Origin of the sequence: Roseobacter sp. EG26 (assembly GCF_049830555.1) — a bacterium.
In the GTDB taxonomy this organism is placed as follows: domain Bacteria; phylum Pseudomonadota; class Alphaproteobacteria; order Rhodobacterales; family Rhodobacteraceae; genus Roseobacter.
Genome location: NZ_JBNBLH010000012.1, coordinates 57,672 through 110,054, shown reverse-complemented (window position 1 = coordinate 110,054; position 52,383 = coordinate 57,672). Strand labels below are relative to the sequence as shown.

General features: G+C 59.3%; 51 protein-coding genes (1 of these 51 cut by a window edge). 34 read left to right on the top strand and 17 right to left on the bottom strand.

Features of this window, described 5'->3' with window-relative positions; genetic code table 11:
• Positions 1-939: 939 nt before the first annotated feature.
• The 6 genes from idi to ACOTTU_RS20990 are packed head-to-tail and all read right to left on the bottom strand — an operon-like array spanning position 940 to position 7,096.
• Complete coding sequence (gene idi, locus ACOTTU_RS21015) at positions 940-1,479, bottom strand: isopentenyl-diphosphate Delta-isomerase (RefSeq protein WP_425660858.1); 540 nt, start codon at positions 1,477-1,479, stop codon at positions 940-942.
• The gene (locus ACOTTU_RS21010; protein WP_425660856.1) at positions 1,476-2,654 is read right to left on the bottom strand and encodes a geranylgeranyl diphosphate reductase; all 1,179 of its coding nucleotides are present in this window, start codon (positions 2,652-2,654) and stop codon (positions 1,476-1,478) included. The genes idi and ACOTTU_RS21010 overlap by 4 nt, the downstream gene beginning before the upstream one ends.
• Positions 2,655-2,657: 3 nt before the next feature.
• Entirely contained in the window at positions 2,658-3,944 is a 1,287-nt protein-coding gene (locus ACOTTU_RS21005; protein ID WP_425660854.1) for a BCD family MFS transporter, read from the bottom strand.
• On the bottom strand, positions 3,941-4,849 hold the full coding sequence (chlG, locus tag ACOTTU_RS21000; RefSeq protein ID WP_425660852.1) for a chlorophyll synthase ChlG: 909 nt from the start codon (positions 4,847-4,849) through the stop codon (positions 3,941-3,943). The genes ACOTTU_RS21005 and chlG overlap by 4 nt, the downstream gene beginning before the upstream one ends.
• Before the next feature lie 49 nt (positions 4,850-4,898).
• Positions 4,899-6,317 carry a transcriptional regulator PpsR gene (gene ppsR, locus ACOTTU_RS20995; RefSeq protein ID WP_298921887.1) on the bottom strand — a complete coding sequence of 473 codons (1,419 nt, stop codon included), beginning with the start codon at positions 6,315-6,317 and terminating at the stop codon, positions 4,899-4,901.
• Positions 6,314-7,096 carry a cobalamin-dependent protein gene (locus ACOTTU_RS20990; RefSeq protein ID WP_425660850.1) on the bottom strand — a complete coding sequence of 261 codons (783 nt, stop codon included), beginning with the start codon at positions 7,094-7,096 and terminating at the stop codon, positions 6,314-6,316. The genes ppsR and ACOTTU_RS20990 overlap by 4 nt, the downstream gene beginning before the upstream one ends.
• A 277-nt stretch (positions 7,097-7,373) precedes the next feature.
• On the opposite strand from ACOTTU_RS20990, the gene bchF reads away from it, so the two are divergent.
• The 15 genes from bchF (at position 7,374) to ACOTTU_RS20915 (ending at position 23,315) form a co-directional block, all read left to right on the top strand.
• On the top strand, positions 7,374-7,907 hold the full coding sequence (bchF, locus tag ACOTTU_RS20985) for a 2-vinyl bacteriochlorophyllide hydratase (RefSeq protein WP_425660848.1): 534 nt from the start codon (positions 7,374-7,376) through the stop codon (positions 7,905-7,907).
• On the top strand, positions 7,904-9,190 hold the full coding sequence (locus ACOTTU_RS20980) for a ferredoxin:protochlorophyllide reductase (ATP-dependent) subunit N (RefSeq protein WP_425660846.1): 1,287 nt from the start codon (positions 7,904-7,906) through the stop codon (positions 9,188-9,190). The genes bchF and ACOTTU_RS20980 overlap by 4 nt, the downstream gene beginning before the upstream one ends.
• Positions 9,187-10,710 carry a ferredoxin:protochlorophyllide reductase (ATP-dependent) subunit B gene (gene bchB / locus ACOTTU_RS20975; RefSeq protein ID WP_425660844.1) on the top strand — a complete coding sequence of 508 codons (1,524 nt, stop codon included), beginning with the start codon at positions 9,187-9,189 and terminating at the stop codon, positions 10,708-10,710. Before ACOTTU_RS20980 ends, bchB begins: the two co-directional genes overlap by 4 nt.
• The gene (locus ACOTTU_RS20970) at positions 10,700-14,272 is read left to right on the top strand and encodes a magnesium chelatase subunit H (RefSeq protein WP_425660842.1); all 3,573 of its coding nucleotides are present in this window, start codon (positions 10,700-10,702) and stop codon (positions 14,270-14,272) included. Before bchB ends, ACOTTU_RS20970 begins: the two co-directional genes overlap by 11 nt.
• A 55-nt stretch (positions 14,273-14,327) precedes the next feature.
• Entirely contained in the window at positions 14,328-15,227 is a 900-nt protein-coding gene (bchL, locus tag ACOTTU_RS20965; protein ID WP_298921893.1) for a ferredoxin:protochlorophyllide reductase (ATP-dependent) iron-sulfur ATP-binding protein, read from the top strand.
• The gene (bchM, locus tag ACOTTU_RS20960; RefSeq protein ID WP_425660839.1) at positions 15,227-15,970 is read left to right on the top strand and encodes a magnesium protoporphyrin IX methyltransferase; all 744 of its coding nucleotides are present in this window, start codon (positions 15,227-15,229) and stop codon (positions 15,968-15,970) included. Before bchL ends, bchM begins: the two co-directional genes overlap by 1 nt.
• A 32-nt stretch (positions 15,971-16,002) precedes the next feature.
• On the top strand, positions 16,003-17,397 hold the full coding sequence (locus ACOTTU_RS20955) for a PucC family protein (protein ID WP_425660868.1): 1,395 nt from the start codon (positions 16,003-16,005) through the stop codon (positions 17,395-17,397).
• A 22-nt stretch (positions 17,398-17,419) separates the two neighbouring features.
• Positions 17,420-18,187 (top strand): photosynthetic reaction center subunit H, encoded by a 768-nt coding sequence (puhA, locus tag ACOTTU_RS20950; protein WP_425660837.1) that lies wholly within the window; start codon positions 17,420-17,422, stop codon positions 18,185-18,187.
• 71 nt (positions 18,188-18,258) lie between these two features.
• Positions 18,259-18,894: a photosynthetic complex putative assembly protein PuhB gene (puhB, locus tag ACOTTU_RS20945; protein ID WP_425660835.1), complete on the top strand. Its 636-nt coding sequence runs from the start codon at positions 18,259-18,261 to the stop codon at positions 18,892-18,894.
• Between the two features lie 4 nt (positions 18,895-18,898).
• Entirely contained in the window at positions 18,899-19,366 is a 468-nt protein-coding gene (puhC, locus tag ACOTTU_RS20940) for a photosynthetic complex assembly protein PuhC (protein WP_425660833.1), read from the top strand.
• Between the two features lie 19 nt (positions 19,367-19,385).
• Positions 19,386-19,682 carry a hypothetical protein gene (locus tag ACOTTU_RS20935; protein WP_425660831.1) on the top strand — a complete coding sequence of 99 codons (297 nt, stop codon included), beginning with the start codon at positions 19,386-19,388 and terminating at the stop codon, positions 19,680-19,682.
• Positions 19,679-20,794, top strand: coding sequence for a magnesium-protoporphyrin IX monomethyl ester (oxidative) cyclase (acsF, locus tag ACOTTU_RS20930; protein ID WP_425660829.1), 1,116 nt, complete (start codon positions 19,679-19,681; stop codon positions 20,792-20,794). Before ACOTTU_RS20935 ends, acsF begins: the two co-directional genes overlap by 4 nt.
• Positions 20,794-21,612: a putative photosynthetic complex assembly protein PuhE gene (puhE, locus tag ACOTTU_RS20925; protein WP_425660827.1), complete on the top strand. Its 819-nt coding sequence runs from the start codon at positions 20,794-20,796 to the stop codon at positions 21,610-21,612. Before acsF ends, puhE begins: the two co-directional genes overlap by 1 nt.
• Positions 21,602-22,816, top strand: coding sequence for a 5-aminolevulinate synthase (gene hemA / locus ACOTTU_RS20920; protein ID WP_425660825.1), 1,215 nt, complete (start codon positions 21,602-21,604; stop codon positions 22,814-22,816). The genes puhE and hemA overlap by 11 nt, the downstream gene beginning before the upstream one ends.
• Before the next feature lie 73 nt (positions 22,817-22,889).
• Positions 22,890-23,315, top strand: coding sequence for a c-type cytochrome (locus ACOTTU_RS20915; RefSeq protein ID WP_298921902.1), 426 nt, complete (start codon positions 22,890-22,892; stop codon positions 23,313-23,315).
• An 82-nt stretch (positions 23,316-23,397) separates the two neighbouring features.
• On the opposite strand, the gene ACOTTU_RS20910 is transcribed toward ACOTTU_RS20915, so the two are convergent.
• Together ACOTTU_RS20910 and ACOTTU_RS20905 are read right to left on the bottom strand one after the other, a co-directional pair.
• Positions 23,398-23,646: a hypothetical protein gene (locus ACOTTU_RS20910; protein ID WP_425660822.1), complete on the bottom strand. Its 249-nt coding sequence runs from the start codon at positions 23,644-23,646 to the stop codon at positions 23,398-23,400.
• Positions 23,647-23,804: 158 nt separating this feature from the next.
• Positions 23,805-24,485: a DnaA N-terminal domain-containing protein gene (locus tag ACOTTU_RS20905; protein ID WP_425660820.1), complete on the bottom strand. Its 681-nt coding sequence runs from the start codon at positions 24,483-24,485 to the stop codon at positions 23,805-23,807.
• A gap of 513 nt (positions 24,486-24,998) precedes the next feature.
• On the opposite strand from ACOTTU_RS20905, the gene ACOTTU_RS20900 reads away from it, so the two are divergent.
• Both ACOTTU_RS20900 and ACOTTU_RS20895 read left to right on the top strand, forming a co-directional pair.
• A complete protein-coding gene (locus tag ACOTTU_RS20900; protein ID WP_298921906.1) occupies positions 24,999-26,303 on the top strand; it encodes an AAA family ATPase in 1,305 nt (434 codons plus the stop codon).
• Positions 26,300-27,358, top strand: coding sequence for a ParB/RepB/Spo0J family partition protein (locus ACOTTU_RS20895; protein ID WP_425660818.1), 1,059 nt, complete (start codon positions 26,300-26,302; stop codon positions 27,356-27,358). The genes ACOTTU_RS20900 and ACOTTU_RS20895 overlap by 4 nt, the downstream gene beginning before the upstream one ends.
• Here the strand turns inward: ACOTTU_RS20895 and bchO are convergent.
• From bchO to crtA, 4 genes are read right to left on the bottom strand one after another with little or no spacing between them, the layout of a single operon-like run.
• Positions 27,355-28,218: an alpha/beta fold hydrolase BchO gene (gene bchO, locus ACOTTU_RS20890; protein WP_425660816.1), complete on the bottom strand. Its 864-nt coding sequence runs from the start codon at positions 28,216-28,218 to the stop codon at positions 27,355-27,357. The two genes, ACOTTU_RS20895 and bchO, sit on opposite strands and share 4 nt — an antisense overlap.
• Before the next feature lie 5 nt (positions 28,219-28,223).
• Positions 28,224-29,873 carry a magnesium chelatase subunit D gene (locus tag ACOTTU_RS20885; protein WP_425660814.1) on the bottom strand — a complete coding sequence of 550 codons (1,650 nt, stop codon included), beginning with the start codon at positions 29,871-29,873 and terminating at the stop codon, positions 28,224-28,226.
• Complete coding sequence (bchI, locus tag ACOTTU_RS20880; RefSeq protein ID WP_425660812.1) at positions 29,870-30,874, bottom strand: magnesium chelatase ATPase subunit I; 1,005 nt, start codon at positions 30,872-30,874, stop codon at positions 29,870-29,872. The genes ACOTTU_RS20885 and bchI overlap by 4 nt, the downstream gene beginning before the upstream one ends.
• Positions 30,871-31,587, bottom strand: coding sequence for a spheroidene monooxygenase (crtA, locus tag ACOTTU_RS20875; protein WP_425660810.1), 717 nt, complete (start codon positions 31,585-31,587; stop codon positions 30,871-30,873). The genes bchI and crtA overlap by 4 nt, the downstream gene beginning before the upstream one ends.
• Positions 31,588-31,694: 107 nt before the next feature.
• Here crtA and ACOTTU_RS20870 point away from each other — a divergent pair, with 107 nt between their 5' ends.
• The 3 genes from ACOTTU_RS20870 to tspO are packed head-to-tail and all read left to right on the top strand — an operon-like array spanning position 31,695 to position 34,760.
• The gene (locus tag ACOTTU_RS20870; protein ID WP_425660808.1) at positions 31,695-33,239 is read left to right on the top strand and encodes a phytoene desaturase; all 1,545 of its coding nucleotides are present in this window, start codon (positions 31,695-31,697) and stop codon (positions 33,237-33,239) included.
• Positions 33,236-34,273 (top strand): 15-cis-phytoene synthase, encoded by a 1,038-nt coding sequence (crtB, locus tag ACOTTU_RS20865; RefSeq protein WP_425660806.1) that lies wholly within the window; start codon positions 33,236-33,238, stop codon positions 34,271-34,273. The genes ACOTTU_RS20870 and crtB overlap by 4 nt, the downstream gene beginning before the upstream one ends.
• 4 nt (positions 34,274-34,277) lie before the next feature.
• Positions 34,278-34,760 carry a tryptophan-rich sensory protein TspO gene (gene tspO / locus ACOTTU_RS20860; protein WP_425660804.1) on the top strand — a complete coding sequence of 161 codons (483 nt, stop codon included), beginning with the start codon at positions 34,278-34,280 and terminating at the stop codon, positions 34,758-34,760.
• Between the two features lie 3 nt (positions 34,761-34,763).
• Here tspO and crtC read toward each other — a convergent pair whose 3' ends face one another.
• On the bottom strand, positions 34,764-35,636 hold the full coding sequence (gene crtC, locus ACOTTU_RS20855; RefSeq protein WP_425660866.1) for a carotenoid 1,2-hydratase: 873 nt from the start codon (positions 35,634-35,636) through the stop codon (positions 34,764-34,766).
• On the bottom strand, positions 35,633-37,183 hold the full coding sequence (crtD, locus tag ACOTTU_RS20850) for a 1-hydroxycarotenoid 3,4-desaturase CrtD (RefSeq protein ID WP_425660802.1): 1,551 nt from the start codon (positions 37,181-37,183) through the stop codon (positions 35,633-35,635). The genes crtC and crtD overlap by 4 nt, the downstream gene beginning before the upstream one ends.
• Before the next feature lie 93 nt (positions 37,184-37,276).
• On the opposite strand from crtD, the gene ACOTTU_RS20845 reads away from it, so the two are divergent.
• From ACOTTU_RS20845 to dxs, 14 genes are all read left to right on the top strand, one after another.
• Positions 37,277-38,161 (top strand): polyprenyl synthetase family protein, encoded by an 885-nt coding sequence (locus tag ACOTTU_RS20845; RefSeq protein ID WP_298921993.1) that lies wholly within the window; start codon positions 37,277-37,279, stop codon positions 38,159-38,161.
• Positions 38,154-39,278: a methyltransferase gene (locus tag ACOTTU_RS20840; RefSeq protein ID WP_425660800.1), complete on the top strand. Its 1,125-nt coding sequence runs from the start codon at positions 38,154-38,156 to the stop codon at positions 39,276-39,278. Before ACOTTU_RS20845 ends, ACOTTU_RS20840 begins: the two co-directional genes overlap by 8 nt.
• Before the next feature lie 129 nt (positions 39,279-39,407).
• Entirely contained in the window at positions 39,408-40,349 is a 942-nt protein-coding gene (bchC, locus tag ACOTTU_RS20835; RefSeq protein ID WP_298921917.1) for a chlorophyll synthesis pathway protein BchC, read from the top strand.
• Positions 40,350-40,357: 8 nt separating this feature from the next.
• A complete protein-coding gene (locus tag ACOTTU_RS20830; protein WP_425660864.1) occupies positions 40,358-41,380 on the top strand; it encodes a chlorophyllide a reductase iron protein subunit X in 1,023 nt (340 codons plus the stop codon).
• A 134-nt stretch (positions 41,381-41,514) separates the two neighbouring features.
• The gene (locus ACOTTU_RS20825; protein WP_425660798.1) at positions 41,515-41,691 is read left to right on the top strand and encodes a hypothetical protein; all 177 of its coding nucleotides are present in this window, start codon (positions 41,515-41,517) and stop codon (positions 41,689-41,691) included.
• Entirely contained in the window at positions 41,688-43,268 is a 1,581-nt protein-coding gene (gene bchY / locus ACOTTU_RS20820) for a chlorophyllide a reductase subunit Y (protein ID WP_425660796.1), read from the top strand. The genes ACOTTU_RS20825 and bchY overlap by 4 nt, the downstream gene beginning before the upstream one ends.
• A 46-nt stretch (positions 43,269-43,314) precedes the next feature.
• Positions 43,315-44,790: a chlorophyllide a reductase subunit Z gene (gene bchZ, locus ACOTTU_RS20815; protein ID WP_425660794.1), complete on the top strand. Its 1,476-nt coding sequence runs from the start codon at positions 43,315-43,317 to the stop codon at positions 44,788-44,790.
• Positions 44,787-45,032, top strand: coding sequence for a cytochrome PufQ (gene pufQ / locus ACOTTU_RS20810; RefSeq protein WP_425660792.1), 246 nt, complete (start codon positions 44,787-44,789; stop codon positions 45,030-45,032). Before bchZ ends, pufQ begins: the two co-directional genes overlap by 4 nt.
• Before the next feature lie 184 nt (positions 45,033-45,216).
• Positions 45,217-45,369, top strand: a complete 153-nt coding sequence (gene pufB / locus ACOTTU_RS20805) for a light-harvesting antenna LH1, beta subunit (RefSeq protein WP_195822146.1) — start codon at positions 45,217-45,219, stop codon at positions 45,367-45,369.
• 12 nt (positions 45,370-45,381) lie between these two features.
• Complete coding sequence (gene pufA, locus ACOTTU_RS20800) at positions 45,382-45,540, top strand: light-harvesting antenna LH1, alpha subunit (RefSeq protein WP_013984575.1); 159 nt, start codon at positions 45,382-45,384, stop codon at positions 45,538-45,540.
• Positions 45,541-45,699: 159 nt separating this feature from the next.
• Positions 45,700-46,548 carry a photosynthetic reaction center subunit L gene (gene pufL, locus ACOTTU_RS20795; protein ID WP_425660789.1) on the top strand — a complete coding sequence of 283 codons (849 nt, stop codon included), beginning with the start codon at positions 45,700-45,702 and terminating at the stop codon, positions 46,546-46,548.
• 2 nt (positions 46,549-46,550) lie between these two features.
• Entirely contained in the window at positions 46,551-47,546 is a 996-nt protein-coding gene (gene pufM / locus ACOTTU_RS20790; protein ID WP_425660787.1) for a photosynthetic reaction center subunit M, read from the top strand.
• 2 nt (positions 47,547-47,548) lie between these two features.
• A complete protein-coding gene (pufC, locus tag ACOTTU_RS20785) occupies positions 47,549-48,664 on the top strand; it encodes a photosynthetic reaction center cytochrome PufC (protein WP_425660785.1) in 1,116 nt (371 codons plus the stop codon).
• 225 nt (positions 48,665-48,889) lie between these two features.
• Entirely contained in the window at positions 48,890-50,836 is a 1,947-nt protein-coding gene (gene dxs, locus ACOTTU_RS20780; RefSeq protein WP_425660783.1) for a 1-deoxy-D-xylulose-5-phosphate synthase, read from the top strand.
• Positions 50,837-50,838: 2 nt separating this feature from the next.
• Here the strand turns inward: dxs and ACOTTU_RS20775 are convergent, their stop codons facing one another.
• The 3 genes in view from ACOTTU_RS20775 to ACOTTU_RS20765 are tightly spaced (at most 56 nt apart) and all read right to left on the bottom strand, a layout consistent with a single transcriptional unit that may run on beyond the window.
• On the bottom strand, positions 50,839-51,828 hold the full coding sequence (locus ACOTTU_RS20775; RefSeq protein WP_425660862.1) for a P1 family peptidase: 990 nt from the start codon (positions 51,826-51,828) through the stop codon (positions 50,839-50,841).
• Between the two features lie 56 nt (positions 51,829-51,884).
• Entirely contained in the window at positions 51,885-52,235 is a 351-nt protein-coding gene (locus ACOTTU_RS20770; protein ID WP_425660781.1) for a cupin domain-containing protein, read from the bottom strand.
• Positions 52,232-52,383 carry the final stretch of an SDR family oxidoreductase gene (locus ACOTTU_RS20765; protein WP_298921928.1) on the bottom strand. It continues 595 nt past the right edge of the window, so only the last 152 of its 747 coding nucleotides appear in the window; the start codon falls outside the window, past its right edge; its stop codon occupies positions 52,232-52,234. The genes ACOTTU_RS20770 and ACOTTU_RS20765 overlap by 4 nt, the downstream gene beginning before the upstream one ends.

The following is a 52,383-nucleotide window of genomic DNA, read 5'->3' as shown; positions in this document are numbered from 1 at the left end:
CTGGAACTCCCTCGCCGCCCGCCGCGCCAAGGAGGTCCGCAAAGCCAGCCAGAGCTGCGATATCTGAGGTCTCCGCCCTGTCAGGCTTTGCTCCCTTCAGCGCCCAAGTGTGACACTTCTACTTTGCGGAGCGGGAGACATTTCTACTTGGTTGCAACATATTTTGTACGCGGGGCACATTCTAAACTGGGTTGCGACAAGTTCTCTATTTTGCTGAAATGCGAGGAGAATGGACATGCGCCACATATAGCTAGAGTTGCGTTGAAGACGTGCTGAGCGCCAAAAGTGCCAGTGAACAAGATCGCCAATCTCCGCTGGGCCGACTATCCCGAGATCAAGCGGAACTATTTTACCGATGACGATCCGCCGAGCTTGAATGGACACTGCGGCATGAATGCCCATAAGTGTGCATCTGACCAGCGTGAGTGGCGGCTATAGGCCAGGACTCGCAAGCGCCGTACCAGAACCACTGAACCGCAAATCGGTACTTTGGGGCGATTTGCCGTCGCCTCATCACAACGCCCCGTGAATGCTTGGGCTCTCTTGCGCCTGCGGAGGTCTTCGAAAGCAGATTGACGAGAACCCAGACCTGTGTGGCATAAAACTACATATCAGAAACTGCGCTTCTGATTAGGTTCACAAGCCCAGGCCGACCAGTGCAACGTGTCTGCAGTTGCTACCAGAGGGATTTGATAGAGCAGCTTGCAAATCAATAGACGCGACTGTTTACGTCGGTATTGAAGGGCATCGCTGCAGTCAGCTGCAGGACACACGGATCGGTTGGGATCCGCGATATGTATTTGTCGCCCTGAGCTGGGCTGGAGTACGCCATCAGGCCCATGGCAATGCGTTTTTTTTACTCGGACCGCCCTATTCAGGAAAAGTGCGGCCTTTTCACGAACAAGTTGCAACCAGCGACACGTCGACCGCACGGTCTCATCAAGAGACCGTAGTTGCCGCCAGATCGCCAAAAATGGTCGCGCCATGGTCGCGTAGGTAAATTTTGAGCCATGGGGTGAAGCGCGTTGGTTCCTCCGCCACTTTCTTTTGCAACTCACCGAAGCGCATCCATTCCACGGCCATAACCTCATCGGGATTTTCGGTAATCGAGAGATCAGTGGAGGTTTCGGCAACATAAACGTCTACGACTTCATGCTCGGTCAGGCCGCCCCCAACATCCGCACGATATTCCAGATGATGCCGGTGCTGTGGGCTCAGACCGGTCACACCGATCTCTTCGTTCAGCCTGCGAATGGCACAATCCAGTGGTGCTTCATCCCAAGCCGGATGCGTACAACAGGTATTCGTCCACAAGCCAGGTGTGTGGTATTTGCTCAACGCGCGCTGTTGCATCAACACCGCGTCACCATCCAGCACAAACACCGACACCGCCTTGTGCCGCAAACCTTTTTGATGCGCTTCAAGTTTTTCTACAGGTGTCAGCGTGCCGTCTACCCAGGCCGGGATCATGATCGTCATATGCGCGTGGGTGACACAAGTCCGGTCAGATGTGCAAGGTTCTTGATGCCGATTTTCAGATGCGCCATCGGACGGGCGCGCACCAGTTTCTTGTTCATGTAGGCTTCAAACGTCAGGCGCTGGACATCAACATCGTGGCACAGTGACACGAAACGTTCGCGTCGGTCATCATTGCGATAATAGGCGTTCTGCATGGAACCCAGCACCTTGAAGACCATCTTGTGTTCTTTCATGAACAAGGCGCGTGCCAGCCGCAAATCCTTGACCCGTCCGGAAGCCAGTGTTGCCGCACAGGCGGTCGCCGCAACACGGCCGCCGACCATGGCGTAATAAATCCCTTCACCCGAAGATGGTGCCACAACGCCCGCAGCGTCGCCCGCCAGTAGCACGTCCTTGCCATTGTCCCAGCGGTCCAGTGGTTTGAGCGGTATCGGTGCGCCTTCGCGGCGCAATGTGTCGCAGTCGCTCAAACCTGCCGCATCGCGCAGAGCCGCGGTTGCCTGCTTGAGATCGACCGACGAGACCTCTGTCCCCATGCCCACGCTGGCGCTGTCCCCATGGGGGAAAACCCAGCCGTAGAAATCGGGCGAAATCTCCCCATCGTAGATCACGTCACAGCGCACGGGGTCGTAAACCGCTGATTTGGCGGGCGCCTTGATGATCTCGTGATAGGCCAACACGTAGGGTATCTTGTCGCCTCCGGGCACCTCGGCACGGCCCACTTTTGAACGCGCGCCATCTGCGCCGATCACCAGTTTTGTCGGTAAGCGCTTTTCCGCACCGGTGGCTTTTTCGCGGTAGAGCACCGCAGGCCCCTGGGCGTCTCTCTCGATGCGCAGGAAGGTCCCAGTCAGCAAATCCGCCCCGGCCTCTGCGGCCCTGTTGCGCAGGAAGGGGTCGAAATCCTTGCGATCGACCATGCCCACGAAACCGTTTTCGATGGGAATGTCCACGTGACGCCCGGTTGGTGAAATCATGCGGGCGGTATTGACCTTGGCAACAAGCTGTTCGTCGCGGATGTCGAAGTCCTGCATGAGGCGGGGCGGAATGGCCCCCCCGCAGGGTTTGATCCGCCCCTCCCGGTCCAGGAGTGCAACCTTGTGACCGGAGTTCACCAGATCAAGTGCAGCGGTTGCCCCGGACGGGCCGCCACCAACGACAACGACATCATACATGGTTCATTCTCCCGGAACCAAAGCTTCATGTGGCAGGACGGGCCGTTCCATTACCCGCTGCGCCATATAGGCAGCGGCCAGAAAGAGCCCCGCCTCAAAGATGAAAACACTACCGAATGCGGCGGCATCGCTGGTTTGCGTTGCGCGCAGGATATCCACCATTGCCGCGCCGACCAATCCGCCGAACCCGGCGGCCAGGGCTTGCGCGGCGCCCCACAACCCCATGCGTGTGCCTTCGCGTGCCGTGCGTCCCTGACCTGCCAGTGCCATCATCGACCCGATGGCCGCCACCGCGAAAACACCGTTGAAAAACCCCAGACAAACCACGGCGGGCAGCAGCGGCGCGCCCGCGCCAGCCTTTCCCAGCAGCGCGATTGTCACCAGCATAAGGGCGGAGCCGAGACAGCCGCCAATAACCCAGGCCCTGAGGCTTCCGATCTTGAAGCCGGTGGCCATCAGGCCCACCAGTACCATGCCCAGAAAGACGCCGCCATTTTGAGCGCCGGAAAGAGAGGTCGACTGGCCCGGTGTGAACTGGAAAACAAGGCCCGCGTAGGGCTCCAGAATGAGTTCCTGCATGAAATATGCGGTCATCGACAGAAATACAAAGAGGGTGAAATTGCGGGCATGGCGCTCCGACCAGACTTCGGCAAGTCCTGCGCGAAAGGGCATCTGGGTTGGTTCCGGGGCCGCCTCGACCTGCGCTTCGACACGCCAGATGGCAAGGCAGGTCAAGACTACCGCGCCACCGGTCACGAAAGCGACGATTTTCAAAAGCAGGCCGGAGGAATAAGGGTCAAGCTGCGCGCCCACCACCCCGGCGGTAATTGCAATGCCCGCGATCATCATCAGCCAACTGATGGTGGCCGCAGCGGCCCGGCGATGCGGCGCGGTGGCCGTTGCCAGAAGCGCCAGAAGCGACGTCCCGGATGCACCCACACCCAGACCGATCAACGCATAGGCCAGCACCGAAAGGATCATGCCAATCGCAAAGCTGGTCTCCAGCAGGACAACGCCATAGGCGGCCAGCATGGCCCCAAGCGCGAGGGCGATCATACCCCCGATGATCCAGCGTGTCCGGTTGCCGCCGGTATCTGACAGAAACCCCCAGTTCGGGCGTGTGATCTGGATGCCGTAGTGCAATGCCACCAGCAAACCCGGCAGCACCGCGGGCAAGGCCAGTTCAACGACCATCAGCCGGTTCAGCGTAGAGGTCGTCAGCACCACGATGGCACCGAGGCACATCTGCACCAGACCCAGACGCACAATGGAAAGCCAGCTTAATGTCATGACAACCCCCCCAATCCGCGCAGGGCAAAGGCCGCGATCATCATGCCACTGACGTAGAGCAGCACGCCCGTTCCATTGTACCAGGGCGCCTTCGCTTTCGGGTCCTTGAACATGATCGTCATGGCCCAGAACTGTGCGCACAAAACGGCCAGAACGCCTAACGCATGGAATGGTTTGTCCCACAGGAACAAAAGGCCAATCACGGCCAACTGTGGCACGCTCATCACGGCGCAGGCGACCCTGGCGGCGCCTTCCGGCCCTAGGGTGACAGGCAGCGATTGAACGCCTGTCTGGCGGTCTCCCTCCAACGCCTTGAAGTCGTTCAGGGTCATGATCCCATGTGCCCCAATGCCATAGAGAACGGCGACTAAGGTCACTTCGCCCGAAGGTGCACCCGCAGCCAGTACCGCCGCACCGGTGAACCAAGGGAGGGTTTCGTAGCTCAAGCCCACAAGGCCGGGACCGTATATGCCAGACCGTTTCAGGCGAATGGGTTCGGCGGAATAGGCCCAGGCCGCGAGAACACCGAGGATCGTGGCGCCAAACCCCCATGGCCCCAATTGCCAACCCACCACCAGTGACAGGGCGGACATGGCACAAGCGATCCAAAGGCCCCAACGACCGGGAATGCGCCCTGACGGAATGGGCCGATCGGGTTCGTTGATGGCATCCACATGCCGGTCGCACCAGTCATTGGCCGCCTGGCTCATGCCGCAAACAATAGGACCTGCCAGAATGACGCCCAACACAACAAGCAACCACTGTCCCGATGGCGAGGCACCGGATGAGATCACACCGCACAGATACGCCCACATTGGCGGAAACCATGTAATGGGCTTGATAAGTCGCAGCGCGGCTGCTGGTTCAGGAAAACGGCGCGACTGTATGACCTGAGTGACAGACATGTGTAAACTATGACTGACACTTTGAGTCGGCGCAAGAGGTCTGGCAGGTTTACCCGTTCTTGCTGAGCAATCCGTATTTGCGCAGCTTCACGTAGAGGCTTTGGCGTGACAGGCCCAGCATCTCCGCGGCGGCCACGCGGTTGTTACCGGTGAGCTCAACCGCTGTTTCGATGCACATTTTTTCGACCACATCGGTGGTTTCAGCCACAATCTCCTTGAGCGAAGTCGATCCGACAAGATCCATGACACTCCGCGCTGGCTGTGCGGGCGTCTGAGCGGGAATTGTTGCCGATCCCCGCGCGGCTTCGCCACGGCTGACATCCCTGACGACGCAGCCAACGATGGCATCGCCCGACGCATCGAGGGGCGTTGCCGAAATCTCGACAGAGAGCCTCGCACCCAGGTCGTTGATCAGCTTGGTGGCGTAAATCCGCATCTGCCCACCGCGATGGCTGCGATCTGTCAGAACATCCAGATCGATGCGTCCGCGCCCCAGAAAGTCCGAGAAACTGCGTCCCACCACATCCGTCAGATGCGCCGCTCCGACCATATCGAGAAAACTCTCGTTGACGGAAGTGATCACACCCTCACCCGACAGAAAGGCCATGGCGTCGCTACCGGCACGGAACAATGCCAAAGCCTGCGAAGCAGCCGCATCCGGTGCGGTCGCATCGCCCTCGCTGGCAAGCCGACACAACAGGATGCGCTGGCCTCCTGCGCGAAACACCACTGGCCGCACGATAATCGACTGCCCCGACTGGGAAGAACGCAGCTGAACGCTGCCCCCCTCCTCAGACAATGTGGCGTTCATCAGGCTTTCAATCAGCTCACCCGTTGCGCGATCAGAGAAATAATGTGCAAAAGACCCGCCCTTGAGCGCGCCAACCTTCAAACCCAGCAACGCCGCCGCCGCCTCATTCGCGTCTTCAATGCGCCCGGTCTGCACGGAAACAAAAGCGATCGCCTGATCCGCGTTCGCCAGCAAAACCCGGAACCGCGCATCGAACTCACGGCGCGTCTCATAGCCCTGTTCCAAAGCAATCTGGGCTTGCACAAGCTGTTGTTGCGTTTCGGCGATAGGACGTAAATCCCGCCCCAACAGCAGCGCGGCATTCTCCTGCCCAAAGCGGTGGAAAGTATAACGAACCGGGTATTGCCAAACCGCATTATCGTAGTGGTTCAACTCCAGCGGTTTGTTCGGAACTTCACCGGACAGATAAGCAGCATGGGCGGCCTCAAACTTCGGCGCCGTCTCCCGGGTGAGAAATTCAACCAACGGGCGGCTTTCCCAATGCTTCAGATTGCCAAAGGACTCACTGTGCGTGTTCAGTACCACGCTGAGGATCTTGCCTTCTGCCGAAATGACCAAGGCAATGTCTGACGCCGCGCCGATGATACTGCTTAAAAACTCAGGTTCGATCAGGGGAACAGCGCCGCTGCTCCAGAAGGTATTTGCACCCTTGGTCATAAACCCGTCAGCGCTTGATCATGATGCGCATAAAACGCCAAGGCATCTTTCACGCTTCTGGTTACAATATCCACGCCCGTCCGATCCTTCAAATTCTCTGCTTCGTCGAGAACCCCGCCTCCAAGGGCGATCACCGGGCTATCTGACAAGGTTGCCCGAATGGTTTGCACGGTCTCGCAGACAGTTTCAAGGGTCTCGCGCCGCGCGCAGGAGATCAAAATCAGTTGAGGATGTTCATCTTTCAACCGTGCGTTGAGATAACCCATGGATTCATCAAACGACAGGCTCACCCCACAGCCTAACCGGCGCAGTTGCGCCGCTATCACGTTGACACCCAGGAAGTGCTGCTGACCCTTCGGCAATACGACCAGCGACTGTGGCCGGTCATCAATCAGGGCCGCATCGAGGTCGACTTGCGCCATCGTTTCGTCCAGCAAGGCCTGAAGTCTCATCGCCCCGATGGTAACGTCCGCGAAGGAAATCTCGTCGTCCTTCCATTCCTGACCCAACGCGCAGGCTGCGCGCGGGATAAACAGATCGACAATCGTATCAAGGGACAGATCACGCTCCCTGAGCTCATCCAGAATGACAAATGGCTCGAAGATGCGTTTCGCAAGGATGGCACGCACAAGATGATCCAGTGCGTCCTGACAACCCTCGTCCCGATTAGCCGCCTGCGTGACGGACATCATTGAACTGGCTGACGAAACATACCCATCCACAAAACTGGACCGGTTATGTTGAAAGCCACGTGCGGTTATGTGATCAGATTGCGACATGGTTCCACCCGTGCAATTTCTGAAGCCCCCACGGCACACCGTGCAAAACTTCCCCTAAAATCTCGACGTTGACGGCCACAATGTCAAATCAAATTGACATGTTTCCCAATTTCAGCAGCCGCAACTTCATCAATAAACCCCGATTTTCACTTATTATCAAAGCAACCAAGCGTTATCCTCGGAGTTTCGCATTCCCTCAGGTGTCAATCCAGTTAGTCACCTATGTAAGTTATAGTTGACACTTTTCCAACATAGCCGCTACCGTTAAAGGCAGAAAATGGGAGAGGGCATCCGCACGATGTGCAGCCAAGAGGCTCGAAAATCGGCCCCGGCAGGTCTTTACACGGCTGAAGAACGCGCCCGTCGCGACCAAACCATTTGGACACTGATTCAGGGCATTCTGGCCCCCCTTCAATTTGCCGTATTTCTGATCTCCCTGGCACTGGTCATACGCTATCTTGTGAGCGGCCTGGGTTATGAAGTTGCAACCCTGTCGATACTGATCAAAACCTTCCTGTTGTACACGATCATGATCACCGGTGCGATTTGGGAAAAAGTTGTTTTCGGCCAATACCTTTTCGCGCCGGCATTCTTCTGGGAAGACGTCTTTTCCTTTGCCGTGATTGCCCTTCACTCAGCCTATGTCTGGGCGCTTGTTTCCGGCGCGCTGGAACCCGCCTCACTGATGGCGTTGGCATTGGCGGCCTACGCCGCCTATGTGATCAACGCGGCCCAGTTCATCCTTAAGTTGCGAGCGGCGCGCAAGCAGGCAAACATGACGCCAAATTCGGCGAGTGAGGTGCCCGCATGACCGAACTCCCGCGCCTTGTAACTTCCGGTGGTTGCCGCGACGAACCGATTCTAAAGCAACGCGGCCAGCGGGAAGTATTTTGCGGATTAACCGGCATTATCTGGCTGCACCGCAAGATGCAGGATGCGTTTTTCCTCGTGATCGGCAGTCGGACCTGCGCGCATTTGCTGCAATCCGCTGCTGGCGTCATGATTTTTGCGGAGCCACGGTTCGGAACAGCGATTCTCGAAGAAACCGACCTCGCAGGTCTCGCGGACGCGCATGCGGAACTGGATAAGGTCGTTGACCAGTTGCTGGCCCGGCGCAAGGACATCAAACAACTGTTTCTGGTCGGGTCCTGCCCGTCCGAGGTGATCAAGATTGATCTGTCCCGTGCGGCGGAACGCATGACAGAGAAATACGCGCCCTCTGTGCGTGTGCTGAATTTCTCCGGATCGGGCATTGAGACAACTTTCACGCAAGGCGAAGACGCTTGCCTTGCCTCAATGGTGCCGGTTTTGCCGCAAACCGATGCGCGCCAGTTGCTGCTGGTCGGCGCATTGCCGGATGTGGTGGAAGAGCAGGCCGTGTCGCTGCTGACGGACATGGGCATCGGCCCGGTCAAGGTCCTGCCAGCCCCCCGGTCGGACACGGATCTGGCCGTTGGTGAGAACACCGTTTTCGCATTGACGCAACCTTTTCTTGGCGACACGCATGCCGCTCTGGAACGGCGCGGCGCGCGTCATCTGGCGGCTGCCTTCCCCTTTGGCGAAGAAGGCACCACCGCATGGCTTCGTGTGATCGCGCAGGAATTCGGCGTCAGTCAGGAGACGTTTGATCGCGTGACCGAAGCCCCCCGCGCTCGGGCCCGCAAAGCGATTTCGCAAGCGGCGGACGCCTTGCAGGGCAAATCCATCTTCTTTTTCCCCGACAGCCAGCTTGAGATCCCGCTCGCGCGTTTTCTGACCCGCGAATGTGGCATGGAGGCCGTCGAGGTGGGCGCGCCTTTTATTCACAAAGGCATCGTGGGGCCGGATCTCGATATGTTGGCGCAAGGGCCGACGCTCTCAGAAGGTCAGGACGTTGATCTGCAACTTGACCGGTGCCGCGCGGCACGGCCCGACCTGACGGTCTGCGGCCTTGGGTTGGCCAACCCGCTGGAAGCCGAAGGTCTGGCCACCAAATGGGCGATCGAACTGGTTTTCACGCCGGTGCATTTCTACGAACAGGCGGGCGATCTGGCCGGTCTCTTTTCCCGTCCCGTGCGCCGGTCGGACCTCCTGAAACTGGAGGCAAGCGCATGAAGCTGACCGTTTGGACATATGAAGGCCCACCGCATGTAGGCGCCATGCGTGTCGCAACAGGCATGACGGGGCTGCACTACGTGCTGCACGCGCCACAAGGCGATACCTACGCCGATCTTCTCTTCACAATGATCGAACGGCGCGACCACCGCCCACCCGTGACCTACACGACATTTCAGGCGCGCGATCTGGGCTCTGACACGGCGAACCTTTTCAAAACGTCGCTGCAGGATGCCTATGCGCGGTTCGAGCCCGAAGCGCTGATCGTCGGTGCCTCCTGCACGGCGGAACTCATCCAGGATGATCCGGGCGGCATGTCCGAAACTATGGACATTCCGGTGCCCGTTATTCCGCTGGAACTGCCCAGTTACCAACGCAAAGAGAACTTTGGCGCGGATGAGACGTTCTTCCAGATCGTGCGCGCGCTGGCCGAACCCATGCAAAAAACGGCGCAGGTCACCTGCAATCTGATCGGGCCGACCGCTTTGGGGTTCCGGCACCGCGACGACATTACCGAGATGACCTCGCTGCTGTCGGATATGGGCATCAGCGTGAATGTGGTGGCCCCGATGACCGCATCGCCCTCGGACATCAAACGTCTGGGTGCGGCGCATTTCAACGTGCTGATGTACCCCGAAACAGCCGAGACCGCAGCCCGCTGGATGGCGCGCGAACTGGATCAACCCTATACCAAAACGGTGCCCATCGGCGTCGGAGCCACCCGCGATTTCGTCAAGGAAGTGGCTGAGATCACCGGGCTGAAACCCTATCTGGACGACACCCGGCTGCGCCTGCCGTGGTATTCGAAATCCGTTGACAGCACCTATCTGACCGGCAAGCGGGTCTTTCTCTTTGGCGATGGCACCCATGTGGCCGCAGCGGCGCGCATTGCGCGTGACGAGATGGGTTTCGAGGTGGTGGGCATGGGCTGCTACAACCGCGAGATGGCACGCCCGATCCGCGCCCTCGCCAGGGATTATGGCATCGAGGCATTGATCACCGACGACTATCTGGAAGTCGAACGTGTGATCGAAACCCTTCAGCCGGAAATGATCCTTGGCACCCAGATGGAGCGCCATATCGGCAAGCGCCTTGGCATCCCCTGCGCCGTCATTTCCGCGCCCGTCCATGTGCAGGATTTTCCGGCGCGCTATTCACCGCAGATGGGGATTGAAGGGGCCAATGTCATTTTTGACACCTGGGTGCATCCGCTGGTCATGGGGCTGGAAGAGCACCTGCTGCACATGTTCCGCGACGATTTCGAGTTTCACGATGCGGCGGGTCCGTCGCATCATGGTGGTCACGCGCCCAAACCGGACATGGCAGAGGCTGACGCCCAGATCCCCGCGACCGCCAGCAATGTCATCTGGCTGGATGACGCGGAACGGGAACTGAAGAAGATACCGTTTTTCGTGCGTGGCAAGGCCCGGCGCAATACCGAAACCTTTGCCAGTGAACGCGGTGTTGCGGAAATCAGTGTCGAAACCCTTTACGAGGCCAAGGCCCATTATGCGCGATGATCGTGGCATAAACGGGCAATTGCCCGGATATCGCGTCGTGATCCTGACGCTCGACAGCCATGCGGCTGGCCCGGCGATGCGCGCAATGGACCGGTTGAGCCAGGACTATCCCGGCCTCTCGTTGTCGATCCATGCGGCTGCCGAATGGGGTGAGAGCCCCGGTGCTTTCGAGGCGGCGGAAGAGGCCGTGCAGAACGGCGATATCATCATCTCAAACCTGCTGTTTCTGGAAGAACATATTTCGCGCATTCTGCCCGCGCTGGAGGCCCGCAGGGACCATTGTGATGCGATGATCGGCGTGATTGCCGATGCGGCGATTGTGAAGCTGACGCGCATGGGGTCGCTGGACATGATGGCCCCGCAATCCGGCACCATGAAGCTGATGAAGCGCTTGCGCGGGTCCTCCAAACCCTCCAGCTCATCCGGTGCGCAGAAAATGGCGCTGCTGCGGCGTTTGCCGAAAATTCTCAAGTTTATCCCGGGCAAGAGCCAGGATTTGCGCGCATGGTTCCTGACCATGCAATACTGGCTCGGCGGCTCTGACGACAATGTCGAAGCGATGGTGCGCTTTCTCATCAATCGCTATGCCAAACACCCCGGCTGGGATCTGGCACCGGACGCCGCAGCGCCGGTCGAATACCCCGACGCGGGGCTTTATCACCCGGATCTGCCGGGACGTATCACCACCGATGCCGCGCAAGCGCCCTCGCCAGAGAACGCGACAATGACGGTCGGCTTGCTGATGATGCGCTCTTATGTGCTCTCCTCCGACACGGCGCATTACGATGCTGTCATCCGGGCTTTTGAAGCGCGCGGTATCCGTGTCTTGGCCGGGTTTGCCGGCGGTCTGGACGCACGGCCCGCCATTGATGCCTATTTTCGCGATGGCGCGGATGTGAAAATCGACGCGCTGGTCTCCCTGACCGGGTTTTCGCTGGTCGGTGGCCCTGCCTATAACGACAATGCGTCGGCGATTGATGTGCTGAACAGCCTTGATGTGCCTTATATCGCGGCCCATCCGCTGGAGTTTCAGACCCTCGACCAATGGTCAGCCTCGGCGCAGGGGTTGGGGCCCATCGAGACCACGATGCTAATCGCGCTGCCGGAACTGGACGGTGCCACCACGCCCACGGTTTTTGCCGGCCGACACGGGCAAAATGGATGCAGCGGATGTGCGCATCAATGTGTGGCCAGTGATCAGGTCAAGGCGATGGCACCCTGTCCCGAACGGGTGGCGGCGCTTGTTGCGCGCGCAGAAAAACAGGTGAAGCTGCGGCAATCTGAAACCTTCAACAGGACCGTCGGGATTGTGCTTTTTGGCTTCCCGCCCAATGCCGGTGCTGCGGGGACCGCCGCCTACCTGAGCGTTTTTGAAAGCCTTTTCAATACGTTGAACCGTATGAAAACCGAAGGCTACGATGTCGATGTACCAGATTCGGTTGAGGCATTGCGCACCGCTGTTCTGGAAGGAACGGCCAAACAGTATGGGCAGGAGGCCAATGTTGCAGGTCACGTAAGTGCTGATGACATCGTCCGCCAAACGCCCTGGCTCAAAGAGATCGAGGCGCAATGGGGTCCGGCCCCGGGGCGCGTGCAATCAGACGGGCGTGGTGTCTTTGTTCTGGGCCAGCACTTCGGCAAGGTCTTTGTTGGTCTGCAACCGGGTTTCGGCTATGAAGGCGACCCCATGCGCCTGCTGTTTGAGCGTGGATTTGCCCCGACCCATGCGTTCACGGCGTTCTACCTGTGGCTCAAAAATACGTTGCAGGCGGATGTTCTGCTGCACTTCGGCATGCATGGCGCGCTGGAGTTCATGCCCGGCAAACAAGCCGGACCCTCGGGCGCGGATTGGCCAGACCGGCTGATTGGCGACATGCCCAACGTCTATCTCTATGCGGCCAATAACCCGTCCGAGGCTACATTGGCCAAACGTCGCAGCAATGCGGTGACGATCAGCCACCTGACGCCGCCACTGGCCACCGCCGGGCTTTACAAGGGGCTGGCAGAACTCAAGGACAGCCTGACCCGTTGGCGCAGCACCGCCCCCGATGCGTCAGAGCGTGAGGAATTGGAAAACCTGATCGCCGAACAGGCCGCCGCCGTCGATATGGAGGGTATTGCTGCCGATGCGCTCTGGATCAAACTGCTTGAAACCGAAGATGCGCTGATCCCGGATGGGCTGCATATTGTCGGCCAACCCCTGACGGACGCCGCGCGGGCGGAATATCTGGCGATCCTGCCGGAGGTGGACGACGCAACCCGCGCGCGGATCAATGATCTCTTGCAGAAAGAAACCGAACTTGATGCTTTGATGGCGGCCCTTGCCGGTCATTTCACGCCGCCCGTGGCTGGGGGCGACCTCATCCGCTCGCCGGAAATCCTGCCAACGGGCCGCAATATCCATGCCTTTGATCCCTTCCGCATGCCCACTGCCTTTGCCTGTCAGGACGGCGCAAAACAGGCGCAACTGCTGCTTGAGACGCATAAGACATTGCCGCGCACGGTGGCGCTGGTGCTGTGGGGCAGCGATAACATCAAGTCCGATGGCGGCCCGATTGCGCAGGCGCTTGCGTTGATGGGCTGCGTGCCCCGATTTGACAGCTTTGGCCGGATTTCAGGCGCTGATCTGATCCCGCTCGCAGAGCTTGGGCGTCCGCGCATTGATGTGATCATGACACTTTCGGGTATCTTCCGGGACCTCTTGCCGCTGCAGACCCGCATGCTGGCCGAGGCCGCGCTGAAATGCGCCAGGGCAGATGAACCGATTGCCCAGAATTTCATTCGGGCGCATGCGCTGGCCTATGCGGAAAAGACAGGCTGTGACATTGAAGAGGCCGCCTTGCGGGTCTTTTCCAACGCCGAAGGGGCTTACGGGTCCAACGTCAACGGTTTGGTCGACAGTTCCGCCTTTGGGGACGAAGATGAGCTGGCCGATGCCTATGAAGCACGCAAGAGCTTTGCCTACGGCACCGATGGCAAGGCCGCCGCCAATACCGCGCTGCTGCAAGCCACTCTGGCCGAGGTCGACGTGGCTTATCAAAATCTTGAATCGGTCGAACTGGGCGTCACCACGGTGGATCACTATTTCGACACGCTGGGCGGCATTGCCAGGGCCGTCAAACGCGCCAGAGGATCCGACGCGGCGGTTTATATCGGTGATCAGACCCGCGGCAGCGGCAAGGTCCGCACGCTCCGGGATCAGGTGGCGCTGGAAACACGCGCCCGCAGTCTCAATCCGAAGTTCTTTGAAGGTCTTTTGAAACACGGGCCAGAAGGCGTGCGCCAGATCGAAGCGACGGTGACCAATACGCTGGGGTGGTCGGCCACCACCGGTCAGGTTGACCCTTGGGTCTACCAGCGCATTTCCGAAACCTTCGTGCTTGATGAAGAGATGCGCCAACGCCTCGCCGATCTCAATCCGACAGCTTCCAGCCGCATGGCCAATCGCCTGCTGGAAGCTCATGACCGCAATTACTGGTCCCCCGATGCCGACACACTCTCCGCGCTGCAAGACGCGGCAGATGCTCTTGAGGACCAACTCGAAGGGATCGCGGCCCAATGACCGCATCCCTCACATTTACCCCAAGGGGAGCGCGCCCCTTTGAAAGGACATTGATATGAGCCCACTTGACAGAACACCGCCGGTTTTGCGCGGGCAAGATGGTGAAGGCTCCGTGCAGGTGCATCAGGACGCATCCGCCCGGATCGAAGGGGCCAAGGTATTCTCCGTCTATGGCAAGGGCGGCATTGGCAAATCGACAACCTCCAGCAACCTCTCGGCGGCGTTTTCGATGCTGGGCAAACGGGTGCTGCAAATCGGATGTGACCCGAAACATGACAGCACCTTTACCCTGACGGGGACGCTGGTGCCCACAGTGATCGACATCCTCAAGGAGGTGGATTTCCACCCCGAAGAACTGCGCGCCGAGGATTTCGTCTTTGACGGGTTCAACGGCGTGAAATGTGTCGAAGCGGGCGGTCCGCCGGCGGGTACGGGCTGCGGTGGCTACGTGGTCGGCCAGACCGTGAAACTGCTGAAACAGCACCACCTGCTGGATGATACCGATGTGGTGATTTTTGATGTTCTGGGGGATGTGGTTTGCGGCGGTTTTGCGGCCCCCTTGCAACACGCCGACCGCGCGCTGATCGTTACGGCCAATGATTTTGACAGCATTTACGCGATGAACCGCATTATCGCGGCGGTGCAGGCGAAATCGGCCAACTACAAGGTGCGGCTGGCGGGCTGCGTGGCCAACCGGTCGCGCGAAACCGACGAGGTGGATCGTTACTGCAAGACCGTGGGCTTCAACCGAATTGCGCATATGCCTGATCTGGACGCCATCCGGCGGTCCCGGCTGAAGAAAAAGACACTGTTCGAGATGCCGGATGAAGAAGACGTCGTGCAGGTGCGCCGCGAATATGTCCGATTGGCCGAAACCCTGTGGAACGGGACAGAACCGCTGGCCCCTGCCCCGCTGCCGGACCGCGAAATTTTCGAGCTGTTGGGATTTGATTGATGCGCGACGTCGCCCCCTTCCCGCCACAGGCACCCTTGTCTGAGCCCGCCCAACAGGCGCGGCCGGGATATGATGCGACGCGGGACCGGGTGGAGACCTATTTTGACAAGACCGCCACCAGAACATGGGAGCGTCTGACCTCGGACGCGCCGGTGTCCAAAATCCGCGAAACCGTGCGGCGCGGGCGGGACCGGATGCGTGCCTTGATGCTGAGCCGGTTGCCCGCTGATCTGTCCGGTCACCGGGTGCTGGATGCGGGTTGCGGCGCCGGGCAGATGACCGTTGAGCTGGCAAAACGCGGTGCCGAGGTGCTGGCCATCGACATTTCGCCAGCCCTTGTCGACATCGCCGAAAAGCGCCTGCCATCAGAGCTGCGCGATCAGGTGACATTCACCTCCGGGGATATGCTGAGCCCCGCGCTTGGCCGGTTTGATCACGTCATCGCCATGGACAGCCTGATCTATTATGACGCCAATGATATCGCGCTGGCGCTGGCCGGACTGGAAGCGCGCACCGGCAACGTGATCGTATTCACGGTGGCCCCGCGCACGCGGCTCCTGATGGCCATGTGGTATGCGGGCAAGCTATTCCCACGTTCAGACCGCAGCCCCGTGATGATCCCGCATGCGTCCGGGCCTCTGGCGAAAGCCGCCCGTGCCAATGGTGTCGTCGGGGAGATTCGCCCCGTCGAGCGCGTGTCCTCGGGCTTCTACATCAGCCACGCGATGGAGGTGCGCAGGTGAGTTCCCGCCTCAAAAGCCTGTCGCTCAAGGCGATGCCCTTTGCGGATGCGGCCAGCGCCGATTTGCCCATGGGGCAATTGCTGCGGTTGTCGCTCTTTCAGGTTTCTGTCGGCATGGCCTCGGTGCTGCTACTGGGTACGCTGAACCGGGTGATGATCGTGGAGTTGAGCGTTCCGGCGATGATTGTGGCGCTGATGATCGCGCTGCCGGTTCTGATCGCCCCCTTCCGCGCTCTGCTGGGCTTCCGGTCCGACACCTATAAATCCGCGATTGGCTGGAAGCGTATTCCATACCTCTGGTTTGGATCGCTGTGGCAATTCGGCGGGCTGGCCATCATGCCCTTCGCGCTGCTGGTGCTGGGCGGTGATGTGGTGCATGACATTCCCTTTGCCGGTGAAGTGCTGGCGGGTCTTGCGTTCCTGATGACGGGGCTGGGCCTGCACATGACCCAAACCGCCGGGCTGGCACTGGCCTCTGACAGAGCCACCGAAGAAACCCGCCCGCGCGTTGTGGCCCTGCTCTATGTCATGTTTCTGGTCGGCATGGGCATTTCGGCGTTGATCATGGGCGCGTTGCTGACCGACTTCACCCCGCTGAAACTGATCCGTGTGGTGCAGGGGGCAGCCGTCGTGGGCGTTGCCCTGACGTTAATTGCCCTTTGGAAACAAGAACATGTACGTCCCATGAGCCGCGCCGAACGCGACACCCCGCGCCCTGCCTTCGCAGATGCCTGGCAGGATTTCATGGCAGGGGGTCAGGCGGGTCGTTTGCTGGCCTGTGTCTTTGTCGGCACCATGGCCTTCAACATGCAGGACGTGCTTCTGGAACCTTACGGCGGTGAGATTCTGGGGCTTTCGGTCTCGGCAACAACGCTGCTGACCGCACTTTGGGCCGCGGGCGCGCTGATCGGGTTTGCCCTCGCCGGGCGACAGCTTTCCAAAGGATCAAACGCCTACCGCCTCGCAGGCGGCGGCGTTGTTGCCGGCATCTGGGCGTTTTCCGTGGTGATTTTCGCGGCCCCGATGAATTCGAATGTCCTGTTTTTCGCCGGTGCCGGCCTGATCGGCTTTGGCGGTGGCCTATTCGCCGTGGCGACACTCACGGCCGCGATGAGCATGCCCGCAAAAGGAACCGCCGGACGCGGGCTTGCACTGGGCGCCTGGGGCGCAGCGCAGGCCACGGCGGCGGGTCTTTCCATCGCTCTGGGTGGCGGCCTGCGGGACTGGATCGACCATGCGGCCACCTCTGGCCATATGGGCGAGGCCCTCAACAGCCCCGCAACCGGATATTCCTTCGTTTACCACACTGAGATTGGCCTCTTATTCGCCACGCTCGTAATCCTGGGACCGCTCGTGCGCCAAAGTGGCTCCCTCACACCGACGGAACGCGGCAGGCAGCCATTGGGCCTGGCCGATTTCCCCACATGACCCCGTTTCAGGAGGAAACAACATGACTGGAACATTCTTTGGCGAATTTGATCTGGCGAGCCTGTCGCTGTGGCTCTTTTACGCCTTCTTTGCGATCCTGATCATCTACATCCAGCGTGAAAACATGCGTGAAGGCTATCCGCTGGAAGACGACGAAGGCAACAAATCCTCCAATCCCAGCATGTGGCCGCTGCCCGAAGACAAGACGTTCAAACTGCCCCATGGGCGTGGTGAAGTGACCGTGCCAAGCGGTCAGACGCCCGAGCGGGAAGATATCGCGTTGAAGCGGGTCGGTCCCGGCAATGGCTATCCGCTGGAGCCTACGGGCGATCCGATGCTGGACGGCGTTGGCCCGGCCAGTTGGGCGCCGCGCCGCGACGCCCCCGAACTGGACGGTCACGGGCACCCCAAGATCGTGCCGATGTCGGGTGCCGAAGGGTTCCATGTGGCCGCAGGGCGGGACCCGCGCGGGTTGCCCGTCATGGCGGGCGACGGCGAGATTGTGGGCAAGATCACCGACATGTGGCTGGATGAGCCCGAACAGCTTGTCCGCTATCTTGAGATGGAACTGGACAATAAATGGGGGTCGGGCACGCGCCTGATGCCCATCACCTTTGCCAAGATCAAATCGGACCGCGTGAACGTTCATGCGCTTTACGGCAAGCATTTTGCCACGATCCCGAAAATCGCCAGCCCCCGTCAGGTGACGCTGCTCGAAGAGGATAAAATCTCCGGATACTACGGTGGCGGCAAATTGTTCGCCGGCAACCGCGCGGAACCGAAGCTTTGATCCTGTGAAACCCATTCGGGGCGGCCCATCGCCCCGGACCCGATACTGAAACGCCCAAGGAGATACTCGCCATGTCTCATCACGATGACTTCGAAATCGAGCCCGTTGAGGGGCTGCCTGCGGAACCTCCCAAGGGAGAGGAAATCCTCTGGCAGGGCCGCCCCGATTGGTGGGCGCTCAGCATCGAAGCGCTCAGTCTCAAATGGGTCGCGGGGTATTTCATCCTGCTTGCGGTCTGGCGCTTCATCTCTGTAGTTGATCTGCTGCCGCTGGGTCAGGCCATCGGATCGGCTGTGCCCTTCGTTATGCTGGGTCTGCTGGTCTGCGGATTGCTGACGCTGGTGGCCTACGTTCAGGCGCGCGCGACGATGTATACCGTCACGGATGCGCGCGTGGTCATGCGCATCGGGGCGGCGCTGACCATCACGCTCAACCTGCCTTACACACAGGTCAGCAACGCCATGCTGGATTTACGCAAACGCGGCACCGGCACCATCGCGCTGGAAACCATGGGGGACACCCGGCTGAGCTACCTTGTCTGCTGGCCGCATGTGCGCCCCTGGCATATCAAGCACACCCAACCCGCCCTGCGCTGCATTCCGCAAGCCGAAAAAGTCGCGGCCCTTCTGGCGGAGGCCGCCGAAGCGCGCATTTCCATGCCGCAAATCGTCCGGGTGGCCCCGCAAAACGCCGTGGCGGCGGAGTGAGATCATGACAACGCAAACACAGCCCCGCATCCATGCCAAGCCGGACGATCTGGTGCCCCGTATCCTCGTGCGGGTGATGTTTGGGCTGGTGGCCTCAGTGCTGCTCATTGTCAGCTACGCCACCTTCACCGGACGGCCGCTGGAAAGCACGCCCCCCATTGCCGACATCATCGCAGAACGGGCCATCGTGCTGACCGGTGACGCCTCCGGTGCCGCGCGGGTGCTGGATGTGCACGGTGTCGTCATCGCCGATTTTGCCGCCGACAAAGGCGGTTTTGTTGCCGGTGTCGAGCGGGTGATTGCCCGCGAACGCGCCAAGGTCGGGATCGCCCCCACCGTCCCCGTTTTACTGCAATTGCGCGCAGGCAACCGCCTGTCGCTTTTCGACCCCGCCACCGGATGGTCAGCCGAGCTTATGGGTTTCGGCGCATCCAACACCCGCACCTTCGCCAGGCTGCTGGACCAACCCTGACCCAAGGAGGAAGCCACTCATGGGACTACTGACGAAAGAATTTGAGCGTGCGCCCTGCACCGTTGAAATCAGCCACAAGTTCGAGAGCCTGCACGCGCATGTGCGGTTCAACAACGGCGCTGTCATCTATCCGGGCGACGAAGTGAAAGTGCATGGCGAGGAGATCATGGCCCCCTTTGGTGAGATTGTCTCCGAGGACCGCGAGGCTACGATCATCCGCGCCAGCAAGCTTGAACAACTCTGGACCCGCCTGACGGGTGAATTCGAGGTCATGGAGCTGTGTGAATTTTCCTTCTCCGAGGAGGTCACGCTATGAATGCTCCGATCAAACACACCTCCGAGATCACCGACGCCGAAGAGAGCCTGAAGGTTCAGGAGGCGCAATCCGTTCTCGACAGCACATCCGCCACCGAAGTCGCCATGCAGAACACTCTGCTGACACCGCGCTTCTATACCACCGATTTTGATGAGATGGACGCGATTGACGTCTCCCCGGTGCGCGAAGACTGGGACAAGCTGATCGCCCAGATGGTCGCTGACCCCAACAAGGGCCACTTCAAGAAAAACGAAGACTGGGACCATGTGGATTGGGACGGGATGGAGCCCGGCCTGAAGAAGGAATTCATCGATTTCCTGATCTCTTCCTGCACCGCCGAGTTTTCGGGCTGCGTGTTGTACAAGGAAATGAAACGCCGCGGCAACAACAAGGACATCACCCAGCTTTTCCAGCTGATGGCACGGGATGAGGCGCGGCATGCCGGGTTCATCAATGATGCCCTGCGCGAAGCGGGCGTGGCGGTGAACCTCGGGTTTCTGACGCAGAAGAAGAAATATACCTACTTCCGGCCCAAGTTCATTTATTACGCCACCTATCTTTCCGAGAAGATCGGCTATGCGCGCTACATCACCATCTTCCGGCATCTGGAGAAACACCCCGAGCACCGCTTTCACCCGATTTTCAAGTGGTTTCAGGAGTGGTGCAATGATGAATTCAGCCACGGCGAAGCCTTTGCCCTGCTGATGAAGACCGACCCGAAACTGACCCAGGGCATGAACGTCTACTGGATCAAATTCTTCCTCACGGCAGTTTATTCCACGATGTATGTGCGCGACCACCAGCGCCCGGCCTTCCATGACGCGCTTGGGGTTGATCCCGACTGGTATGCCCATGAGGTCTTCACCAAAACCTCCAAGCTCAGCGAACAGATCTTCCCGATCACGCTCGATATTGACCATCCGCGTTGGCAAAGCGGGTTGGAGAAAATGCAAAAGGCCAATGCCGATCTGGCCAGGGCGGCCGAAGAGGGCCGTTTCTTTGCCAAGATCGGAGCGCAGGTCCGGGCCGTCAGCGCCTTTGTCTCGCTGATCACGATCCCGGCCAAGAAGCATCAGGTGCCTGCTTCCACAAGACTGGAGCCCGCCTACTAATGAGCTTCTGGACCCCCGCGCTTTTCGCCCTTTTTGTCTGGTGGTTTTCCACCGGGGCGATCCTGTGGGTGGTGAAATCCTCCGACCGGGATGGATCCCGCGCCCGCAAACGCGCGGTCCTTCTGGGCCTACCCTTTCTGGGCGCAGGGGTCTCGGCTTTCTGGGCAACTTTGCACGACACCTCCGCCTTCGGGGCCTATGTCGGGTTTTTGTCGGCGCTGGCGATCTGGGGCTGGGTCGAGCTTGCGTTTCTGTCGGGCGTCATCACCGGCCCGAACCGAAATCCCCTGCCGGAAAACGTACCGGAATGGGAGCGGTTCATTCGCGCCTGGGGCACGCTGGCCTATCACGAGATGCTGCTGGTCGCGACGCTGATCGCCATGTTTCTGATCGACTGGAACCTGGCTGCCAGCAATAAATTCGCCACATGGACCTTCGCGGTGCTCTTTTTCGCCCGCATTTCGGCCAAGCTGAACCTGTTTCTGGGGGTTCCCAAGATCAACATTGATTTTCTGCCCTCAACACTGGCGCATTTGCCCAGCCATTTCCGGCACCGCCAGTTGAACTGGCTCTTTCCGGTATCGATCACCGCACTGTCCTTTGCCGCCGCCTGCTGGCTGGAGCGGCTCTACGCCGCGCAAACACCCGGCACGGCGGCAGGGTTTTCCCTGCTGACCGCCATCACCGTTCTGGCCCTGCTGGAACACTGGATGATGGTTCTGCCGATCCCGGACGAAAAACTCTGGCGCTGGATGCTTCCGACGCCCAAACCCACCCAAGAATCGACACACCACCAAGGGGGACATCATGGACTTTGATGCACTGTTCCAGGCACAGCTCGACGCGCTGAAGGACGACGGAAACTACCGGATATTTGCGGAACTGGAGCGTAAGGCAGGGGCTTTTCCTACCGCCAGATGCCATGATGACGACAGCCCTGATCAGGTGACCGTGTGGTGTTCGAACGATTATCTGGGGATGGGCCAGCACCCGGCGGTGATCCAGTCCATGAAGGATGCGATCGACAATTGTGGTGCGGGTGCGGGTGGCACGCGCAATATCTCCGGGACCAATCACAATCACAAGCTGCTGGAGGCGGAACTGGCCGACCTGCACGGCAAGGAGCAGGCGCTGCTCTTTACTTCGGGTTATGTCTCCAACTGGGCCGCGCTGAGCACACTGGGCGCGCGCATCCCTGACTGTGTGATCCTCAGCGATGAGCTGAACCACGCCTCGATGATCGAAGGCATCCGCCATTCCCGCGCCAACAAGGTGCTGTGGCGGCACAATGACCCCGAAGATCTCGACCGCAAACTCTCCGCCCTACCCGCCAATGCCCCCAAGATCGTGGCTTTTGAAAGCGTCTATTCGATGGACGGCGATATTTGCCCGATGAAAGAGATCGTAGAGGTGGCCGAAAAGCACAACGCCATGACATATCTGGACGAGGTGCACGCGGTGGGGCTCTATGGCCCGCGCGGTGGTGGCATTTCAGAACGTGAGGGGCTGGCAGACCGCATCACCTTGATCGAAGGCACGTTGGGCAAGGCTTACGGCGTCGTAGGCGGCTATATTACGGGCTCTGAGGCCCTTTGCGACTTTATCCGCTCCTTCGCCTCCGGATTCATCTTTACGACCGCTCTGCCCCCTGCCGTGGCCGCCGCGGCGCAAACGTCAATTCAGCATCTCAAAAATTCCAGCACGGAACGCAAAATGCAACGCGAACGCGTCGCATACCTGCGCAAGCGGCTGGACATGGAAGGTATCCCACATCTGAAGAACCCCAGCCACATCATCCCTGTGATGATTAAGGATCCGGTCAAATGCCGGATGATCGCGGATTATCTGATGCAGCAGTACGGAATCTATGTCCAACCCATCAACTATCCGACAGTTCCCAAAGGCACGGAGCGTCTGCGTTTCACCCCTTCCCCGCTGCATAGCGCGGAAGATATCGAACATCTTGTGAACGCGCTCAAAGACCTTTGGAAACAATGCGCAATTTCCCACGCAGTTGCCTGATATCGCGGCAATGTGACTGTTGACTCTCGCTGTTATCTCCTACGTTGTGTCTCAAGCAACTTAGGAGATAACGATGACACGTACCTTTGCAGCCATCCTTGCACTCAGCTTCGCCGCCCCTGCGTTTGCGGACGGACATTCCACCGGAGATGCCGAAGCTGGCGAAAAAACATTCAACAAGTGTAAATCCTGCCACATGATCGTTGCAGATGATGGCACGGTTGTTGTCAAAGGCGGGAAAACCGGCCCGAACCTCTATGGGGTGATCGGACGGACCGCCGGCACTGCGGATTTCAAATACGGCAAAGATATCGTGGCGGCGGGTGAAGCCGGGCTGGTTTGGGACGAAGCGAACCTTGCCGAATATGTCGCTGACCCACGCGAATTCCTCAAAACCACGCTGGATGATCCAAAGGCAAAATCGCGGATGTCCTTCAAACTCAAGAAGGGAGGCGAAGATGTTGCCGCCTACCTTGCTTCGGTCGGCCCGCAAAGCTGATACATCAGAAATCTGACCAAGGCCGCCGCCCCTCGCCCGGGCGGCGGCGTTTTTTGTAGCCTCCCGTCAACGGTCGCGCCGTCTAGTAACTGATCAACAGCGGCACGCTAAAATCGTTCATCGGGTGATCCGTAGCTCCGGCATTCCCGCTTATCTGCGGCATCGAACAGGCGCCAACAACGAACACCAACCCAAGAAATGCAGCGGTTGAGATTATGCGTCCCGGAATGGTCCGAGATTTCGGGATTTGCATGCGCGTGGTGCGCTCCGCACCAGCCAAATCCTCAGCGCCGCGTGCAAAAATGAACTTTCCATCAAAATTATTGGTCATCGTTCAAGCCTTTCCAATTTCAAACAAAACCTCAGGCAAGCACCTGACGTTGAGCTCGAAATTGTAGGGCTGGCGTTTCAATCGGATGTCGCGCCGGGCAGTTCAAAGTTTCGATTGTTTCAAACTGATTTCTCTTCGGCCGCGTTTGATGCCATCAATCAAACGACGATGCGGATTTCGGCAACATCGGCATCTATCTCCTGACAGGCTTTCAGCAGGCGACCTTCCAGATGTGTCTGAACATATGCCGCATGAAATCTCGACGGTGCTCGGAGGGTCAAACGCCCCCCTGCCCTCTCGGCACGCTCCAAAGACGCGATCCAACTGGAGTAGCTGGCCATGTCCTCTGCGTGCAACAGAGCTTTGGAGAGAGCCCACTCCGTACCACTTGACACATCGGGCACTGCAACCTTGCCGCGGACAGGCAAAGGCACAACTTTTTCTGGCAGAACCTCCTTGCCCATACGCAACTCGAAATCGCTGCCCACATACTCCCAGGCAGCTTCCGTATCGCTCAACAGCTGATCAATACCCAACCCATATTGGGTCACTCGCCCGCGCGCGCCCTGACGTTTGACCACAAGCCAGCCCTTGGCCCTAAAAAGAGCCATCTCACGTTTTACTGTACGTTCATCCACCGACCACAGACGCGCAATTTCGCGTTGTCCCACAGCAAGCTCGTCGCGGGCCCAGTTGTAACGCGCGGTAATCAAGGTAATCAGCCGAAGTGCCCTGCGTTGATCATGTTTGCCCAACGCCAGCGCAAATGCGCCAAGTGCTGTCAGCAAATCATATTTACGCGCAGAAGCTCCGCGACCCACTGGTTTCGTGGAATACATGGCCCTGCCTTCATTCTGTAAGATGCGCGCTTTTAAAAGCTGCGCCTGCCTCAAATACGGGCTGATCAATCAGCCTCTTGTGATGGTTAGCCCGCAAAACCCGCCGCTAATCCATTCCGTTCCCTGATTTGCGTCCGAAGTTCCGATTCTGTCAAGCGTTGAGTGAATCTGATCGGCGGCAAAGATCATATATCGAAAAGAAATATCGGTATAAAGGTATTGGGGGACGACTTATATGTCCCCCAATAGCGTTGTTTTGTCACCCAATAGGATGTGGTGTGCAGAAACTGTCCCCCAATATTTCGAAAACCTTCCAATCTGTAGTCCCACCTGTTGATGGTTCGGCGAATCAGGTTTTTCTTTTGCTTCCGCTTGTGAAGCCTGGTCAAACCGCTCGCGGCAGTTAATCGCGCGTTCACCATATTCTCTTTTGCATTTTGTGCCAAATCCGCGTAAATCTGAAAAAAACAAGAATTAGCGTCCCTGCGGGGACATCGTAAATGACAGGCACATATGTTCACGCATTCCGATCTTGCTAAGCTTCAGGCGCAATCTCTCAAAATGCAGGGGTTTATCCGCCAGCAAACCTATAGCCCGCAGAATGAAAAGACCCTGCGGCGTTTTTCCAGCTGGGAAGTGGCCGAACTGATCTTCAAGGTAAATCAATCGACGATGCGCGGGCGGCTTGCGGCGGACCCTACCCTGCCCCAGGGAACGGTTGAGGCAGACGGGCGCCAGCACTGGTATTCGTTGGAGGAGATCAACGAGATGCGCCGTCGGTTGAAGGTGAACCGCCGGTCGTTGATGCCGTATCGACCGGCAGGCAAGCGGGCGATGCGGGCCGCGATCGCCAATTTCAAAGGGGGTGCGGGAAAGTCTACCGTGGCGCTTCACTTTGCCCATGCGGCAGCGCTTGATGGCTACCGGGTGCTATGTGTCGACTTTGATCCGCAAGCAACGCTCAGCCACTCCATGGGGCTTTCCGATGTGGCGGAGGAATATACCGTCTGGGGTATCATGGCGCGTGATCTGGCGGCTGAAACCGAGCGGATGAACAGGGCGTCCCAAGGTGCTGAGAGTGGAACCGCCCTGCCCCAGCGCCGCCTGCCCAGCAGTATCGCTGACATGGGGCTCGCCGATCTGCGCGCGGCCGATTTCATCAAGCCGACGAACTGGCCGACCATCGACATCGTGCCCTCCTGTGCGAATGCGGCCTTTGTCGAATTTGCCTCCGCTCAGTACCGTCATCTTAATCCCGAATGGTCCTTCTTTGCTGCTGTGTCGCGTTTTCTGGATCAATTGCCCAATGATGCCTACGACCTGATCCTCTTCGATTGCCCGCCTGCGATCGGCTATCAGTCCATGAACGCGGTCTTTGCAGCTGATATGCTCTACATCCCCTCCGGGCCTGGCTATTGGGAATACGATTCCACGACCTCTTTCATTGGGCAGCTGGCGGAAGCATTGGAAGACCTCAGCCGTTTTAACGGGCTTGTCCCCGCGGGGACAATGAACCTGCCCAAGGTGTTTCTGGACCTGCGTTTCCTGCTGACACGGTTCGAGCCGAACAACGATTTGCATCGGGCGATGCAACAGGCCTTTGTGAAGGTGTTTGGCGATAGGGTGACGGAGCACCCCATCGAAATGACCCGCGCGGTTGAGCAATCCGGGCGGTTTTTATCGTCCATATACGAGATCGATTACCGCGACATGACGCGCGAAACCTGGCGCCGGGCAAGGGCGAGTTTTGATCAGGCCTATGGAGAATTCCGCACCCATCTCTGCGCGGCCTGGGACCAGCTGGAGGATGAGGCATGAGCAAGCGACGCGTCTTTGATATCGACTTTGATGAGGCCACTGTCCCTGCGGGGACAGTGAACGAACCCCCTGCCCGTCGCGGCCCTATGGCGGCAGCCATTTCGGAAAATGCAGAAGCTTTGGGTGTGCGTCAAACGACGGAAGCCGAAATCAGGGCTGAGAACGACCGGCTTGCCCATGAATATGTCGCTCTGAAAAAGAATGGCCAGATCGTCGGATTGGTGCCGCTTGACGAGATTCAGATGACCAAATTGGTGCGTGACCGGTCGGCAGACCGGGATGCCGATCTGGAGGAGTTGAAGGCTTCCATTCTGGCCGTTGGTCTGTCCAATCCGATCCATGTCGAGGAAGTTTCTGGCGGGTATGAGTTGATACAGGGGTTCCGGCGATTGAGCGCCTATCGAGAGTTGGCCAAACAGACTGGCGATGCCCGGTTCAAAAGCATTCCGGCAACGCTTCAGGCAAAGGGCGCGCAGCTTGATCATCTTTACCGTCGCATGGTCGATGAAAATCTGGTGCGGCGCGATATCTCCTTTGCCGAGATGGCCCAGCTTGCGATGTCTTATGGCGTTCGAAGTGGACAGTCGGTCGCCGCGGCGATCGAGGCACTTTATGCCTCGGCTGGCCGTCAGAAGCGCAGTTATATTCGTCATTTTGCGCATCTGTTGAAGGTATTGGGCGATAACCTGAAGTTTCCTGAAGTGATCCCGCGCGCTACCGGTCTAAGTCTTGTCAAATTGCTGGAGGAGAACCCCCGTTTCGCTGGGCAGGTCAGGGCCGTTTTGAACAGCCAACCGAGCCGGGATGCCGCCCTTGAGCTATCGCTTTTGCGCAGTGCTGTGACCGGTGGCCAGAAGAAGCCGAAAACAACCAAACCAGGCAGTTCAAGAGCCTCTGCAAAGACAACCATCAAGTTGAACCGACCTGAAGGGGTGGCAAAATGCACCGCGTCTGCCGGTAAATTCGAGGTTGTTCTGGATCATGATTTCGGGGCGATTGAACCACGCAAGCTCGAAGCCGCGGCACGGGCTTTTCTGGATCGGTTGAAGGGCTAATCTGACAGGAAGCGCAGAATGTGATCTGCAACGATGTCCGGTACTTCTTCATGTACCAAGTGACCTTTGCCACCCAGCTCCACCAACCTGGCATTCGGTATTCGACCGGCGGCCCCGCGTGCGACCGCCGGCGGGACCGTGCCGTCCTGATCCCCGGTAATGAAAAGGGTCTCGGCAAGCATGGCGGGTAGACTACCGATCAGGTGATCAAGCGACCATTGCGCCATCATGAGCAACGTGGCGTCGACGTGATCTCGATCTGCTACAAGCTGTCGATAGAAATCAATACCCTGCTCGTCCAGTTTAGAGCCTGTACTGCCAATTAGTGTCTCAATTCGCCGGGTGCGCGCAGCAGCGACCGAGAATGCTGTAGCCGTGAATGGAATAGCTGCCAGAAGCTTGGCCATCGCGGGGAACATAAGTCCGGCGATGCCGTCAAATGTATCCAGGGCTGGGTTGATCCCGACGATGCGTGGCGGATGTCCCCGCGGGGACATCAGGGTCTTTGACAGATTGAGGGCGATGGCGCCCCCGGCGGAGTGACCGATGATGGAATCAGGCGACCAGCCCTCATGCACACACAGGGATTCAATGTCGGCCGACATGGCATCCAGCCCGCATCGGTGCCGCGCGCCGAGCTTGGTGAAACCCTGTCCGGGCAAGTCGATTGCGATGACCTCGAAGCGCTTTGCCAAATGGGGAATGAGAGACCGGAAACTATGTGTGCTGCCGCCTGCACCATGTAACAGGAGCACAAGCGGCCCTTTCCCCCTCTGTTGTATGTGCCACCTATGTGGCGGCGACATTACGCGGCGGGACAATTCGGCATGGGGCCATTCTGGGGGAGGTGGCCAGCGCATGGCGTTCAGACGCCCAGAGCGACGCTTACAGCTCCTGTGAGGGTCTGTGCGTCAGCGCGGGGCAAGGCAAGGTACGAACCGTCACATTCGAGTGCCAGCGCTTCCAGCCCCGATTGCGGGCGCGCGGACATGTCGATCACGAGGCTGCTGATGCCATGGGATCGGATCATTTGTGCGACTTTTCCGGCATCGGCGGAAGCACGGGCGCGATCAGCGCTGCCATCTAGCGCGATGTTGGCGCGCCCGTCGGTCAATGCGATCATAGTGGGTGTCAAACCCTTGCCGCGACTTTGCAGGGCAAGGAGTAATGCTTGTTGCAGGCCAGTGGCCAGTGGCGTGCCGCCGCCGCCAGGAAGGTTGGCAAGGCGGCGCTTGGTCTGTACAAGAGATCGCGTGGGCGGCAACAGGATTTCAGCATCCAGACCCCGAAACGAAATCAGGGCTACATGATCGCGATCCGCGTAAGCTTGGGCAAGGAGCAATTCGATGGCTCCTTTTGCTTCGTTTAGTCGTGAAACAGCCGCGGAGCCCGACGCGTCGACCGCAAAGATGAGGAGACGGTCGGATTGCTCCTGATAGCGTTTCAGGCGTATGTCGGACGGTCGGATCAGCAACTTCGAGGTCAGTGCATTCTGTTTCCGGCGGATTGGTTGCCAAGGTGCTGCGGCTCTGAGCGTGGCTACGAGGTCGATGCGATTGCGTCCGTCAAGACGTCCGGGGCGCGAGGGCAGGGGGCGCCCTCGTCTGTTTCCCTTGCGTTTTTGACCCGCGCCCTGACCGGTCGATCTTCGTGCTGTCCCCGTGGGGACAAGGCCTGCGAGGACATGCGGCGGCAATAGTGCCCTGACAGCGTCAACCAGCATGTCGCCTTCGGGTATGTCACGGGACGTATCAGCGTTCGGTTCCGCGCCGGTTTCGGGCTCGGGAGCAGGTGTTGTGTCTGGTTCCACGTCGCTGGGAATTTGAGTGGCGCGTTGCGGGTAAACGAGGCTGACGGCGACTTCGATATCCCGCTGATCCAGTTTTTTGTGCCCGATGAAGGCCGCATGTGCCCGCGCGACGCGAAGCGCAAGAAGGGGCGCTCGCATGCTGTCGATCCCGAACTGCGACGCCAAAGCCGTCACCGTGTTCAGATCATCAATGGAACAACGGACGGATTGCGGATCAACAAAAGCCGTCCCTGCGGGGACAGGTCGCCATCCGGCGGGCATCTTTCCAATTGGAGAGATATTGAATGGCAAGCGTTCTGTAAGGGCAGGGGGGGTGGCCTCCTCCTCCTCTGCGCCCTCATCAAGGGCGATGATGCAATGACCCGCGTCAAGGTCCAGTTGATGCCCTAGTTTGGCCGCCAGTTCGGTACTGCATCTTTCCGCCATGGACAGGGTTGCAATGAAGTGATTGTCAAATAACCCTTTAAAATCAATGATATGACCGGATTTCAGCGTTGCTGCAAGATCCAACCCCCCAAACAGATGCTCGTCAGAGATGTTGGGATATATTCGTTGGGTGTTTAGGGGTTCCAGAGCACACAGCACCTCGTCCCGTTGGGGGCTTGCGCGCATTCGGACAATGGCGCCTCCAAGGTAGCCAGGTGCGAAGGACAACAAGCCCAATCCGAGCGCCGCGAGGTTCCAGCTTTCGGTTTGAGGGGTCACCCAAGCACCTCCTCCACGACGCGCCCAATGCGCGTGCCCGACCCTGCTTCATCAAGGGGGTCGCGGCGTAGCCGGTGCGATAAGGCCGAGGGCGCGATTTCGCGCAGGTGGTCCCGGTTGAGTTTGCGTTTTCCTTGATAGGCGGCCAATGCGCGGGCCGTCCGCAACAGGGTCAGTTCGCCGCGCAGCCCGTCAGAGCCCAGTGCGATGCAAATCGCGGCACAATCTTCCAGAATGCCGTCGGGCGTTACGATTCTAGGCAGTCGTTTGCGCGCCTTGAGAATTGTATCGCGGATTTTTGCGTCTTCGGCGCTGTGTGTCTCCATGAACGCGGCGTGATCGGACTCAAAAGCATCCCGGCGCCGAATAACCTCAACCCTTTCGCCGATCTCATCGGGGGATCGGACCTCGACCGACAGACCGAAGCGATCAAGTAACTGAGGACGTAGTTCGCCTTCCTCGGGGTTGCCGGACCCAACGAGCACAAAGCGCGCCGGATGACGGATGGACAGGCCCTCCCGTTCAACCACGTTCTCGCCCGATTGGGCGACATCGAGCAACAGATCGACGATGTGATCTTCCAGCAGATTGACCTCGTCGATGTAGAGATAGCCGCGGTTTGCACGCGCCAGAAGGCCGGGTTCAAACGCCTTTTCCCCGCGTGTCAGCGCGCGTTCGATGTCCAGCGCACCCACCACTCTGTCTTCGGTGGCCCCCAGCGGCAAATCAATGACGGGCGTGGGGCGTGTGACGAGTTTTTTGGAACCCAGTTCCGCCCAGTCGGGGCATTCAGCGGATTTGGGTGAATTGACCGGGCAGGTTTCCACCACGCGAATGGGGGGCAAGAGGGCCGCCAACGCCCGCACCGCCGTTGATTTGCCCGTGCCTCTGTCACCAAAAACCAGAACGCCGCCGATGCCCGGGTCCACTGCCGTCAGGATCATCGCCTGTTTCATGGCCGTCTGTCCGACAATTGCGGAGAAAGGGAAGGGGGTCTTCATAGAGCGTATTCCAGTGCGTCGAGCGGGCTTTTTCCATCCCATGTACCCGCGTCACCAAGTATGGCGAAACGGGCGTAAAGTTCTTCGGAAAACCAGTTGCCCTCGCGCACGGCGCGAATGGCGGCGGCATGTGGTCCGTTGCTGCGGGCAAATTCCGCCATCGCCGCAGCATCTGGCCAGATCGAAAACGTAATCTGGTGCAGCAGAGGAACCTCGCCAATGCCGATCTTGAATGCGACGTTCTGATCAGACCCGATCATGCGGCTGATGTCCGGAACGCGTCGCCAGAATTTCAGGGCAACGGACGGTTTGATCGTCGCGCGTGTCAAGGCGGCCAGGGGCCCGCCGGATGCCCGGTGCGTGCTCTGGAAAGGTGCCACGCCTGACCATTGCCCCCGGGCAGAGGCGGTTTCCAGATATACTGTCCAGTCTTCGGTGGCTTTGCGCCGGTAACGATCGAAAATCTCGGCTTGGGCGGTTTGCGTGCGTGCGGTCTGTTCATCCGGCCAACTGGCAAGGATCGCGTAGACGGAGGTGTTGGGGATCGGGGTGAAGCCTTCGCCGGTGCCGGACCCGCAAAGTTTCCAGAAATCGATTCCAGGCACTTTGGGCAATGCTGTCCGAGCCATGCCCATCATCGCAAATGCCCAAAGGCGTGCCGCCGGGCGGGCAAAGCGGAAAAAGCTCAGTGATACAATGGGCGTGCCGGTCATTGCGCGCTGTGAAACTCCCCAGTTGTCAATTTAGTCTGACACGCAAATGCGCCGATGGGAAGAAGACAATTGTAAACTTAACTAGACACATTTACGGTGTTGGTGAGATGACACGTGTAGATCCCATCGACTCTGCAGACGCCCGAGACGGACGACGTCACCGGGCGATCGTGATTGGTGCCGGACTCGGAGGGCTGGCGGCGGCCATGCGTCTGGGGGCCAAAGGCTACCGGGTCACGGTGATTGACAAGCTCGATGTCCCAGGCGGGCGCGGCTCAGCGCTCTGGCAGGAGGGTCACCGCTTTGACCTTGGCCCGACAATTGTGACGGTGCCACAGCTCTACCGTGCGCTTTGGAGCGCTTGCGGGCGTAATTTCGACGATGACGTGACCCTCAAGGCACTTGATCCGTTTTATGAAATCAGATGGCCCGACGGCACCAGATTTGTGGCCCAGCAGGATACCGACAAACTGCGTGCCGAAGTCGCGAAACTGTCGCCCAGCGATCTGGCGGGTTTCGACAGGTTCCTCAATGACAGCGCCAAGCGGTACTGGTTTGGGTTTGAAGACCTCGGGCGCCGGTCCATGCATCAGCTTTGGGAACTGATCAAAGTGCTGCCCACCTTCGCCCGGCTCAGAGCCGACAGATCGGTCTACGCGCATGCCGCCAGCCGGGTCAAAAACGAAAAACTGCGCATGGCGCTGAGTTTTCATCCGCTCTTCATTGGCGGAGACCCTTTGCATGTGACCTCGATGTATATTCTCGTCGCCTATCTCGAAAAGGAATTCGGGGTGCATTACGCCATGGGCGGATTGGCCGGTATGGCGCGCGCCATGGGTAATGTGATCGAGGATCAGGGCGGCTCACTGCTGATGGAAACACAGGTGGATGAGATCGTCGTGCGCGACGGCGCGGTCACAGGCGTGCGTCTGGGCTCCGGCATCGAAATGGGGGCAGATATCGTCGTGTCCAACGCTGATTCCGGTCATACCTACAATACGCTTTTGCGCAATCACAAAAAACGCCGCTGGACGCCGAAGAAACTGGCGCGCACGCGGTATTCCATGAGCCTGTTTGTCTGGTATTTCGGCACCAAGGGCACAGCGCATCAGTGGCCCGATGTGGGTCACCACACAATTCTGAACGGGCCGCGCTACACCGGGCTTTTGCGCGATATCTTCATCAAGGGAAAACTCTGCGACGACATGAGCCTTTATGTGCATCGCCCCTCTGTCACCGACCCCTCCGTTGCGCCGGAGGGTGATGACACCTTCTATGTGCTCAGCCCGGTGCCGCATCTGGGGCATGACAACGGTGTCGACTGGGCGGACGAAGAACCACGTTACAAGGCCAAGATGCTGGCAATGCTCGAAGAGCAGCTATTGCCCGGTCTGGGCGACAAGATCAGCACCGAGGTCGTTTTCACACCCGAGACATTCCGCGACCGATACCTCAGCCCGCTTGGTGCTGGATTTTCCATCGAGCCACGCATTCTGCAAAGCGCGTGGTTCCGCCCACATAATATCTCGGAAGAGGTCGACGGGCTTTACCTTGTGGGGGCGGGTACGCATCCCGGCGCAGGTGTGCCTGGTGTCATTTCTACGGCTGAAGTCCTGAGCACATTGATCCCCGATGCGGAGGTTGTCGAATGATTGCGCCACATGATCTGGAACATTGCCGGGAGGCCATCCGCCATGGATCCTTGTCTTTCCACGCAGCCTCCAGACTGCTGCCCGCCAAGGTGCGGGATCCGGCATTGGCGCTTTATGCGTTTTGTCGTCTGGCCGATGATGAGGTCGATCTGAAGGCCGAAAAGGTCGAAGCGGTTCTGCGGCTGCGCGACCGGCTGGATGCGGTCTATGCGGGCCGCCCGAAAGATGCAGCCCCGGACCGCGCCTTTGCCGCCATTGTCGAGGATTTCGAGATGCCGCGCGCCTTGCCCGATGCCTTGCTCGAAGGTCTGGCATGGGATGCGGCAGAGCGACGTTACAGGACCTTGTCCGGGGTCAAGGATTATTCTGCCCGTGTGGCCTCCGCCGTGGGGGCGATGATGTGCGTGCTGATGGGGGTACGGGATGCGCATGCGCTGGCGCGGGCCTGCGATCTGGGCGTCGCCATGCAGTTGACGAATATCGCCCGCGATGTGGGAGAAGACGCTCTTGAGCGCCGCATTTATCTGCCGCTGGATTGGCTGAAAGAGGCGGGCATTGATCCTGAAACCTTCCTGCAAGACCCCAAGCCCACGAAAGCCATACGCAGAATGGTCAAACGTCTCGTGATGGAGGCCAACCGCCTGTACATGCGCTCCGAGGCTGGTGTGGGTGCCTTACCAAGGGGGTGCCGTCCGGGAATTTACGCGGCGCGGTTCATTTATGCGGGTATCGGTGGCCAGCTCACAGCAATGGGCTACGATTCGATATCGGCGCGCGCACGCACCAGCAAGGCGCAGAAGATCGGGTGGCTCGGGCAATCGCTGCTGCTCAGCGGCGCAAGCCTGATGATGCCGCGGTCCTCCGTTCTTTACGCGCGTCCGTTGGAGGAAGTTCAGTTTCTGGTTGATGCCACAGCGCTTGGGCGACCAGCCTCCTCGCGCAGTGACGCCCTGATTTCGGTACTGGCAACGCTGGAACAACGCCGCCTTGAACAACGTGCACAGTTGACGGGACGATCCGCTGGGGTAACGTGACGCCATGTTCTGGCTTCTTTTCTGCATTTTCTTTGCTGCTTGCCTCGGGGCAGGCGCTACCGGTGGGTTGTTCCCACCCGGTGCGTGGTATCGCGGGCTCAACAAACCCTGGTTCACGCCGCCTGACTGGGTCTTCCCTGTTACCTGGATCACGCTTTACGTTTGCATGTCCGTCGCGGGCGCGCGAGTGGCTCTTCTGGAAGGCAGTGGCGTCGCTCTGGCATTCTGGTCGCTGCAGATTGCCTTGAACGGGCTCTGGACCCCGGTATTCTTTGGCCTCAAGAACATACGCTTGGGTATGGGCGTCGTGGGACTCCTCTGGTTCGCTGTGTTGAGTTGCCTTCTGGCGATGTGGCAGCTGGATGCCGTGGCGGGGTTGTTGTTCGTGCCCTATCTGATCTGGGTGAGTATCGCGTCTGCCCTGAACGCCGGTGTCTGGAAGCTGAACCCGGAGATGGCGCGAGAGCCGCCGGGTACGGCGGGCTGATCCTTAGTCAAAGTGCCATCTGGCTCGGCGGGGCACACGCACCGCCAACATCGGTTTGAGCAGCGGGCTTCTGAACCGACGCAGATCAAGCGCTTCATGTACGCCCGTTGTGCGTTCGCCATCCAATTGTGTCTCAACGGCAGAGCGAGAATAAAACGGAGCGTCCAGCATGTTGAGCACTTGCCGCGGTTGGCAGCCGGGATCGCCGCGTGTTGCGCGCTTGATGGCCCAAAGGCTCCGGCGCAAAGGTGCTACCGGGGGCAGGGCGAGCGTTTCCGCTGTGCCATCGTGGTTGAAACGATACCCTGCGGCCAGGGTTGTTCCGTCGCATCTGGTCGCGTCGTAAAAGCACGTCGTCCCCATTGCCGTGGGGTATCGTCCCCAAGTCCAGTAGCTGAAATCTTCTTCCAGCGCCCGGTTACCGAAATTGGCGTCAAAATACCCATCACCTTGCCAGCGCCAGCCCGGGCGGTCGATGTCAACGTCGATGCGCGCCGTGGGGGCAAAGGGGCGCCAGATATGGGCACCATCTTCTGTCAACGGCAATTCAACACCAGTGATCGCCGAAGGTATCAGACGAATTTGCCCCTGTATGCGATTGATCAGGGGCGGCCCCGAGATCTCATTTATGTCGATGATCAACTGATTGTCGGCCCATCGCATCATGGAGGGACCGACCTCAAAGCGGGCACCGGTCTGGCGCAGGGCCGAAGCACCGCGATCTGTCATGGTAAAGCGACCACCGGGCCCGTAGGTCGCGACGTTGATGCACACGTGGTTTTGCGGGTTCTTGCGTCCGGACCACTTGTACCATGGCGAAAAAACCGACCCGATGAAGCCAATCACCGAAATCGCCCGCGTGCCGCAATCGCTCAGGCCGTCGACATACCACCACGCATAGCCGTCGGGTCCGACAGGGATGTCGAAGTTTGGGCGCTTAAGATCGCCTCTGCCGCGTGCCGCGCGGAGAGGGTCGCCATCGGCAGGCCCGCTCCGGGATGGGTGCCGCCGCCCGCGAGCCAGAGGCCCGGAATCTTCGTGCGTGCGGTCGGGCGCCTCAGCGATGCCGTCAGCCCGTGCGGGCTCTGCCCGTAGAGCGCGCCCATCGTTTCGGGAAACATCTGAGCGAAATGCTGGGGCGTTGTGATCGTCGTCATCGATGGTTTCGGCGACAAGGTCACCTGAAAATCCGCTAGTCGCTGCATGATCTGATGATGCCATGTGTCGAGATCCATGGGGGGAGTAAGGGTTTCGGTGGCTGGCGCGTTCGAGATGATCTCGAATCGTTCCAGCGGGGGAACAGGCGTGCCATGCCCGCGGTCCTCGGCACAAAGATAAAGCGTTGGATCAGATGGTATGCGCCCGGCCATGAGGTCGTCAAATTCAGACTGCGGCGTATCTGCGAAAAAAACGTTGTGGTGTGATAGATCGGGTCCCGTTTGGCAGGCGGCAAAGCTGTGCACACGGGCGGAAAAAGACCTCGGTATGGTCAGGGTCTGAGGCGCGATGCCGCATAAATCAGAGCCCAATTTGCCCGTCGTCAGCGCGCGCGGATCGCCTGCGTAGACAATGCATTTGGCGCGAAGATGTTCTGAGCCATTGATTTCAACCCCACTGACCGCACCGTTGTCCAGCGTGATCCTGTCGACATGTGTGTTGGTTCGCATAAGGGCGCCGCGGTTGATCGCCAGAGCGGTCAGAGCTGTCGCCAGACGTTGCATGCCGCCTTGGATAACCCAGACGCCTGCCGCTTCGGCCTGCCAGATCAACGACAGGATTGCCGGGCTGAGGTGCGGTGCGCCGCCCACATAGGTGGCGTAGCGGCCGAAGAGTTGGGACAGACGTGGGTCGCTGAACTGATTGTCCAACATTTGGGAAAGCGTCGAAAGCGGCGCCATTGCGCGCAATAGCCGTGGGTGTCGCAGCACTTCAAGGGCGAGTCGTGGGATTTTTGGTTTGGCTGCCTGCATCATTGGGATGTCGAAAGCGTCAAAGAGTTGCCGGGTACGCCGATTGAACTGACGAAACTCCTCTGCCGATTTATGTCCGGCAAATTCGGCAATGGCCGAGGCGGTTGTCTCGGGGTCCGCGTGCAGGTCCAGCTGGCTGCCATCCGACCAGAAGTGTCGCGCCAGAATATCTTGCCGCATGAGGGTCACGTGATCTTCGAGACGCTCCCCCGCGCAGGCAAAAAGGTCGTCGAAAACGTGGCGCAGGGTCAGCACGGTCGGACCCGCATCAACCGGACCGGCCTCGCTCGGCACAGTCCTGATCTTTCCGCCCATGTGGTTGTGGCGTTCAAGGAGCGTCACCGACATGCCCCCGGCCGAGAGCCGCAAGGCGGTCGCCAACCCGGCAATGCCCCCACCAATGACAATGGCGGCAGGTCGCTCGCTCAGACGCGAAGGGGTTTCAACATCCATAGGCGATTGTTGACTCGTGAAGGTAATGTGTCCAGTATGATTTACACTATTGTGTCCTAATTTAGTGACACATTGCCAATGAAAGGGTTCCGCATGGGCATGACCACCAGAATCGAAGCGGCGCTTTCTTCGGCCATTGCGGTGGGGCAGGGGCGCGGGTCAGTACCCGCCCGACTGGCATCTGCGCTTGATTATGCAACCGCCCCGGGCGGGGCACGTATCCGGCCAACAATATTGATGTCCGTTGCGATGGCCTGTGGGGATGATCGTCCGGAATTGTCGGATGCGGCGGCCTCGGCTCTGGAAATGATCCACTGTGCGAGCCTTGTGCATGATGACCTGCCCTGTTTTGACGATGCTGATGTGCGCCGCGGAAAACCTTCTGTGCACAAAGCCTATTCCGAACCTCTTGCGGTGCTGACGGGTGACAGCCTCATCGTGCTGGCCTTTGAAACCCTGGCGCGGCAATCGGTTCATGCGCCTGATCGTGTGGCCCAGATGATCATGACCCTGGCGCAACGCACTGGCATGCCGGGCGGCATATGTGCGGGGCAGGGCTGGGAAAGCGAGGTCGAGATTGACCTCTCAGCATATCATCAGGCCAAAACCGGCGCTCTGTTCATTGCAGCCACGCAGATGGGGGCGGTTGCTTCGGGTCAGGAAGCGGAGCCATGGTTTGAGCTTGGCGCGCGTATTGGCGAGGCTTTTCAGGTCGCGGATGATCTGCGGGATGCGCTCTATGATGCCGAAACGCTGGGTAAACCGGTGGGGCAGGATGATCTGCATGGCCGCCCGAATGCGGTATCGTTGCTGGGGGTGCAGGGGGCGATTTCCCGGCTCAAGGATATTTTGGGCGGTGCGATCGCATCGATCCCTTCATGTCCGGGAGAGGCCCATCTGGCCGAAATGGTCCGGACCTATGCAGAGCGGTTGACGCCGGTTGCGCCAAATGTGACTGCCGCACGCAGCAATGTCTGACACGGCTGGGAACCCACCGCGCTGGCGGGGGAGTTGGCTCAATCGGTTCATCGCGCGGCCCGGATTCCAAAGCTGGGCCAGCAAATTCCCACTGACACGAGGCCAGGCGCGCCGGGATGGCGCCGTTCTTTTCAATGTTGTTCAAGGGTTTGTCCAAAGTCAGGTGCTGATGGCTCTGGTGGAACTAGATATCTTGCATCGGCTGCGCGCTGGTCCGCAAACCGCGCAAACCCTTGGCCTTGCGGCACAGGTGCCACCGGAAAAAATGCAGGTTTTGCTACAGGCTGCCGCGGCATTGAAGCTGCTCAAGCGTGACGGGGCAGGGCGGTTCGGCCTGGCGCGCAAGGGGGCGGCTCTGATGGGCGTGCCGGGACTGGAGGCCATGATCCGCCATCATCGCGCCTTTTACGCAGATATGGCGGATCCGGTAGCGTTGCTGCGAGATCCCGGCCACACCGCGCTTTCAGAATTCTGGCCCTATGTCTTTGGGGCCAAGGGGGACCTTGATCCTGAGGTTGCCGAGACATATTCCGATTTGATGGCGCAGAGCCAGCAACTGGTTGCCGAAGACACATTACGCGCGGTGTCCTTTGCTGATGTGCGGCATCTCATGGATGTTGGGGGCGGGACAGGGGCCTTTCTGGCCGCTGTTGGTCGCGCGGAACCTCATCTGAAGTTGACGCTCTTCGACCTGCCTGAGGTCACGCCATCGGCTGCCGCGCGTTTTGAGACCGAAGGCCTGCAGGCTCGGGCCCAGATCCACGCGGGTTCGTTCAGGGACAGTCCTTTGCCGCAGGGCGCAGATATGATTTCGCTGATACGGGTTCTCTACGATCATGCTGATGAGACGGTCTCTGATCTTCTCGGGGCAGTTTTTGACGCTCTGCCTGCGGGGGGGCGCTTGCTGGTGTCTGAGCCCATGGGCGGCGGCAGCACGCCCGACATGGCGGGCGATGTCTATTTTGCATTCTACACGATGGCGATGAAAACCGGTCGTACGCGATCTGCCGATGAGATTGCGGCGCTTTGTGCGGAGGCGGGATTCGAAGCGATCAAGAGCCCGAAACCAGCCCGCAATTTCGTTACACGTGTGCTCACGGCCAGCAAGCCCGGGTGAATCATTTGAGCAAAGTGTCCGTTTTAGTTGACACAAAAATATGTCAGCTTAAACTGACAGAATGACAGCAATCTGCACGATGAGTCTTTGACGAAGATCAAATCGATCGGTGCAGATGAGGAGAGACACTTGGAAACCACAGCCGTTCTTCTGAAAGGTCCGCGCGATCTTGAAGTGGATAGCCTGACGTTAAAGTCGCCGGGTGCCGAGGATTTGGTGGTTGAAATTCTTCACTCCGGAATTTCGACTGGTACTGAAAAACTCTTCTGGACAGGAGAGATGCCGCCGTTTCCGGGCATGGGGTACCCTCTCGTTCCGGGTTACGAAGCTGTGGGCCAAGTCGTGGAAGCACCGTTATCGACAGGATACCGGGCCGGAGATCATGTCTTTGTGCCGGGGGCCAACTGCTATGATGGTGCCTTTGGTCTTTTTGGGGGCGCGTCTTCGCGTGTCGTGACGGCGGCAGATCGGGTGACGCGAATCGATTCCGGTCTGGGCGCACAAGGTGCGCTGCTGGCGCTAGCCGCGACGGCGCGCCACGCTATGGCTGGTCTGAACAAATCCATGCCGGACCTGATCATTGGTCACGGCGTCCTTGGTCGGTTGCTTGCCCGGTTGACGATTGCAGCGGGCGCACCGGCACCCGTTGTCTGGGAAATTGATCCGTCACGGCGCACGGGGGCCAGAGGATATCAGGTCTGTGCTCCGGATGAAGACGACCATGCCGCATATATGTCTGTCTATGATGCATCGGGCAGCGCAGATGTGCTGAACACGCTGATGGGGTGTCTGGGCAAGGGTGGCGAGATCGTTCTGGCCGGGTTTTACAAGGAGCCTCTGAGCTTTGCCTTTCCACCGGCTTTCATGAAAGAGGCGCGTTTTCGGGTGGCTGCCGAATGGACCCATGATGATCTGGCGGCGACACGCGCGTTGGTGGAAAGCGGAACGCTCAGCCTTGATGGGCTGATTACGCATACGGCCGACGCCACGGATGCACCAGCTGCCTATGAGCGTGCCTTCTCCGACCCGGCGTGCCTGAAAATGATTTTGAACTGGAGGAACGTGGCGTGAAAGACGGTATCGACGAAAAGCGCCAGACCAAAGGTGACGTGCCAAACCTGAAAGAGTTCGACAAGCGGTTGCGCGACGAAGCTGCGGCAGAGCCAACCTTGGAGGTGCCGCAAACTGCGCCGACGTCCAAGACGCAGATCATCGCGATCTACGGCAAGGGTGGCATCGGCAAATCCTTCACCTTGGCAAACCTCAGCCACATGATGGCGGAGCAGGGTAAACGCGTGCTGTTGATCGGGTGTGATCCAAAATCGGATACGACCTCACTGCTGTTCGGTGGCAAGGCGTGCCCCACGATCATCGAGACCTCCACACGCAAAAAGCTCGCGGGTGAAGAGGTGAAGATCGGGGATGTCTGTTTCAAACGTGGTGGTGTCTTCGCCATGGAACTTGGAGGCCCCGAAGTGGGTCGCGGCTGTGGCGGGCGTGGGATCATCCACGGCTTCGAACTGCTCGAAAAGCTCGGCTTCCATGACTGGGATTTTGACTATGTGCTGCTTGATTTCCTGGGCGACGTGGTTTGCGGCGGCTTTGGCCTGCCGATTGCGCGCGACATGGCGCAAAAGGTCATTCTGGTCGCCTCGAATGATTTGCAGTCGCTCTACGTGGCAAACAATGTCTGTTCGGCGGTGGAGTACTTCCGCAAGCTCGGTGGCAATGTCGGTGTCGCGGGGCTGGTGATCAACAAAGATGACGGCACCGGCGAAGCAGCGGCTTTTGCCCAGGCCGTCGATATCCCCGTCCTCGCGGCGATCCCCCAGGATGATGACCTGCGCAAGAAATCCGCCAACTATCAGATCGTTGGAACGGCGCAATCGCAATGGGGCGATCTTTTTGCGCAGCTTGGAGAAAATGTTGCCGTGGCCCCGCCCGTGCGTCCTTCACCGTTGGATCAGGACGGTTTGCTGGGCCTTTTCGATGCCTCCGAAACCGGAGGTGACATTGTACTTGAGCCTGCGACCGACGTGGATATGCGCGGAAAGAACGCAGAGCCGAAACCATCGCTGGAGGTCGTATATGATGATGCATGAACCCCAAACCCGTTCGTCCGAGCAACAGCCCGACACTGGCCGGAAGGACATGCTCGCCGACCAGATCATGCAGCTTTTGCAGGATATCGGTTTTCTGCCAAGCAGGTCAGATGACCAGACGCCAGGTAGACTGAATGAAAAAGCTTGATCATTTCACACATAGTCAACTCGCGGTGGACCGTGGGGCGCGGATGTGTGCGCAGTCGGACGCGCGATCAGAGTCCAGTCAGGAAGCGATAGAACAGTCGCGAGAGTTGGCCGATGAATTGATGAGCGATCAAAGCCCCGATCAACGGGTAGAGCCCGAGTGAAAAACGAGATCACATATGACGACGCGGACAGCGTACAAGTGATCAAAGGTCATCCCCACGGGGATATCGAACGGGCACCCACGGGCGCGCACGAAACGGCGGCGCCGGAACAGGGGTGTCACTCCGGCGGCGATATGGCGGAGGCGGCGCGGCTGGCCGGAAAGTCAGAGATACTCGATAAATTCAGAGCGGATTACCCGATAGGCCCGCACGACAAACCACAATCGATGTGCCCGGCCTTTGGGTCTTTGCGCGTGGGATTGCGGATGAAGCGTGTCGCGACGGTGCTGTCGGGTTCAGCCTGTTGCGTCTATGGCCTGACCTTTGTGTCGCATTTTTACGGCGCGCGCCGGTCAGTGGGTTATGTGCCGTTCAATTCCGAAACGCTTGTGACGGGTAAGCTCTTTGAAGACATCCGCGAGAGCGTGCATGAGCTGGCGGACCCGGATCGGTATGACGCAATTGTGGTGACCAACTTATGTGTCCCTACGGCGAGCGGGGTTCCGCTGCGGTTGTTGCCGGATGAAATCAATGGCGTGCGTATTGTGGGCATCGACGTGCCCGGCTTTGGCGTCCCCACCCACGCCGAGGCCAAGGACGTTCTGGCAGGCGCGATGCTGGAATACGCCCGCAAAGAGATCGAGGCTGGGCCTGTTGCGCGTCCCAAGGGCGGCAAACATGACCGCCCGACCGTTGCGATGCTGGGCGAGATGTTCCCGGCCGACCCGATGATGATCGGGCAGATGCTCAGCCCCATGGGGCTGGCCGCAGGGCCCGTTGTGCCCTGTCGCGAGTGGCGCGAATTATACGCAGCACTTGATTGTGGCGTCGTGGCCGCGATCCATCCTTTCTACACCGATGCCGTGCGCCAGTTTCAGGCGGCGGGCCGCGCGGTTGTCGGCTCCGCCCCGGTAGGTCGCGATGGGACGGCATCGTGGTTGGCGGCTATTGGCGCGGCTTATGGTGTTGCGGCTGACAAGATCGCCGCTGCCCAAAACGCAGTTTTGCCTGCTATTGCAGGTGCGCTTGCCAGCAAACCGATCGACGGGACGATCACGTTGTCGGGCTACGAGGGCTCGGAACTTCTGGTTGCCCGTCTGCTGATCGAAAGTGGCGCGAAGGTTCCTTATGTCGGTACGGCCTGCGCCAAGTCGCCGTGGTCGGAGGATGATGCGGATTGGCTGATGGCCAAGGGCACCAAGGTTCAGTTCCGCGCATCGCTTGAAGATGATTGCGCCGCGATGGAAGCGATCCAGCCCGATCTGGCCATCGGCACGACACCTGTTGTGCAGAAAGCCAAGCAAAAGGGCATTCCCGCCCTCTATTTCACCAACCTGATTTCGGCACGTCCCCTGATGGGTGTTGCCGGTGCCGGATCATTGGCTGAGGTGATCAACGCGGCGATCGCCAACAAGGGCCGTATGGACCGGATGAAAGCCTTTTTCGAAGGTGTTGGCCACGAAGATACCGCAGGCGTCTGGGAGGGCACGCCCAACCTGCGTCCTGATTTCCGCGCCCAGCATCAAAAGAAGCTCGACAAGCAAGCCAGGGCGGCAAAGGCCGCGCAGATGGTATGAGGTGTGCAACTCCACATAACCGCGCTCGACGTGTTGGAGGTGCCGCATGCTAGTCACCGATCATGATCGCGCCGGCGGCTACTGGGGGGCAGTTTACGCTTTTTGCGCCGTGAAAGGATTGCAGGTTGTGATTGACGGCCCCGTTGGCTGCGAGAACCTGCCCGTCACCTCTGTGTTGCATTACACCGATGCGCTGCCGCCCCATGAGCTGCCCATTGTGGTCACAGGTCTGGGCGAGGGCGAAATGGGATCTGGCACCGAAGAGTCCATGAAGCGGGCCTGGGACACACTTGATCCGGCGCTGCCCGCCGTGGTGGTGACGGGGTCAATCGCCGAGATGATCGGCGGCGGGGTGACGCCGCAAGGCACAAATATTCAAAGATTCCTGCCGCGCACCATTGATGAGGATCAGTGGGAAGCGGCGGATCGGGCGATGACGTGGATTTTTACCGAATTCGGTATGACCAAAGGTCGTATGCCGCCTGAGAAGAAACGTGAGGAAGGTGCGCGTCCTCGCGTCAATATCCTCGGCCCGATGTATGGCACGTTCAACATGCCATCCGATCTGGCCGAAATCCGCAGACTGGTCGAAGGGATCGGCTGCGAGGTCAACATGGTGATGCCTTTGGGCGCGCATGTGGCTGAAATGAGAGATTTGGTAAATGCGGATGTGAACATCTGCATGTACCGCGAGTTCGGGCGCGGGTTGAGCGAGCTTCTTGCCAAGCCGTATCTACAAGCCCCGATAGGGGTCGAGAGTACTACCAAGTTCCTGCGCGCACTGGGGAACCTGGTGGGCCTCGACCCCGAACCTTTTATCCGCCAAGAGAAGCATTCCGCGATCAAACCGGTCTGGGATCTTTGGCGCTCCGTCACGCAGGATTTCTTTGCCACGGCGAATTTCGCCATCGTGGCCAATGAAACCTATTCCCGGGGCATCCGCTTGTTTCTCGAAGATGACATGGGGCTGCCTTGCGCCTTTGCTGTTGCGCGCGTAGCCGGGCAGAAAACCAACAACGAGGAAGTGCGCGCCCTGATGGGGCAAAAACGGCCCCTGATTGTGATGGGCTCGATCAACGAGAAAATGTACCTGGCCGAGCTCAAGGGAGGGCACGGGCCATCCCCTGCGTTTATCCCGGCAAGCTTCCCGGGTGCTGCAATTCGGCGACATACCGGCACGCCGTTCATGGGGTACGCGGGGGCGACCTATCTTGTGCAGGAAATCTGCAACGGGCTCTTTGATGCGCTCTTCCATATCCTGCCGCTCGGCACGGAGATGGATGCCACGGATGCAACGCTGACGCCGTTGCGTCGCGATTTCCCGTGGGATGCGGATGCGCAGGCCATGCTGGACCGGATTGTGGAAACCCACCCGGTTTTGACACGAATTTCAGCCGCGAAGACATTGCGCGATGCGGCAGAGGCGGCGGCACTTGCCGCCGGAGACGAACGGGTGGTGGTCGATACCGTCCGTGCGCTGGACCCGGCACTAGCCGATATTCCCAGAGAGGATCAGACATGAGTGACATGACATCTGACATGATTGAAACGGCGATGGAGACTTCGGTTGAAAGTCCAAATCGCAAAGCGGTGAAGACCGAGTTCATGGTCTATTTTGCCATCATTTTTCTGGCGACCCTGCCTTTGGCGACCCTGACCTGGGCGCTGTCGGCGATCCGGACGCGCAGCTTTACCGAGAAGGGTCCGATGGCCCGCGCCTGGACGCAAGCGCGCATCATTACCCCGATGATCTTCTCGGCCTGAACGATCTCGCGCCGCGGGGCTGGCAAGGCCGGCGGCGCGACCCGACTGCTCGACCGACGTGCGCCTGTCGAGTTCAAAGACTGTCCGCCTTTCAACAAGGTGAGCAGACCCCTGAGGGGGGTAACCCCCAAAGGACCCGGCCGCGGGGTGCGCGGCGTCAGCATAGCGTTCCGGAGGAATACTTATGGCTGATAATACCGACCTGTCCTTCACAGGTCTCACAGACGAACAGGCGCAGGAACTGCATTCCGTCTACATGAGTGGCCTCTGGCTATTCTCGGCGGTGGCTGTGGTCGCACATTTGGCGACCTACATCTGGCGTCCTTGGTTCGGTTAAGGAGAGATGGATATGGCAAAGTTCTACAAGATCTGGCTCATCTTCGACCCCCGTCGCGTTTTCGTGGCGCAGGGCGTGTTCCTCTTCCTTTTGGCTGCAATGATCCACCTTGTGGTGCTCAGCAGCGGCCTGAACTGGTTCGAGGCGGCAGCTGCCGCAGGTGGTCAGTAAATCCTGAGCGCTCGGCAAGGCGTGCTTTTGATCGACTGACAACAAAATACTGCTGCGGGCGGCCTGAGTGTGCGCCTCTGCCCGCAGCGAACAAGGGACATAATAATCTGACGGCCTCCGCCTTGATCTAGGCGTGCCGCACACACGCGGAGAGTGAAGATGGCGTTGCTCAGCTTCGAAAGAAAATATCGCGTCCGCGGAGGGACGCTGATTGGCGGCGATCTGTTCGACTTCTGGGTGGGTCCGTTTTACGTGGGCTTCTTCGGCGTTACGACGACCTTTTTCGCCCTGTTGGGGACAATCCTGATTTTCTGGGGCGCTAGCCAGCAAGGGACTTTCAATCCCTGGCTGATCAATATTGCGCCACCTGATCTGAGCTACGGGTTGGGGCTGGCACCATTGATGGAAGGCGGGCTCTGGCAGATCATCACGATTTGCGCCACCGGCGCTTTCATCTCCTGGGCGCTGCGCGAAGTTGAGATTTGCCGCAAGCTGGGCATGGGCTATCACGTGCCCGTCGGGTTCTCCTTCGCCATCCTCGCCTACATGACCCTGGTGATTTTCCGCCCGCTGCTGATGGGCGCGTGGGGGCATGGATTTCCCTATGGGATATTCAGCCATCTCGATTGGGTCAGCAACACCGGCTACGCCTATCTGCATTTCCATTACAACCCGGCGCATATGCTGGCGGTGACGCTCTTTTTCACCACCACACTGGCGCTGGCGCTGCATGGCGGTCTGATCCTCTCTGCAGCCAATCCGGAAAAGGGTGAAGAGGCCAAGACGCCCGATCACGAAGACACGTTCTTTCGTGACTTCATCGGCTATTCCATTGGCACGCTGGGCATCCATCGCCTCGGATACCTGCTGGCGATCAACGCTGTCTTCTTCTCCGCCGTCTGCATCATCATCTCCGGTCCGGTCTGGACGGCAGGCTGGCCGGAATGGTGGAACTGGTGGCTCGACCTGCCGATCTGGGGTGAACCCATCGCCGTGGGAGGGATGTGATCATGATGTATTCTGAGTATCAGAATATTTTCACACAGGTGCAGGTCCAGGGCACGCCCGAAATGGGCATGGATGACGCCGGCAACAACATGATGGAAGAGCGGGTCGGCAAACCGTTTTTCAACACGCTCGCGGGCCTTTTTGGCAACGGCCAGATCGGTCCCTACTACTGGGGCTGGACCAGCATGGTCGCCTTTGGCACGGGGCTTGCGTGGTTCTTTATCGTGGGCTTCAACATGCTGGCGCAGGTCGGCTGGTCAATCCCGCAGTTCATCCGGCAGCTTTTCTGGCTGGCGCTGGAACCACCCTCCCCGGAATACGGGCTGACGATGCCGCCGCTGAATGACGGCGGATGGTATATCATCGCCAGTTTCTTTTTGCTGATCTCGGTGATGACATGGCTCTTGCGGGCCTATCTGCTGGCCGAACAGCACAAGATGGGCAAGCATATCTTCTGGGGATTTGCTGCCGCCGTGTGGCTGTTCCTGGTGCTGGGTCTGTTCCGTCCGATCCTGATGGGGTCGTGGTCAGAGGCAGTGCCCTATGGCATTTTCCCACACCTTGACTGGACCACGGCGTTTTCGATCCGCTACGGCAACCTCTATTACAACCCGTTCCACTGTCTTTCGATCGTGTTCCTCTACGGTTCTGTGCTGCTCTTCTGCATGCACGGCGGGACTATTCTGGCGGTCACGCGGTATGGTGGCGACCGGGAGTTGGAGCAGATCTACGACCGGGGCACAGCCACGGAACGCGCGGCGCTCTTCTGGCGCTGGACCATGGGCTTCAACGCCACCATGGAAGGTATCCACCGCTGGGCGTGGTGGTTTGCCGTGCTGACCCCCATCACCGGCGGTATCGGCATCCTGCTGACCGGCACGGTGGTCGACAACTGGTTCATCTGGGCGCAGGAACACAACTTCGCACCGATCTATGACGGGTCCTACGGCTACGCGGATTACGGCTCCTATGAGGCCTTTATCGGGAAGGAGAACTGATCATGCTGCCCAAGTGGTTTGACAAATGGAACAAGGACAACCCGACAAATATCTTCGGACCCGCCATTCTGGTCGGCGTGGCAGGCGGAGCCATCTTCGCCGCGGCCATGGTTGTGGCCTGGGGTAACCCGGCGCAAACGGCTTCCTTGCAAACGGGGCCAAGGGGTACAGGCATGTCTGTGCCGGAGTTCAACGTGGTGCGCACCCTGCCTGACCCGACAATCGAGGATTACTACACCGAGGAACCCTATGTTCCGGAAGGCGGCGAAGAATTGGCGGGGGACATCTATGAGAATGTCCAGGTGTTGGGCGCATTGACGGATGACAATTTCAACCGTGTGATGGCGGCTATGACGCAATGGGTCTCGCCGGAAGAGGGCTGTGCCTACTGTCACGGAGATGGCGATCTGGAAACCTATGGTGAGGATACGCTCTACACCAAGGTCGTCGCCCGTCGCATGATCGAGATGACCCAGAACATCAATGAAAACTGGGACGGTCACGTGAACGCCGAAAAGCAGGTTGGCGTGAATTGCTACACCTGCCATCGCGGCGAGAACGTGCCATCGGAAATCTGGTTCAAGATTTCGCCGGTGAATGCTTCGGCGGAAGGCTGGACGGCCAATCAGAACCGGGCAACCTCGCTCAGTCAGTCAACCTCATTGCCCTCGGACGCATTGGAGAAATACCTGCTCGATGGTGAGACCATCGCCGTGCATTCGCTGGAAAGCCGCGAGGCTGGTGTGCCGGGTGGCGAGGATTATGCGTCCATTCAGGATGCTGAACGCACCTATTCGCTGATGAATTACTTCGCCAACAGCCTCGGGGTGAATTGTGTCTTCTGTCACAATTCCCGGGCGTTCAACGACGGCAGCCAGGTGACACCGCAGTGGAGCACGGCAAGCCTTGGCATTGTGATGGTGCAGGAACTGAACAACGACTATCTGGTTCCGCTGGCGGAAACCTACCCCGAAGAGCGCCTTGGCCCGATCTATGCGGATGCCCCGAAAGCGGCCTGCAAGACCTGCCACAAGGGCTACCAGCAACCCATGCAGGGGATGAACGTAATAGCAGACTGGCCTGAGCTCGCGACGACTGAGACCCCGGTCTACGAATGAGGTCAGGGGCGGTATTCAGATCGCCCCTGACCCAGCCGCGCACGGATCATCGGCTTCCTTGATCCGGGCTAAGGGGTCCTAGGCACCCCTGTTCCCTTCCTGTTGGCTACAGGAACCTGACGTCGCAACCGGGCTCACCCCCGGGATGCGACGTCAACTTTCCCGAGGGGCGGAAACCGGGCTTTGGCAAGAGCCCCGTGTCCCTCAAGACAGGAGATGTGCGCAATGACCAAGATAAACACACCAACCCTCGACCGCGTGGCAGGTCCGGCGGACCTGCGCCAGATGACGGATCGCGAATTGGCGGATGTCGCCACCGAGCTGCGCGCCGAAGTGATCGATGCAGTGAGCCACACCGGTGGGCATCTGGGATCTTCTCTGGGCGTTGTTGAATTATCCGTGGCCATTCACGCGGTGTTCGACACGCCACGTGACAAGCTGGTCTGGGATGTGGGGCATCAGTGCTACCCGCATAAAATCCTGACGGGCAGACGTGATCGCATGCCGACGCTGCGGCAGGGTGGGGGGCTTTCGGGCTTCACCAAACGGGTCGAATCCGAATACGACCCCTTTGGGGCAGCGCATTCCAGCACCTCCATTTCCGCGGCCCTCGGGTTCACCATCGGGCGCGATATGGGTCAGCCGACAGGTGACGCGGTGGCCGTGATCGGCGATGGCTCGATCAGTGCGGGTATGGCCTATGAGGCATTGAACAATGCAGGCTCTGAAGGGCGGCGCATGTTCGTGATCCTCAACGACAACGAGATGTCGATTGCCCCACCCGTTGGCGCGATGTCCTCCTACCTCTCTTCGCTCTCCGATCTGACACGCAAAGGCCCCTTTGGCGGCTTGGTCGCTGTGGCCGAAGGGATGGAGCAGCTGGCCCCGAAACCGGTCCGCGAAGGGGCGCGACGGGCGCGCGAAATGGTCACCGGGCTGGAAAGCCGTGGCACCTTTTTTGAAGAGCTTGGATTTGATTACATAGGCCCCATCGACGGGCATGACATGAACCAGTTACTGAGCGTGCTGCGCAGTGCCCGTGCGCGCGCAACCGGCCCGGTTCTGATCCACTGCTGTACCGTCAAAGGCAAAGGCTATGCGCCGGCTGAAGGATCCGCAGACAAATACCATGGTGTGTCGAAATTCGATGTGGATACCGGCGTGCAATCCAAGGCCAAGGCAAATGCGCCGTCCTACACCGGCGTATTCGGTGATGCACTGACAGAAGCCGCCGCGCGCGACCCCAGAATCGTCGCCGTGACGGCCGCCATGCCAAGCGGCACCGGTGTCGACCGTATGGCCAAGCGGTTCCCGGCACGGGTTTTTGACGTAGGCATTGCCGAACAGCACGGCGTGACCTTTGCCGCAGGCATGGCCGCGAGCGGGCTGAGGCCGTTTTGCGCGATCTATTCCACCTTCCTGCAACGCGGGTACGATCAGGTGGTGCATGACGTTGCGCTGCAAGGCCTGCCGGTCCGATTTGCCATCGACCGGGCGGGGCTCGTGGGTGCAGACGGCGCAACACATGCGGGCGCTTTTGACATCGGGTATCTTGGGGCGCTGCCGGGCATGGTCGTCATGGCCGCCGCCGATGAGGCCGAGCTTGTGCATATGGTCGAAACCGCTGCCGCGCATGACACCGGACCCATCGCCTTTCGCTATCCACGCGGCAATGGCACCGGTGTCGCACTGCCTGAAAAAGGCGAGGTGCTTGAAATCGGCAAAGGCCGTATGATCGAAGGAGGTCAGGGAGATGTGGCGCTCTTGTCGCTTGGCACGCATCTGGGCGAATGCGAAGCGGCCCGCACAATCCTTGAAGCAGAAGGCATCAGCGTTTCGATCGCTGATGCCCGCTTTGCCAAGCCGCTTGATATGGCGTTGATCACCACTCTGTCAAAGTCACATAGCGCGCTGATCACGGTTGAACAGGGGGCCAAAGGCGGTTTCGGTGCGATGGTTCTGCAGGAAATGGCGGCCCATGGCCTTCTGGACCACGGATGCCGCGTGCGTACGTTGTGTTTGCCGGACAGATTTATTGATCAGGCTGCACCGGCTGAAATGTACAGGGATGCCGGTGTCGACGCAGAAGGGATCGTGCAAACGGTGATGGATGCGCTTCAACATGATCGCAAGGTGATTGATCTGGGCCTCGCCCGGCACACCCGTGACTGACGTCAGGCATTCTGATCGCGCCAGCAGGGCAGCAAATCACCCGGCGCGGGCGTTGCATGAAAGACGGCACGGGCGATGGCGCGCGACAGGCACAGTGATGCCGCATGCCCGATCAGACCCGCATCGCCCGCCGGTTTCGCGCCTGTGGACAGGGCAAAGACCAGATCCCCATCCCCCGGAGTGTGCGCCGGAACAATTGCGCGGGCTATGCCGTCATGGGCGGCAACGGCCACGCGGTGGCATTGGGATTTGCTCAAATGCGCGTCGGTTGCAACTATGGCGATTGTCGTGTTGCCACCCTGAGAGACCAAATCGCGTTTGCGACTGGCCAGGTCACGACCCAGACCGGAACGGCTGTCTGACCCGAACCCCCCGAATTCGCCGCCAATTTCATAAGGTGCCGCATAGAAATGGCGATCCCCCGGTGTGGTTGCCGAGCCCAGCGGGTTGGCGGCGACCAAAGCGCCGACCATGCTGCCGTCGTCTAGCCGCAGAGAGGCTGAACCCAATCCACCTTTGAGCATTCCGGTCAGCGCACCGGTGCCTGCGCCAGCGGTGCCAAGGTCAAATTCAGCACGTGCTGCATCAAAGGCTGCGCGGCCCAAAGCTGCATATGGGTTCTGTGTCCAATCTTTCTGACCGCCATTCAGCAGATCAAAGAGAATGGCCCCGGGCACAATCGGAACTCTGACCGGACCCACCGGAAAACCGCGCCCGTTGGCCCTGAGCCCGTCAACCACGCCGGAACAGGCATCCAGCCCGAACGCGGACCCACCCGAGAGCACCAGCGCGTCTACTTCTGTCACGGTTTTGTCCGGTGCCAGCAAATCCGTTTCCCGCGTACCCGGTGCGCCGCCCATCACATGCACGGAGGCCACGAAAGGCGCGTCCGCCGTGACAACTGTGCAGCCCGATTTCAACGCGGGATCCTGCGCGTTTCCGACACGCAGGCCAGTAACATCGGTGATCAGATTACGGCGGCCCGGTTCCATCATCCGGCGTCTTCGCAGAAGGCTTCCCATGGCATGATGCGTATATCCCCCATCCGCTAGATCCGGGGCTTTGGGGCCGCTGTTTCGGGATCACCGGTGTTTGGCTCGCCCTTGGGCTCGATCAGAAGGACTTTGCACTCGGCTCGTGCGCGGGGGCGGTGGGTCACACCTTTCGGGACAATGAAAAGTTCCCCGGCTCTTACCGGATGCGAAGCGTCTTGCAGGTCCATGATCATCTCACCTTCGAGCACAAGGAAGAAATCATCCGTGTCCTCATGCAGATGATACGGGAACTCGCCCTGAAACCTCACCACCATGACTTCATTGTCATTGTAATCCGCCACCACATGCGGATCCCAGTGGCTGGTAAACTGCGCGAGTTTCTCAGCCAGATTTATCGGTTTCATATGCAGCGTCCTCCATCGACTTCCATCGCGATTCCGGTGATCATGGAAGCCTCCTCAGAACATAAAAAGCAAGCGGCATTGCCCATGTCCTGCGGTGTCGAAAACCGGCCCAGCGGAATGGTGGCCAGAAACTTGGCGCGCATTTCGG

Bases quoted from the DNA above. Each gene is read 5' to 3' on its own strand.
- idi (WP_425660858.1), bottom strand. From the start codon at position 1,479: ATGACGATCATGATCCCGGCCTGGGTAGACGGCACGCTGACACCTGTA.
- ACOTTU_RS21010 (WP_425660856.1), bottom strand. From the start codon at position 2,654: ATGTATGATGTCGTTGTCGTTGGTGGCGGCCCGTCCGGGGCAACCGCT.
- ACOTTU_RS21005 (WP_425660854.1), bottom strand. From the start codon at position 3,944: ATGACATTAAGCTGGCTTTCCATTGTGCGTCTGGGTCTGGTGCAGATG.
- chlG (WP_425660852.1), bottom strand. From the start codon at position 4,849: ATGTCTGTCACTCAGGTCATACAGTCGCGCCGTTTTCCTGAACCAGCA.
- ppsR (WP_298921887.1), bottom strand. From the start codon at position 6,317: ATGACCAAGGGTGCAAATACCTTCTGGAGCAGCGGCGCTGTTCCCCTG.
- ACOTTU_RS20990 (WP_425660850.1), bottom strand. From the start codon at position 7,096: ATGTCGCAATCTGATCACATAACCGCACGTGGCTTTCAACATAACCGG.
- bchF (WP_425660848.1), top strand. From the start codon at position 7,374: ATGGGAGAGGGCATCCGCACGATGTGCAGCCAAGAGGCTCGAAAATCG.
- ACOTTU_RS20980 (WP_425660846.1), top strand. From the start codon at position 7,904: ATGACCGAACTCCCGCGCCTTGTAACTTCCGGTGGTTGCCGCGACGAA.
- bchB (WP_425660844.1), top strand. From the start codon at position 9,187: ATGAAGCTGACCGTTTGGACATATGAAGGCCCACCGCATGTAGGCGCC.
- ACOTTU_RS20970 (WP_425660842.1), top strand. From the start codon at position 10,700: ATGCGCGATGATCGTGGCATAAACGGGCAATTGCCCGGATATCGCGTC.
- bchL (WP_298921893.1), top strand. From the start codon at position 14,328: ATGAGCCCACTTGACAGAACACCGCCGGTTTTGCGCGGGCAAGATGGT.
- bchM (WP_425660839.1), top strand. From the start codon at position 15,227: ATGCGCGACGTCGCCCCCTTCCCGCCACAGGCACCCTTGTCTGAGCCC.
- ACOTTU_RS20955 (WP_425660868.1), top strand. From the start codon at position 16,003: ATGCCCTTTGCGGATGCGGCCAGCGCCGATTTGCCCATGGGGCAATTG.
- puhA (WP_425660837.1), top strand. From the start codon at position 17,420: ATGACTGGAACATTCTTTGGCGAATTTGATCTGGCGAGCCTGTCGCTG.
- puhB (WP_425660835.1), top strand. From the start codon at position 18,259: ATGTCTCATCACGATGACTTCGAAATCGAGCCCGTTGAGGGGCTGCCT.
- puhC (WP_425660833.1), top strand. From the start codon at position 18,899: ATGACAACGCAAACACAGCCCCGCATCCATGCCAAGCCGGACGATCTG.
- ACOTTU_RS20935 (WP_425660831.1), top strand. From the start codon at position 19,386: ATGGGACTACTGACGAAAGAATTTGAGCGTGCGCCCTGCACCGTTGAA.
- acsF (WP_425660829.1), top strand. From the start codon at position 19,679: ATGAATGCTCCGATCAAACACACCTCCGAGATCACCGACGCCGAAGAG.
- puhE (WP_425660827.1), top strand. From the start codon at position 20,794: ATGAGCTTCTGGACCCCCGCGCTTTTCGCCCTTTTTGTCTGGTGGTTT.
- hemA (WP_425660825.1), top strand. From the start codon at position 21,602: ATGGACTTTGATGCACTGTTCCAGGCACAGCTCGACGCGCTGAAGGAC.
- ACOTTU_RS20915 (WP_298921902.1), top strand. From the start codon at position 22,890: ATGACACGTACCTTTGCAGCCATCCTTGCACTCAGCTTCGCCGCCCCT.
- ACOTTU_RS20910 (WP_425660822.1), bottom strand. From the start codon at position 23,646: ATGACCAATAATTTTGATGGAAAGTTCATTTTTGCACGCGGCGCTGAG.
- ACOTTU_RS20905 (WP_425660820.1), bottom strand. From the start codon at position 24,485: ATGTATTCCACGAAACCAGTGGGTCGCGGAGCTTCTGCGCGTAAATAT.
- ACOTTU_RS20900 (WP_298921906.1), top strand. From the start codon at position 24,999: ATGTTCACGCATTCCGATCTTGCTAAGCTTCAGGCGCAATCTCTCAAA.
- ACOTTU_RS20895 (WP_425660818.1), top strand. From the start codon at position 26,300: ATGAGCAAGCGACGCGTCTTTGATATCGACTTTGATGAGGCCACTGTC.
- bchO (WP_425660816.1), bottom strand. From the start codon at position 28,218: ATGCGCTGGCCACCTCCCCCAGAATGGCCCCATGCCGAATTGTCCCGC.
- bchI (WP_425660812.1), bottom strand. From the start codon at position 30,874: ATGAAGACCCCCTTCCCTTTCTCCGCAATTGTCGGACAGACGGCCATG.
- crtA (WP_425660810.1), bottom strand. From the start codon at position 31,587: ATGACCGGCACGCCCATTGTATCACTGAGCTTTTTCCGCTTTGCCCGC.
- ACOTTU_RS20870 (WP_425660808.1), top strand. From the start codon at position 31,695: ATGACACGTGTAGATCCCATCGACTCTGCAGACGCCCGAGACGGACGA.
- crtB (WP_425660806.1), top strand. From the start codon at position 33,236: ATGATTGCGCCACATGATCTGGAACATTGCCGGGAGGCCATCCGCCAT.
- tspO (WP_425660804.1), top strand. From the start codon at position 34,278: ATGTTCTGGCTTCTTTTCTGCATTTTCTTTGCTGCTTGCCTCGGGGCA.
- crtD (WP_425660802.1), bottom strand. From the start codon at position 37,183: ATGGATGTTGAAACCCCTTCGCGTCTGAGCGAGCGACCTGCCGCCATT.
- ACOTTU_RS20845 (WP_298921993.1), top strand. From the start codon at position 37,277: ATGGGCATGACCACCAGAATCGAAGCGGCGCTTTCTTCGGCCATTGCG.
- ACOTTU_RS20840 (WP_425660800.1), top strand. From the start codon at position 38,154: ATGTCTGACACGGCTGGGAACCCACCGCGCTGGCGGGGGAGTTGGCTC.
- ACOTTU_RS20825 (WP_425660798.1), top strand. From the start codon at position 41,515: ATGAAAAAGCTTGATCATTTCACACATAGTCAACTCGCGGTGGACCGT.
- bchZ (WP_425660794.1), top strand. From the start codon at position 43,315: ATGCTAGTCACCGATCATGATCGCGCCGGCGGCTACTGGGGGGCAGTT.
- pufQ (WP_425660792.1), top strand. From the start codon at position 44,787: ATGAGTGACATGACATCTGACATGATTGAAACGGCGATGGAGACTTCG.
- pufB (WP_195822146.1), top strand. From the start codon at position 45,217: ATGGCTGATAATACCGACCTGTCCTTCACAGGTCTCACAGACGAACAG.
- pufA (WP_013984575.1), top strand. From the start codon at position 45,382: ATGGCAAAGTTCTACAAGATCTGGCTCATCTTCGACCCCCGTCGCGTT.
- pufL (WP_425660789.1), top strand. From the start codon at position 45,700: ATGGCGTTGCTCAGCTTCGAAAGAAAATATCGCGTCCGCGGAGGGACG.
- pufM (WP_425660787.1), top strand. From the start codon at position 46,551: ATGATGTATTCTGAGTATCAGAATATTTTCACACAGGTGCAGGTCCAG.
- pufC (WP_425660785.1), top strand. From the start codon at position 47,549: ATGCTGCCCAAGTGGTTTGACAAATGGAACAAGGACAACCCGACAAAT.
- dxs (WP_425660783.1), top strand. From the start codon at position 48,890: ATGACCAAGATAAACACACCAACCCTCGACCGCGTGGCAGGTCCGGCG.
- ACOTTU_RS20775 (WP_425660862.1), bottom strand. From the start codon at position 51,828: ATGGAACCGGGCCGCCGTAATCTGATCACCGATGTTACTGGCCTGCGT.
- ACOTTU_RS20770 (WP_425660781.1), bottom strand. From the start codon at position 52,235: ATGAAACCGATAAATCTGGCTGAGAAACTCGCGCAGTTTACCAGCCAC.